Below are 57,335 nucleotides of genomic sequence, written 5' to 3'. Positions count from 1 at the left end.
CGAACCAGTAGACGCCCGCCGCGGCCAGCAGGACGACAAGAACGCCGGCCACCCACGGCCATCGGCTGGGCCGCGGGTGGGCCGGCGTTTCCACGTCTGCGAGCGGTGCTTGCGCGGGCTGCGTCATGAGGGAATCCAAGCCATCCCCGTCACTGTCCGCAGCAGGCCGATCGGCCAGAAGTGACTAAGATTTCTAGCTGGTTTCGCCGGCCACGCTGAACGAGCCCAGCCGGTTGATCGCGTAGATCGTCCCGCCCAGGGCGAAGATCACGCTCATCACGATGGCGACGGGCACCGAGACCTTGCCGTCGAGCATGCCGGTCGGCGCGATCTTGTCGGCGATCGTGATGACGTACTGCTCGATCGAGAGCACCCGGGTGCCGCTGACGAACCGGCCGAGCAACCCCTCCCACACCAGGATGTACGCGAGCCCGAGCAGCACCGGGCGGCGGGAGACCAGGCTCAGCAGCAGGAAGAGGGCCGAGTAGGCGATGGCGCCGGCCACCGCGCCGACCGCGAGGGCCAGGCCGAAGCGCACGGAGTTGGCCAGGGCCCCCACGACGAACAGCGGCACCGCTGCCGTGACCGCGCTGACCCCGGCCGCCACCAGCAGCTTGGCCAGGATGATGTCGCGGCGGGCCAGCGGCTTGGTCAGGATGTGCACGATCGTGCCGTCGTCGACTTCGGAGCCGAGCACGCCGGTGCCGACGATCAGCGAGATGACCGGCAGCACGACGGCCAGGCCGAGCCCCACGACGACCGGCTGACCCCACTGGTCGGGACTGACGTCGTACGCCTTGCAGATCAGCGCCAGGCCGACCAGCAGCAACGGCAGGGGCAGCAGCAGAAGCACCCGGCGGCGGCCGAACAGGCCGCGGGCGGTGATGTAGGCGACCGTGGACATCATGCCTCCAGCAGGTAGGAGAAGACGCTCTCCAGGGATTCGTCGGACGGCAGCACCTTGCGCAGCCGGATGCCCTCGCCGAGGGCGATGCGCGGCAGCGCGCGGGTGAAGCTGCCGTAGTCGGCCGCGCGCACGGTCAGGCCGGTCTCCTCGACCTCGATGCCGCTCACCGACTTCTCGCCGATCAGCGCGACCGCGAGCCGCCGGTCGTCGGAGCTCTGCACGGCGAACACGTGCGGCCGGTTGGTCATCAGCCGCCGGATGCGCCGGTAGTCGCCCGAGGCGGCCAGCCGGCCGGCCACGATCACCTGGACCAGGCCCGAGAGCTGCTCGACCTCCTCGAGGATGTGCGAGCTGAACAGGATGGTGTGTCCCTCGTCGCCGAGCCGGTGCAGCAGTTCCATCATGTGCACGCGCTGGCGCGGGTCCATGCCGTTGAAGGGCTCGTCGAGCAGCAGCACCTGCGGCTCGTGGACCAGCGAGGCCGCGACCCGGGTGCGCTGGCGCATGCCCTTCGAGAAGGTGCCGATCCGCCTGTCCTGCGCGCTGGTCATCTCGACCAGCTCGAGGGCCCGCCGGGTGGCCGCGGCCGGGTCGGGCAGCTTCTGCATCTTGGCGCAGGCCAGCACGAATTCGTACGCGGTGAGGAAGCTGTGCACCGCCTCGCGCTCGGCGACCAGGCCCAGGGTGCGGTAGATCCCGGGGTTGCGCCAGGTCGGCGCGTTGTCGATGGTGACCGAGCCCTTGGACGGGGCGAGGAAGCCGGCCATCATGTGCAGCACCGTGGTCTTGCCGGCGCCGTTCGGGCCGAGCAGGCCGGTCACGCCCGGTTCCAGGGTCATGCTGATGTCGTTGACCGCGACGACGTTGCCGTACCAGCGGGAGACGTTCTCGAGTTGGACGACGCTCACAGCGAGGCCACCTTCCGGTAGCGGGCCAGCAACAACAGCATGGCCGCGAAGACCAGGCAGAACAGCTCGATGCCGTAGATCACGCCGAACTCGCCGATGTCGAGGTCCAGGTCGTTCCGGCCGCGCAGCCAGGACTGCACCCCGACGAGCAGCGACATCGGACTGGCCAGGCCGGCCAGGTGCTGGGCGGTGGTGGACGGCAGGATGCTCAGCACGCCGACCACCGGCGCGGTCATCAGGAAGAAGGCGACGATGCCGCCGGCCGCGAAGGCCCGCTTGCCGGTGACCGAGGCGATCAGCAGGCTGATCGAGGCGAACAGCACGGCCCAGAGCAGGCTGTAACCCCAGCCGGGCACCAGGTCGAGGAACTCGTTCCACACGCCCTTGGCGCCGTCGTCGGTGGTGAACGCCCCGCCCAGGAACATGATCAGCTGCGGCACGCCGAGCAGTAGGAACACCGCGGTGGCGAGCGCGACGAACTTGGCCCCGATGTAGTCGAAGGCGCGCAGCGGGCGGCTGAAGTAGAGCGGCAGAACGCCCGAGCGGATGTCCCGGGAGACCAGTTCCGGCGCGACGATGGCGACGAAGAAGATCACCAGCCAGCTCATCGTGTCGTCGAACGAGAAGTAGTCGAACAGCACGATGTTGGCCTGGGCCTTGACCGCGGCGTTGATCACCGCGACCAGCAGGACGATGCCCGCCACCAGCCACGGGAAGATCTTGGCCTTGGCCGAGCGGCCCAGCCCGAACGAGGCGCGCAGCCCGTGCTGGTAGATCGAGCCGAACACCGCGGTGCGGCCCAGGCGCGGGCCCTCGTAGCGCTGGTACCCGATGTCATGGATGACGCCGGCGTCAGACATCGGCCGTCTCCTTCGCGGTGAAGAGCTCGGCCACCCGGTGGCGTCGCTGGTCGAGGCGGTGCAACGGCAGGTCGAGCTCCGCCACGGCACGCAGGATGGCGTCGTAGTCCGATTGCGCCGTGAGCGGCACCAGCAGCAGGCGGCCCTCGCGGGTCACCGTGAGCTGCAGCTGGGTCAACGCCTCGGCCAGCTCGTCCGTGCCCTCGCTGACCTCGACCGCCAGCACGTCGGAGACGCCCGTCATGGCCGAGATCCGGTCGGCCCGCAGCAGGCGGCCGGCCTCGATCGCGATCAGCGAGTCACAGATGCGCTCCACCTCGCCGAGCAGGTGGGAGCAGACGACCACGGAGATGCCGAACTCGTTGCCGATGCGGTGCACCAGGCTGAGCATGGCGTCGCGGCCGGCCGGGTCGAGGCCGTTGGTGGGCTCGTCGAGCAGCAGCAGGTCGGGGTCGTGCACCAGGGCCTGAGCGAGCTTCACGCGCTGCTTCATGCCCGTCGAGTAGCCGCCGATCTGGCGGTACCTCTCCTCGTAGAGGCCGACGTGGCGCAGCGCCTCGGAGGCTCGTTCACGCGCGGCCGTCTTCGGCAGCCCGCTGAGCCGGCCGAGGTGGGTCACGAACTCGGCGGCCGACACGTCCGGCGGCAGGCAGTCGTTCTCAGGCATGTAGCCGACCCGCGCCCGCACCTGGTCGGTCTCGGTCACCGGGTCGAGCCCGAACACTCGCACGTCCCCGCTGGTGGGCGCGGTCAGGCCCAGCATGATCTTGATAAACGTGCTCTTGCCGGCCCCGTTGGCGCCGACCAGCCCGATCACGCCCGCTTCGACGTCGACGGTGAGCTCGCTCAAGGCGGTCACCCCGCCGCCGTACGTCTTCGTGAGCGACTGTGTCGCGATGATGGTCACGGCACTCAGCCTAGGAAGTCGACGCACCCGATCGGATCCGGCGAAACCCTGAGACACCCTCAGGCTCTCTCAGCTTGCTCTCAGCTTTCGCATCGGTACGGGGCCCGGTGTTGTATCCATAGCCCGTAGTCGATAAATTGCTCCCGGCTTGATAGATCGACGGGGGTAAAAGAAAATGCGGATCCTTCCCTGGGTCGGCGCGGCGACGGTTGCCGTCGCCGCGGGCGTCCTGGTCACCAGCAACCTCGCGCAGGCGGCGGACGAACCGCCGTCACTGGTCGAGGACTACGTGCACCCGGGCAGCGAGCAGATCCTCGCGCAGTACGGGCTCAAGGTCTTCAAGGGCGACGGCCACATCATGTTCACCGAGCGCAAGAACATCGACGTCGACGGCCAGTGCGCCACGGCCGAGATCCAGATCGAGCAGATGGTCGACGTCGACCCGTACAGCTATCTGTACTGCTTCAAGACCATCGGCACCAGCGGCTTCCTCACGCTCGAGGTGCCGAGCACGTTCGGCGTCCGCGCCGGCAACGTCCCGGTCGAGGCCACGGCTTCGACGCCCGAGGGCGAGAAGACGTACGACGTGCCGGCCAACCGGCCCGTCCCGATCTATCCGGGCACGGACGACGAGCTGCCGCAGGCTGTCCTCGTCGAACTCCGTCTGAACGGCTGACCGACCGTACCGAGCAGGTCCCGGGTCCTTTTCACCCGGTGATGATTTCCACGGGGGAAATTCATGAACGACGTCGCACTCCCGCGCGCCCGGCGCGCGGGAGCTTCCTGGCTGCGCCGGATCGCCTCGGTGGCCGCCCTGACCATGGCCGCGCAGCTGCTGACCGCCCAGGCGCCCGCCTGGGCCGACGAGCCGCGGTACGACCGTTCCGTCGTCGTCGACGACATGATGGACGGCGGCCCGTCACTGAGCCGGGCGGCCGAGGCCGTCCTGCTCGGCGGTGACGCCGAGTTCCAGGCCTACCAGGACGGCGCCCGCGAAGCGGCGGTCGAGGCCGACCTGCGGGCCGGCGCCGAGGTGCTGGCCGGCATGGACGGCCCGTCGACGCGGGCGGCGGCGCTGCAGGCGCTGTCGGGCGACGTCGACGACATCCGGGCCTTCGTGCAGGGCGGCTACGACGCTCCCTGGAAGGCGGACGAGCGCGTCCGCGTCTTCCGGGTCGCCGAGTCCGGCGGCCCGACGACCAGGGCCGCGGCCCAGCGCGCGCTGGCCGGCACGCCGGAGGAGCTCAACCAGTTCCTGTCGTCCGGCCGCGAGTCGGCCGAGCACGCCGACGACCGCCTGGCCGCGACGCGGATGCTGACCGGCGGCAGCAACAACAGCGGGCCGATCCTCGACCAGGCGGCCCAGCGCGCGCTCGCCGGCACCGCCGAGGACCTGACCGAATTCCTGGCGACGGGCCAGTTCGTGGCCCGGGCCCGCGACGCGGAGCTCGCGTCCGTCACCAAGCTCACCGAGCAGGCCAAGGAGGCCGGCGAGACGACGGCCCGCGAGTCGCTGGCCGCTCAGGAGGCCTCGACGCGGGCCGTCAACGCCGCCGCCGAGGCCAAGAAGCAGGCCCAGGTGGCCGCGGCCGAGACCAAGGCGGCCGGCCGGGACGCGGCGAAGGCCTCGGCCGCGGCCGGACGAGCTGCGGACGCGGCCGCCGGAGCCGCCGAGGCGGCACGGGAAGCAGTCAGCGCGTCCAACGCGGCCATGCGGGCGGCCCGGATCGCGTCCGACGCGGCCCGCAAGGCGACCACCGCCGCCTCGCTGACGGCGCAGGCGGCGGCCCGGGCACAGCAGGCGGCCGCCCTGGCGCGCACCGACGCGAGCAAGGCCGCGGCCGCCCGGCAGGCTGCGCAGCAGGCCCGGGACGCGGCCGCCAAGGCGCGGCAGCTCGACCAGATCAAGGCCGAACGCGACCGGGCGCTGGCCCAGGCCGAGGCCGCCGGGCAGGCATCGAAGGACGCGAGCGGGCAGGCGGCGGCTGCGGCCACCGCCGCCGCCGAGGCCGGCAACCAGTCCGGCGTCTCGGCCGCCCAGGCCCAGCGGGCCCGGGACGCCGCCGAGCGGGCACGCCGGCAGGCGGCCGCGGCCGGCCGCGCCGCCGACCGGGCGATCTCGCTCGCGCGGGCCGCCGCCAAGGCTTCCGACGAGGCGTTCCGCTTCGCCGAGTCCGCGGCCCAGCACGCCGAACGGGCCGCAGCCGCGGCGATGGAAGCGGCCGACTCGGCCTACGACGCCTCGAAGGCGGCGTCCGAGTCGACCCGGCACGCCGCGGCGGCCATCGAGGCTTCCAACACGGCCGTGCAGGCGGCCAACCAGGCGGTGGAGCTCGAGAAGCTGGCCCGCCAGGAGGACATCGCCCGCCTCGCGGAGGCGACCGAGCAGGGTGTCGAGGCCGCCGAGGACGCGCTCGCGGCCGATCAGGCAGCGAAGGCCGTGGGCGGCGAGATCGCCGAGTGGAACCGGAACCTGACCTGGGACACCCCCGAGGAGGACCGGGTCAGCCCGGCCACCCGGGCGCTGCTGACCACGGCGAGCGCGGTCGGCGCGCCGACCGCGGTGATGATGGAGCACGGTCGCCGGGCCGCCCTCGACCTGACGAAGACCGGCGGCGACTGGTCGAAGATCGCCGCGCAGGACGTGCTGTCCGGCGGCGAGGTCGAGATGCGCTCGTGGCTCACCGAGGGCCGCCGGCTCGCCTCCGGCCAGGACGACCGGGCCCGCGCCTGGCGCCTGATCGACACGCTGCCCGACGGCGCCGAGAAGACCGCGGCCCGCACCGCGCTGGCCGGGGACGACGCCACCGTCGACCGCTTCCTGCGCACCCGCAACTACGCGGGCAAGACCGTCAAGGACCGGGCCGAGATCTACCGGATCCTCGAGACGGCCGGCGGGAACGTCAAGGCCGCGGGGGAGCGGGCGCTCGGCGGCACCAGCGCCGACATGCACCAGTTCCTGCGCAGCGGCCAGTTCACGGCGCGCGCGGCCGACGAGCGGTTCGAGGTCTACCGCGTCATGGAGACCGGCGGCCCGGAGGTTCAGGCGGCCGGACAGGTGGCGCTGGCCGGGCCGGCCTCGTACATCTCGTACTTCCTGAACGTGACGCGCTACAAGGCGGCACAGCGGGACGCCGAGCAGGCGGCTCACGTCAGCACCGTGCGGGCGCTGATCGTCCAGGCCCAGCAGTACGCCGAGACCGCGCTCGCCGACGCGGCCGAGGCCAGCCGGGTCGCGGCGGTTGCCCGCAAGGCGTCGGCCGAGGCCGAGTCGTGGCGGCAGAAGGCGGCCGCATCGGCGACGAAGGCCGGGGAGTACGCCGAGGACGCCCGTCAGTCGGCCAACGCGGCCAAGGCGTCGGCCAACCAGGCGGCCCAGTCGGCCGAGACCGCCAAGTCGGCGGCGAACCGCGCCCAGGCCAGCGCCGAGAGCGCCGCGCGATCGGCGGCGACGGCCACCGCGGCCTCCCGCCGGGCGGCCGGCGACGCGCGGAACGCGGCCAACGCGGCGTACGACGCGAAGCAGTCGGCCCTCGCGGCCGGCCGGGACGCCGCCGCGGCCGACCAGGCCGCCAAGGAAGCGTCCGCGATCTACACGCAGGCGCTCAAGGAGGACGAGGCCCTGCGGCGCAGCACGCAGGCGGGCACCGCGTTCGGGGGCGACGGCGCCGCGCTCGACGAGCACAAGTCGTGGGGCTGTCTCGCGTCCACGGACGCGCTGAGCGCCAACTGCGTCGGGGTCTACAAGGACTTCGCCAAGGCGCTCGTCAATCCGCAGCAGTGTGCCTCGACGACCGAGCGCAACCTCGGCTGCGACATGCTGAAGGACCTCAACACCTTCGTGCAGGACAACCCCGACCTGCTGATGGACATGCTGCAGTTCGTCCTCGGCCTGTGCGGGATGGTTCCGGGCGTCGGTGAGGCGTGCGACGCGGCCGACGCGGCGATCTCCTTCGGGCGCGGCGACGTCCTGGGTGGCCTGCTGTCGGTCGGTGCGGCCGTGCCGGTCGTCGGCTGGCTGGCCTCGGGCGCCAAGATGCTCAAGAACTCCGACAAGCTGCGCAACATCAAGAACATCGTGCGCACGCTGATGGGCGGATGTAAGAACAGCTTCACCGAGGACACGCCGGTCGTCATGGCCGACGGCACCGAGCAGCCCATCGACGAGGTCGAGAAGGGCGACGAGGTGCTGGCCACCGACCCCGAGACGGGGCGGAGCGGAGCCCGGCCGGTCACCGACACCATCGTCGGCTCGGGGACCAAGAGCCTGGTGGCTGTGAAGGTCGCCGGTGGCGGCGCGGTCACGGCGACGTCGAACCACCCGTTCTGGGTGGCCGACCTGCGGGCCTGGGTGCCGGCCGGCTCCCTCGAGGCGGGCCAGTGGCTGCGCACCGCGAGCGGGACGTGGGCCCAGATCGAGGCGGTCGAGCCGCGGACGGCCGAGGCGCGGGTCTTCAACCTGAGCGTCGCGGGCATCCCGACCTACTACGTGAAGGCCGGCGCCACCCCGGTTCTCGTCCACAACTGCCAGGGAAGCGACCTCGCCGCCGCCTACCGGGCGAACCAGAACAACGGCGCCGGCATCGACCGCAACATCGCCGTGGCCCAGCACGACCTGTTCGGCGAGATGGACACGCTCTACAGCGTGAGCGGCAAGCACCGGAACCCGGGCACCGTCGAGGCGCCGGCGGCGCGCCAGTTCTCGACCCCGCCCGGCAAGGAGTGGGACTCCGAGGCTCAGATCCTGGAGCACTACGCGTCGTTCCTGCCGGCCGACGCGCGTGGCACGATCAAGCTCTACACCGAGGCCGCGCCCTGTCCGAGCTGTTCGTCGGTCATCCAGCAGTTCAAGAACAAGTACCCCAACATCAAGCTCGACATCTCGTACACCTGGGAGACCCCGGAAGAGATGCAGAAGGCCCTGAGGGACAAGCGAAAGCCCAAGTGACGTCGTTCGAAGCCCTGGCCCGGGTGATCATCGAGACGGGCGGACGAGTCAGCGGCCTCACCGCTGACGAGATCCGCGAGATCACCCTGGGTCAGGGCCTCGACCGGCTCCCGGCGAGGTACGAGGAATACCTGAGGTTCCTCGGCGGGCCGAAGAGCTTCAGCCTGATCGCCGGCATCGAGAGCTATCCGTACCTCGTCGAGCTCAAGGACGAGGCGCGGGCGCTGCTGGAGACCGAGGGCCACCCCGAACTTCTGCCGGACACCGCCGTCGTCATCGGCATCCACGGTGGTTACGCCGTCCACTGGCTGACCGACGCGGCGCTCGACGATCCACCGGTGCAGTTGTACGAGGAGGGCGACGCCGGCGTCGCGGCCGAATGGCCGAGCTTCACCGCCTGCGTCGAGGAACACGCTCGGGTGGCCGGATTGCCGTGGGGCAGCAGCCCGGGCTGAACCCACATCCTCGACAGCGGTCGAAGCGTTCCTCAACACATGGGGCATACGTCTATGTGGCCGGGTGGGGTCTTCCTCTCGTTCGGCCTCTGGCCGGGACGGGATCTGGACGAGCCCGCCCTGGCCGCAGTCGCCGACGTCCTGGAGCAGTGCGGCGGGACCTACAGCGGCGCGATGTTCTTCGGGCCGACCGGGCTCGCGTTCTCGCGGGTGCCGGATGCGCCGGGCATCTCGTACGCCGGGGCTCGATCGGCCCGGGAGGTGCGCCGCGGTCTGCGCGACGGGTGCGCGTACCGGGTCGCCATGAGCCTGCCCGGCGTGGGGCAGGCCGCGGTCTCGTTCGAGGCGACGCCCGGTGAGGAGCTTCCGGCCGGGCAGCACCCGGTGGACGTCACCGTCGAGGCGGGCGCCTTCGCCCTGCCCCGATCACTCTGGGACGAGCGGGAGCGGGACGCCGCCGAGGTCCGCGAGGAGGTCGTGCTGCGCTATTTCGAGGCTTGCTGCGCGGCGCTCGACCCGGCCTACGCCGTCCTGCACTCGGAGGGTTCGACCCCGACCCCGGCCGCGCTCGCCGGCGGGCGGCAGCTCGGCACCGACGTCTACGTGTCGCGGCGGCTCGGCCTCGGCGCCCGGCTCAACCAGGTGGCCCGGCTGTCCCAGGTGCGGGAGTGGACGACCGGCACCTTCTACTCCGGGTGGTTCCTGACCGAGACCCCCGACCTCGACGCCCTGCTGGCCGCCTGGACCAGGCCGTCCATCGTGATCGGCGAGCGGCTGATCCGGGAACACGTGCGCCCCGGGCCTGGTGGGAAGCCCGGGGCGCACGTGGTCTGAGGCCGATCAGAAGTTGTCGGCGGTCCGGATGCGGCTGCGCAGGTAGGTGCCGGACTCGGTGAGGACGCCCGTGCCGGCGTAGGTCGGGCCGCCGCACGTGCCGGGGCGGAAGGCGGCGCTGCTCTCGTCGGCGTCGGAGTACGTCCAGTTGGCGTAGCCGATCTGCAGGCGGTCGAGCAGGTCGAGCCAGGTGGCGGTGCTGGCCAGGTCGACCTGGCCGCCGCCGGTGTAGGTCACCGTGCCGAACTCGGTGACGAACAGCGGGAGCGAGGCCGCGGCGCGCTGCACCTCGGCGCGGTAGTTGTCCTTGTGCGAGGCGGCGTAGAAGTGGAACGCGTACATGATGTTGGACGCGTTGACCGGGTTCGCGGTGATCTCACTCGAGGTCGCGCCCTCCGAGACACCCAGCGAGGACCAGCCGCGCGAGCCGACGATGACCACGGCGTCCGGGTCGTTGGCCCGGATCACCGGGATGACCTGCTCGGCGTAGCTCTTGATGCCGGCCCAGCTGACGCCGTTGGGCTCGTTGGCGATCTCGTAGATGACGTTGTTCTTCGAGGCGTGCCGGGCCGAGACCTCGGCGAAGAACATCTTGGCCCGGGCCAGGTTGTAGTTCGGGTCGCCCGGGGTCAGCGTGTGGAAGTCGATGATGGAGTAGAGCCCGCGCTGGGTGGCCTCCTCGACCAGGTTGTTGACCTGCGCGGTGAAGCCGGCCGGGTTGGTCTCGTAGCCGCCCTCCTGCACGTACATCGAGACCCGCAGCAGGTCGGCCTTCCAGTCGTCGGCCAGCGCGTCGAGCGAGGCGTCGTTGTAGCAGTCGGCGAACCACTGCAGGCCGTGCGTGCTCATGCCGCGCAGCTGGATCGCCTTGCCGGCCGCGTTGCACAGCTTCACGCCGCAGACCCGCAGCTGCCCGTTCTGCGCGACGGGGGTGGTGCCCGCCGGGGGAGTGGTGGGCGGCGTGGTGGGCGGTGTCGTGACGGGCGGGGTGGTCGGGCCGGACGAGCCGTCACAGCTGGCGCCGTTGACCGAGCACGAGGTCGGCCGCCCGGTGCCGTTGGCGATGAAGCCGAACGAGGTGGAGGCGCCCGCGGCCAGCGTGCCGTTCCAGCCGGCCGGCGTGAACGTCCAGGTCGAGCCGGACGCCGACTGCGTGGCGCTCCAGGAGTTGACGATCGTGGTACCGGCGGGCAGGGTGAGCTGCACCCGCCAGGTGTTGATCGTGGACGACGTGTTGTTCCGGACCTCGACCTGGCCCTGGTAGCCGTTGCTCCACGAGCCCGTCACCGTGAAGGCGGCGGTCTCGGCGTTGGCCGGCTGGGCGATGACCGTGGCCACCGAGGCGGCGGCGATCGCGACTGCGACGCCGGCGGCAAGTCTCCATCTGCGCATGGGGATCGGGGCTCCATCGGGGAGGGGAAAGGGGACGTGGGAGCGCTCCCAGGTCGCACCATAGCCGTCTCTCGATGGCTCCGCAAACGCTGAACGGGCCCGGGATCAACTCCCGGACCCGTTCAAAGTGCACCAAATCAGCCGGTGTTGCGCATCCCCGCGGCGATGCCGTTGACCGAGGTGAGCAGGGCCCGCTCGAGCGCCGTCGAGTCGGACACCACCCGCCGCGAGCCCGGCGCCACCACGCTCTGCCGGTCTGCCTCGCCCGCTTCGCGGTACTGCCGCAGCAGCGCCACCTGCAGGTGGTGCAGCGGCTCGAGGTACGTGTCCCGCACGTCGAGGGTGCGCTTGAGCTCGGGCTGGTTCTCGAGCAGCGAGGCCTCGCCGGTGATGGCCAGGATCTCGCGCACGGTCAGCTCGTACTCCGCCTCGATCGTGGCGAAGATCGGGCGGAGGTGTTCCGGCACCAGGGTCTCGACGTAGCGCCGGGCGATGGTCAGGTCGGTCTTGGTCAGCATCATCTCGACGTTCGACACGAACGTCTGGAAGAACTGCCAGTTGCCGTACATCTCCTGCAGCGTCTCGGTGTGGCCGGCCTCGCGGGCCGCCTTGAGACCGGTGCCGACGCCGAACCAGCCCGGCACGATCTGCCGCGTCTGGGTCCAGCCGAACACCCACGGGATGGCCCGCAGGCCGCCCAGCCCGGCGTCGGCGTTGGGCCGCTTGGCCGGGCGGGAGCCGATGTTCAGCGCGCCCAGCAATTCGGTCGGGGTGGCCGCCCAGAAGTAGGCCGCCAGGTCCGGATTCTCGACCAGCGAGCGGTAGGCCGTGAACGCCGCGTCCGAGGCGGCGTCCATCGTGGCGTCCCAGCGGGCCAGCCGCTCGAGGTCGACCGACGGCGAGGTGTGCAGCAGCGTCGCCTGCAGCACCGCGGCCACCGTGAGCTCGAGGTTCTCGCGGGCCAGGGCGGGCAGCGTGTACTTGTCGGAGATGACCTCACCCTGCTCGGTCACCTTGATGGCGCCGTCCAGCGTGCCGTACGGCTGGGCCAGGATCGCCTCGTGGGTGGGGCCGCCGCCCCGGCCGACGGTGCCGCCGCGGCCGTGGAACAGCCGTAGCCGCACGCCGTGACGGGCCGCCACGTCACGCAGGGAGCGCTGCGCCTTGTGGATGCCCCACTGGCTGGTCGTGATGCCGCCCTCCTTGTTGGAGTCGGAGTAGCCGAGCATGACCTCCTGCACGTCGCCCCGGGCCCGCACGATCTCGCGGTAGGCCGGCAGCGACAGCATCTCGTCGAGCAGGTCACCGCCCGCGTCGAGCTCGGCCGGCGTCTCCAGCAGCGGCACGATGTTGACCCGGGCACGCCCGGTGTGGATGTCGACCAGGCCGGCCTCACGGGCCAGCACGGCCGCCGCCAGCACGTCGTCGACGCCCAGGGTCATCGAGATGATGTACGTCTCGATGACGTCGGCGCCGAAGCGGTCCTGCACGTCACGGATCGTGTTGAACACGTCGAACGTCTTGCGGGCCGAGTCCGTGAGCGGGGTGTCGGCGCTGCTCAGCGGCCGCCGCCCGGTCAGCTCGGTGGCCAGCAGCTTGGTGCGGTCGGCCCGGTCGAGCACGGCGTAGTCGTCCACCTCGCCGACCTGCGTGTACATCTGCTGCAGCACCTCGTGGTGCTTCTCGGCATGCTCCCGCACATCCAGCGTGGCCAGCTGCAGGCCGAAGGCCGACACCGTACGGATCGCCGTAGCCACCACGCCGACCGCCGTGAGCTGGCCCGAGTTGCGGGCCAGCGAGGCCCGGATCAGCTCGAGGTCGCTGATCAGCTCGTCGCTGCCCAGGTAGTCGCGGCCGGGCACGTGGACGGTGCCGTTGCGCAGCCGGGACCGGGTGTTGGCCAGCTTCGCCTTGATCGCCCGCACCTTGAGCCGGTACGGCTCCTCGGCGTTCGTGCGGCGGAACCGCGGCGCCACCTCGGGCAGGTTTTCGAGATCCTTGGCGAGCGACGCCGACAGGTCGAGCGAGACCCCGCGCAGCCGCCGCGACACCGACAGCATGTCGATGAGCTGGTCCATCGCGGCCTCGGTGGCCTGGATGCCGTGCTCGTGCTGGATCATCAGCACGTCCCGGGTGACGGCCGGCGTGACGAACGGGTTGCCGTCGCGGTCGCCGCCGATCCACGACCCGAAGGTCAGCGGACGGGCCGTGGGCGCTGTCTCGACCCCGAGCTGGCGCAGCGTCTCGGCCAGGTCGGCCAGCACCTGCGGGGCGGCCTCGGCGTACAGGTCGCGCAGGTAGTAGACGGCGTTGCGCGCCTCATCGGTCGGTTCCGGCCGGTCCAGCCGCAGTTCGTCGGTCTGCCACAGCAGGTCGATGAGCTCGGCGAACTTGCGCGTCGAGGCGGTGGTGTCGGCCTGGCCGTAGAGCACGGCGGCGGCCGCCTCGGCGTCGAGCGCGTCGGCCAGCTGGCGCAGCTTCGACAGGATCGAGCGGCGGGACGCCTCGGTCGGGTGGGCCGTGAAGACCGGGCGGACGGCGAGGCGGCGGGCGGCCGCGGCGATCTCGTCGGCCGGCACCCCACGCTCCGCGATCAGCTTGGCTGCCTGGTCGAGCCAGCCGCCGTCGTGCGCACGCCGCCGGCGCAGGTCGCGCGAGCGGTGCACCTGCTCGGTGATGTTGGCCAGCTGGAAATAGGTGGAGAACGCGCGGGCCAGCTTGGTGCCGGTCGTGACGTCCATGGCGGCCAGGCGGTCGGCCGCGGCCTGCGGGTCCTGCCGGACCAGGGCGCGGATCTCCTCGACCAGGTCGAGGAGGGGGCGGCCTTCCTGGCGGGCCAGCGTCTGCCCGAGCAACGTGCCGATACGCCGGATATCTGCGCGTAGAGCGGCATCGGGGCCGTCGGGGTCTAGCTGGCCGTGCTGGTCGGGCATATGCTGCTGCGCGCTCATTATCGGGGGCGCTCCTTCGCCTCAAAGGTGCTCCAGGACAGCGCTGTCCCGACTTCGCCGATCGTATCGGCGTACCCCCACGGAGGGGGAATTTGAGGTAAGTCTCACCTACGCCTCTTATCTGGCGAGCCCCAGGGCGTACGCCGGAAACCATCGGCCGGCGGGCGGGTGGCCCGGGGCGCAGGCGCCATCGGACTCCCCGGGACGTTTCACCCACAGGTACGCGTCGACCAGTGAGAAGCCGGTGGAAAGGGTCGGCACCGGCCCCAGCCTGCGCCCGGGCGGGTTGCACCAGTGCCGGTCGCCCGCCCCACGCTGGGCCGGCCCGTTCCCGTTGCGGCTGGTGTCGACGACGAAGTGCTTGCCGCCGACCGTCCGCGACACGGCCAGTCCGTACCGCACGTTGTCGCCCGTGGTCTCGAAGTTGGCCACGTTGAGCGCGAACCCGGCCGCCGCGCCCACCCCGGCCGTGCGCAGCGCCGGCCCGATCTCTGCGGCCGGGATCCAGGTCGGGTTGCCGGCGTCCAGATAGACGCGTACTCCGGGCGCGGTCCGCAGGGTCGCGATGGCGTGCCGCAGCAGGCCCAGGCGTTCGGTGCGGCGGGCCGGGGTCAGGCACCCGCGCACGGCCTGGGCCAAGGCGTCGGGCTCGAGCACCACGATGGCGCGGTGGCCGCGCAGGGCCCCGGCCAGCGCGGTCACCCACCTCCGGTACGCGACGGCGTCGGCCGCCCCGCCCGCCGAGTGACCCGAGCAGTCCCGATGCGGAATGAAGTAAAGCGTCAGGACGGGCATCCGCCGGGCCGCCGTGGCCGCCGCGGCCAGCCGTCGCGCCCGGTCGGCGTAGCCCGGCGAGTCGTCGGTGAACCAGACCGCGGCCGGCTGGTCGGCGATGCGCCGGATGATCGTCGCCTCGGGCCGTCGGCCGGCCCGCTCCAGCGCGCGGGCAGCCGCCACCGCCGCGCCCGACGGGTCGACGTAGAGGTGCGGGCTGACGGCGCGCGGCGGTGGCGGGGTCAGCAACTCCGGGTCGCGCTCGCGGGCCCCGGCGGCAACGGCGACGGTGCCGAGCCCGACGAGCGCGGCCGAGACGATCAGGGACACCCGTATGCGGCGGGCCATCACCGGACCCGGATCCAGCGGGCCACCGACGGTAGCCCTCGGTCGTCGACGAGGAAGAGCATGTACCAGCCGGAGGGCGCGACCCCGGGCTGCCGGGGCACCCGCAGGTCGAGGCGGCCGTCCTTCCGGGTCAGGCCGAGGGCGACCGAGCGCTGGTCGGTGTCGGTGCCGTGGGTGACCGAGCTGGGGCGGACCAGCCGGGCCGAGGCCACCCGGGCCGCGTCGGGCGAGCCCACTCCGAAGATGCTGCCCCGTGCGACCTCGCCCGGCGCGTGGCCGATCGCGGGTCGCTTGCCCCGGAACAGGTAGGGCGGGCTGTAGACCTCGATGCGCTGCTCGAACGTGCCCGGCGCCCGGCCCGTGCGGTCGTAGAGCGGGTCGCTGCCCATCGTGATGACCCGGCCGTCGGGCAGCAGGATCGCCTCGGAGTGGTAGTTGCGCCCGACCGTCGACTCGGCGGCGGTGCGGAACGAGTTCGTCGCGGGCACGTAGAACTGCGCGTTGAACAGGTCGCTCCGCTTCGCGCCGCGGTAGGGGCCACCGCGGTAGCCGGAGGAGCCGCCGCTGGTGAAGACGGTGTCGTCGGGCAGCACGACGGTCGACAGGTAGCGTGCCGGCTTCGGCAGGTCGGGGCCGGGGCGGTAGACCGGCTTCTTGTCGCGCAGGTCGACGATGTCGGTGCGGGCCGTCGAGACCGGCGAGTCGCCGACCCCGCCCCCACCGAAGATCATCACCTGCTGGTTCTGCACCGGCGGCAACATGACCGAGGTGGCCGTCTCGTTGAGTTCCGGCTGCCGCAGACCCGGCACGGGCTGGAAGCGGTTGCCGTCCAGGTTCCAGACCCCGGGCGTACGGCCCTCCTTGTCCGAGCCGTAGCCGCTGTTGGCGCCGGAGTAGAACAGGCGGCCGTCGGCCATCCCGTGCAGGCTCGGATAGGTCGGGAAGTAGCGCTGGAACTGGGGCGCCGCCGACCAGGTGCGCGTGCGGGAGTCGTAGACCTCGTTGCGTCCGGGGATGATCCGGCCGAACTCGTCCAGGCCCGAGACCGCGAGCACGTCGCCGTCGGTCAACGTCACCAGCGTCGGGTACCAGCGGTGTTCCTTGAGGTCACCGGTCTTGTGATAGCGCTCGGTGCGGGGGTCGAACTCGTACGACGTCTTGTCGCCGCCGTACTCCTGCTTCTCCCGCGTGATCTTGTCGGCCACGCCGTAGACGTTATTGGCGTCGGGGCCGGTCAGACCGGTGATCCGGTATTGCGCACCCTCGCGGACGACGGCGGCGTCCCCCGGGCGTACGGCGTCGACCCAGACCTCGACCTCGCCCGCCGTGACCGCGACGTGCGGACCGTGCACCACCTTGCGGGCGGCCGGAACCGTGAAGGCGGTGCGGCTGGCGTACTCGTGCCCGGCCGCCGAGCGGAACCGGGTGCCCTTGCCGAAGGCGCGCGGGCCGTGATCGGGCGACTCGTTCTTGACCTTCATGACGCCGCCGGCCCGCTTCACATCTTTCTCGAGCACCTCGTACGACTTGGTGCCCCCGGCGATCAGCAGATTGCCGTTGGGCAGGAAGCTGTGCCCGGCGCAGAACACGTCGGTCGGCGTCGGGACCTCGCTGAACTTGTCGGCGCGGGGGTCGTAGAGCACCGTCCGGAAGGTGCCCGCCTCGAACCGGTCGCGGTTGTTGCCGCTGCCCGCCACGATCAGCACCTTGCCCGTGCTGAGCAGGGCGGCGTGAATGGCGTTGACCTTGAAGCCGGACGGCACCGGCAACCGGGCCCAGTGCCCGAACTTCTCCTTGTAGGACTGCCGGTTGATCGAGTAGTTGTGCAGCGCCTCGGATCCGGCCGCTAGGACCGGGCGGTTCGCGAAAGCGACCACGGCGAGCACCACCACCGCGACTGTTCCGCTGGCCATCCGGCGCGCGAGACTGGGGCGGGGGCGGGGCTTCATACGGTGGACTCCTCAGGTCTAGTCCGGCGGCGCAGGACGTACCAGAGCGCCGGCGGGGTCAGGCAGATGAGCAGGTTGAGCGCGGGCCAGACGAACATCGCGTTGTCGACGTGCCCGGTGACCTCGGCGATGATCAGCAGCACGACGAAGAACACCGCCCAGCGCAGGCCGGGCGCGAACGTCGCGAGCCGGTCCGGGCTGGTCGAGTCGCCCTTCGGCGTGACCACGAAGCCGGCCTTACGGCGCAGCACCGCGCCCACGAAGGACGAGACGTAGATCGGCGTCGACAGGGTGGACGCCACCATGCCGGTCAGCCCGGACGAGCCGGCCTCCTCGTGCGGGCTGGTGTTGTGCCGCCGGTTGAAGACGTAGAGCCCGATCTGGAAGAGCGCGGCGTCGATGTAGAGCATCAGCCACACCTCCTGCGGCACGTGCACGCCCTGGGCGCCGAGCGCGAGGTAGCAGAACGCGTTCAGCGCGCCGAGCAGCCAGGCCAGCGCGGTCAGCGGGTAGTACGACATCAACAGGCCATAGTGGAGCGCCCGGCCCGGCCCGAGCTTGCGGACCAGCCCGGCGAATTTGCTCAGCACCACCTCGTCGGTGCCGCGCGACCAGCGGTGCTGCTGGGTGAAGTAGTCGGTCCAGGACGACGGGCCCTCGCCCACGGCCAGCACGTCCGGCGTGTACACCGACCGCCAGTTCGCGGCGTGCAGCGCGAGGCTGGTCGCCATGTCCTCGGTGATCGAGTCCTGCAGGCCGCCGATCGATTTCAGGGCCGAGATGCGTACGGCGTTGTTCGTCCCCACCAGCATGGCGATCCCGCGCCGGTTGCCGGCCCGCTGCAGCAGCGAGTGGAACAGGTACTGCTGCGACTCCGCCCAGCGCGTGACGAGGTTGTCGTAGTTGCCGTAGATCTGCGGCCCCACCACGAATCCCACCGCCGGGTCGCGGAAGTAGCCCAGCAGCCGCTCGCAGAAGTTGGGCAGCGGCACGTGGTCCGGGTCGACCGAGACGAACACGTCGTAGTCGTCGCCGTGCACGTCGACCCACGAGTTGTAGTTGCCGTGCTTGGTCTTCGCCTTGAAGGCGCCCGACGGCGTGTTGAACTTCTCGATGCCGCGCCGGCTGAAGTGCCGCACCCCGAGCCGCTCACACATGGCCTTGACCTCGGGGTCGTCGCCCTCGTCGAGCAGCCACACCGCGTACGTGCCGCCGTAGCGCACGTTGCGGGCCGCGCGCAGCGTCCGCTCGACCATCGCCACCGGCTCCTTGCCGGGCACGATCGTGGTCAGGAAGGCCACCCGCAGCCTCGTGTCCGGCACCACCGGCACCGGATCGCGCGCCCACCACGTGGCCAGGCACAGCGTGACCACATTGACCAGACGGAACAGCTCGATGGTGGCGGTCGCGCCGATCATCACGATGGCCCCGCCGTAGAGCACCGGGTTCAGCCGCCGGTCGGGAACCTCGATCGACGCGATCAGCCAGCCGAAGAACGTGCTCTCGAAGGCGAACGCGAACAACGTGATCAGGACGGCGAGCACCGGCCGGCGCCGGGACAGGCGCTTCATGCGTACGGAATAGGCCTCGCCCTCCGCCGGCGGCGGATCAGCCGGACCGGCGAGCACGCTGTAGGCGCTGTAGTTGTAGCGCGCGGGCAGCAGCATCGTGGCTGCCTGGAGCGCGGCGCTGACCCGGACCCGGCCGGTGGGGACCTTCTTCTGGAGCGTGCTCATCAGGCGGACAGGGGCACAGCAGGGCGCACCGCGAGCTGGCGGCTCTCCTTGGGCGCGATCCGGCTGACGTTGGCCGGGATCAGCCGCAGGCGTTCAGGCGTCTCGACCGGCTGCGCCTTGGTCACGAAGTCGTGCCGCGCGGCGGCGAACCCACTGCGGTCGCCGAACATGTCCCGGCTCATCTCGGCCAGCTCGCGGGCCTCGTAGACCTCGAGCGGCACACGCTCGCCGGCCAGCCGCTTTGCCTTGGCCTGACGGCGGCGGCGGGCGGTGCGGGGGTCGCTCTCCCGCTCGGCCAGGGCAGTCAGCCATTCCGCGTACGCCTCGGGGTGGCGCGGCCCGACCTCGTCGACCAGCCCGATCCGGGCCGCCTGCTCGGCGCTCACCGGCAGCTTGTCGTCGACCAGCCGCTGCGCCTGCTCCTCGCCGACCCGGCGGGGCAGCGTGAAGGTGTGCAGCTCGGAGCCGTACAGGCCCATGTCGTAGTAGGGGTTGAGCACGATGCCCGCGCGCGCCGCCACCAGGTCAGCGCCCAGGCCGAGCATCACGCCGCCGGCGCCCGCGCTGCCCGCGTACGCCGCCACGACCACCTGCTTGGTGCAGGTCACGAGCTCGCGGCACACGTCGTTGATGGCCCGGATGTTGGCCCAGGCGCTCCCGGCCGGGTCGGTCGACGCCTCGATCACGTTCAGGTGGATGCCGTTGCTGAACGCGTCCGTGCCGCCGCGCAGCACCAGCACCTCGGTGTCCTGGGCGGTCGCGTGCTGCAACCCGGCCAGCAGCCGCCGGCAGTGCCCCGGCGCCATCGCGCCGTTGTAGAAGTCGAAGGCCAGCCAGCCGATCCGGCCCGTGCGGCGGTAGCGCACCTGGCGGTACGCGGACGGGGACTCGGGCTCGGTGCCGACCGGCAGGGGCGAGTTGGGCACGCCGCGCAGCCGCGAGCCGAGCAGGGTGGTCGCCGGCAGTTTGATGCCGGCCTCGGCGTCCCGCAGATGGCCGATCCAGAGGCTGCCGTCGCCGGTGCCGACGAGCACGGCGCCCTGCCGGCGGCCGAGCATCTGGCCCGGTCGCGCCGCCCGGGCCAGGCCGGGGGTGGCGTCGTACGCGAAGACCGGCCGCCCGGCAAGCACGGTGCGCACTCCCGGGGCGCCGTCGGCCGCCCGGATCTTGCGCAGGATCCGCTCGGTCGGGTCGGACCAGTCGAAGGCACGGTCGTCCTGCTTCATCAGCGGCCGCGGGCGGGCGCCGGGCGCCTCGGTCGGCGTCTGGTCGGCCGGCACCGGCTTGAAGCTCTTGTCGGCCGCCTTCGCCACCGTCTCGAGGATGCACTCCATCGCGGCGTCGGCCACCGGCCCGTTGTAGAGCGACGACTTACGCGGGGGAGCGGCCGGCATGGGGAAGGAACGGGTGGCCCAGATGGGTCCCGCGTCCATCTCCTCGACGGCCTGCAGCGCCGTGACGCCCCAGGTGCGCACGCCGTCGGCGATGGCCCAGTCCAGCGAGGACGGACCGCGGTCGCCGACCGGACCGGGATGGATGATCACCGTGCGCCGGTTCTTCCAGACCTCGGCCGGCACCCGCTGCTTGAGGAACGGGCACAGGATAAGGTCGGGACTCGTGGCCCGCACCGCCTCGATCATGTCGGCCGCGCCGGTGGCCAGCTGCACTCCGACGTCGTGCCCGGCCTCGCGCAGCGTGCACCAGGCGCGCTGGCTCAGGCCGTTGAACGCCGTAACGAGCAGCAGGATACGCACGTTGCCTCCCCAGGGAATGCTTTCCGCCGCTGCCCACTATTGCCCCGGTATCGATGCATATGTCGGACGATTTGTGCGTCGCTCATAAATGTCGGTGGCACGGACTAAACTTGTCGACGTACCCCCGCCCTTCAGGGCGACTGGGGTTTTTCGACGTGTTCGAGGTGTTTGAGTTCATGCAGCTGTCCGGTCTCATCCCCGCCGCTCTTCGCGATCGTGGTCTCGCCCGGGCCCGCGATCTGGCACGCCAGAGTTTCGCCGAGTCCGACGCGCTCGACCTCACCGCGCCCGCCTCGCTGCGCCCGTTCGTCGTGGCCGCGGTGGCCGGCTCGTCCGACTTCGGCGGTGCCGGTAAGCCGGTGCTCGCGGTCACCGCCACCAGCCGCGAGGCCGACGACCTGGCCGACGCGCTGGGCTGCCTGATCAGCCCCTCCCGGGTGGCCGTCTTCCCCTCGTGGGAGACCCTGCCCCACGAGCGCCTGTCCCCGCGCTCCGACACGGTGGGCCGTCGCCTGGCCGTGCTGCGCCGGCTGGCCCACCCCGGCTCCGAGCCGGTCCAGGTGGTCGTGGCCCCCGTCCGGTCCCTGCTGCAGCCGCAGCTGAAGGGTCTCGGCGACCTCGAACCGGTCGAGCTGACGACCGGCGGCTCGGCGGAGCTGGAAGAGGTCGCGCGGCGGCTCACCGACATGGCGTACGCCCGGGTCGACCTGGTCACCAAGCGGGGCGAGTTCGCCGTGCGCGGCGGCATCCTCGACGTCTTCCCGCCCACCGACGAGCACCCGTCCCGGGTCGAGTTCTGGGGCGACGAGGTCGAGGAGATCCGCACCTTCGCCGTCGCCGACCAGCGCACGATCGATCCGGTTCCCACTCTGTGGGCGCCGCCCTGCCGCGAGCTGTTGCTGACGCCCGACGTGCGCCGCCGCGCCGCGGAACTGGCTGCCGAGCACCCCGAGATCGCGGAGATCCTCGACAAGCTGGCCGAGGGCATTCCGGTCGAGGGCATGGAATCGCTGGCGCCCGCGTTGCTCGACGGCACCGACAGCATGGAGTTGCTGATCGACACCATGCCGGCCGGCGCCCATGTGCTGCTCTGCGACCCCGAGCGCATCCGCACCCGGGCCCACGACCTCACCCGCACCTCCGACGAGTTCCTCGAGGCGTCGTGGGCGGCCGCGGCCGTCGGTGGTCAGGCGCCGATCGACGTGGGCGCCGCCGCTTTCAAGACCCTGGCTGACGTACGCTCCCACGCCGCCACCCTGAAGCAGCCATGGTGGACGGTGTCGCCGTTCGGCCTGGCTGACTCCTCGCCCGCGCCGGCGGATGATCAGCCCTGGCTCGAAGCGCCGTCCGTCGAAGTGAGCCCGGATGCCGGCGACGCGGTGGCCGTGGCTGCCCAGCCCGTGCCGCTCTACCACGGCGACACCGCCAAGCTCGCGGCCGACCTGCACGACTGGTCCACCGCCGGGTGGGCCATCGCGCTGGTCTTCGAGGGTCATGGCACCGCCCAGCGGGCCACCGAGGTGCTGCGCGACGCCGGCCTCGGCGTAACCCCGACCGATTCCATCGAGTCCGCCCCCGAGTCCGGCCAGCTGCTGGTCACCTGCGGCGGGCTCAACCACGGCTTCATCGACGCCGGCTCGCGGCTGGCCGTCATCACCGGCAACGACATCACCGGCGGTCGCGGCGCGTCCACCAAGGACATGCGCAAGATGCCGTCCCGGCGGCGCAACACGATCGACCCGCTCGAGCTCAAGCCGGGCGACTTCGTGGTGCACGAGCAGCACGGCATCGGCCGCTATGTCGAGCTGGTGCAGCGCACGGTCAACGGCGCCGACCGCGAGTACATCGTGCTCGAATACGCCGCGTCCAAGCGGGGCCAGCCCGGCGACCGGCTCTACGTGCCCACCGACCAGCTCGACCAGCTGTCCCGCTACGTCGGCGGCGAGTCGCCCGCGCTGCACAAGATGGGCGGCTCCGACTGGCAGAAGAGCAAGGCCCGCGCTCGCAAGGCCGTGCGCGAGATCGCGGCCCAGCTCATCCAGCTCTACGCGGCCCGCCAGGCGTCCAAGGGCCACTCGTTCGGCCCCGACACGCCGTGGCAGCGCGAACTGGAGGACGCGTTCCCCTACCAGGAGACGCCCGACCAGCTGTCGGCGATCTCCGAGGTCAAGCACGACATGGAGCTGTCCGTCCCGATGGACAGGCTGATCTGTGGCGACGTCGGCTACGGCAAGACCGAGATCGCCGTCCGGGCCGCGTTCAAGGCGGTGCAGGACGGCAAGCAGGTCGCCGTGCTGGTGCCGACCACGCTGCTGGCCCAGCAGCACTTCAACACGTTCACCGACCGGATGGGCCAGTTCCCCATCACGATCAAGCAGCTGTCCCGCTTCCAGACCCCGTCCGAGGCCAAGCAGACCCTCGAGCAGGCGGCCGACGGCACGGCCGACATCGTGATCGGCACCCACCGCCTGCTGTCCAACTCGACCAAGTTCAAGAACGTCGGCCTGATCATCGTCGACGAGGAGCAGCGCTTCGGCGTCGAGCACAAGGAACAGCTCAAGGCCCTGCGGGCCTCGGTCGACGTGCTGACCATGTCGGCCACGCCGATCCCGCGGACGCTCGAGATGGCGATCACCGGCATCCGCGAGATGTCCACCATCGCCACCCCGCCCGAGGAACGGCACCCGGTGCTCACCTTCGTCGGCGCCCAGGACGACAAGCAGGTCGCCGCGTCCATCCACCGCGAACTGCTCCGCGACGGGCAGGTCTTCTACCTGCACAACCGGGTCGAGTCGATCGACAAGGCGGCGCGCCGGCTGCGCGAGCTGGTGCCCGAGGCCCGGGTCGCGGTGGCGCACGGCCAGATGAGCGAGGACCAGCTGGAAAAGGTGATGGTCGGCTTCTGGGAGAAGGAGTACGACGTCCTCGTCTGCACCACCATCGTCGAGTCCGGCATCGACATCCCGAACGCCAACACGCTGATCGTCGAGCGGGCCGACCTGCTCGGCCTGGCCCAGCTGCACCAGATCCGGGGCCGGGTCGGCCGCGGCCGCGAGCGGGCGTACGCCTATTTCCTGTACCCGCGCGAGAAGCCGCTCACCGAGCAGGCCCACGAGCGGCTGGCCACCATCGCCCAGCACACCGAGCTCGGCGCCGGCATGTACGTGGCGATGAAGGACCTCGAGATCCGCGGCGCCGGCAACCTGCTCGGCGGCGAGCAGTCCGGCCATATCGAGGGCGTGGGCTTCGACCTGTACGTGCGCATGGTCGGCGAGGCCGTGCAGGCGTTCAAGGGCGAGCGCCCCGAGGAGGAGCCCGAGGTCAAGATCGATCTGCCGGTCGACGCGCACCTGCCGGTCGACTACATCTCGGTCGAGCGCCTGCGCCTCGAGATGTACCGCAAGCTCGCCGAGGCCCGCGACAACGCGAAGCTCGACGAGGTCGTGGCCGAGATGACCGACCGCTACGGCGAGCCCCCGGCCCAGGTCGCCAACCTCATCGCGGTCGCCCGCTTCCGCCAGGTGGCCCGGGCGTACGGCCTCACCGACGTGTCGATGCAGGGCAAGCACATCCGGTTCAGCCCGGTGCCGCTGCCCGACTCGAAGCAGCTGCGGCTCAAGCGCTACCACCCCGACTCGGTCTACAAGCACGCCACCGACCAGGTCAGCGTGCCCCGGCCCAGCACCCGCCGGGTGGGCGGCGAACCGCTGCGCGACCAGGCCCTGCTCGAGTGGTGCGCCCAGCTCCTCAAAGATGTTCTGGGTGAGGTCCCGGCGCCGGCTTCGGCCGGGGTCGCGTGATCTCCCTCATACCCGACGTGAGAGAGTCAATGTCATGCACCGTGCTCGCCGACTCGCATCCATCGCCGTCGTTGCGTCCCTCGGGCTGAGCGGGCTCACCGCCTGCCGGTCCGAGCCGTCCGTGGCCGCCTACGTCGGCGACGACACCCGGATCACCGAGAAGCGGGTGCAGGAGGTCTGGGACGACGCGTTCGCCGCAGTGCAGACGGCCAACGCCGACGCCGAGGCCAGCGCGCCGCCCGCGACCCTGTCGATCACCCGGGCCGACATCGTGCGCACGCTCGTCAGCAACAACGTGCTGACCGAGGTGGTCCAGCGCGAATCCGTGACGGCGCCGGCCGAACTGCCGCTCGGCGACTACGCGACCCAGCTGCGGCTGCCGCAGGACGCGGAATACGTGCGGCTCTACGCCGAGTCCGACGCGCTGATCCGGGCGCTGCGCACCAAGGTGCAGGCGGCCGCGGCCGACGTGACCGACGACGACCTGCGCGAGGTGTTCGACGTGCTTCTCTCGGCCCAAGAGGTGCCCGCCGGCACGACGTTCGAGCAGTTCAAGACGCAGCTGCCGGCCGAGAACCTGGCCCTGGTGAAGACGGCCGCGGCCGTCCGGGCCGAGGTGGCCGAGACCACCGACGCCATGAAGATCACGGTGAACCCGCGCTACCAGCCGCTCACCATCCCGGTCCTCGAGTTCCAGACCCAGAACGGCGCCCTGAAGCCGTTGGTGAGCGTGCCCCTGGGCGCCACCCCCGACGGCAACCCGGTGACCGACGTCTCATAGCCACTGCCTGTGGACAACTCGCCTCCGTCCCCTTGACAGGCGATAGCGTGCTGCCACCTTCTCTCACCCTTGGGTGGGCGGGGGAGGCGGTGGCTCACGGGCTGGCAGAGTTGCGACCATGACCGCTCGGATCGTTCTGCTCGTCACGTCGCCGCGCCTGCCCGCGGGCCTGCTCACCGCCGCCGCCTGGGACGCCCTGCGGGCGTACCCGGTCTTCGCCGCCGGCGATTCGGAACAGGCCGGAGCGCTCCGCAGCAGTGGCGTGCCCGTCACGGTCATCGAGAGCGACCCCGAGCTGCTGCTGGCCGAGCTGGCTCGCAGCGGCGAGGCGGTCGTCTGGCTGGCCGGGCCGGCCGGCGACGAGGGCTTCGCCCGCAGCCTCGGCCTGCGGCTGGCCCGCGAGCCCGGCCTGGCCGAGCTCGAGCTGATGTACGGCTCGTGGGACCCGCCGGGCGCCCGCCTGCTCGACGCGGTCGCGGTGATGGACCAGCTGGTCTCGCCCGGCGGCGACCCCTGGAAGCGGGCCCAGAGCCACCGCAGCCTCGCGCCCTACCTGCTCGAGGAGAGCTATGAGGCGTACGACGCGATCGAGGCCGGCGACACCGACGCGCTGCGCGAGGAGCTGGGCGACGTGCTGCTGCAGATCGTGCTGCACTCGCGGCTGGCCGAGGAACTGCCCGAGGACGAGGCGTGGACCATCGACGACGTGGCCGGCGGGCTGGTCGACAAGATGGTGCGCCGCAACCCGCACGTCTACGCGGGCGCCGAGGTGGCCGGCCTCGAAGAGATCACCGAGAACTGGGACCGCATCAAGAAGGCCGAGAAGTCCCGCGACTCGGCGCTCGACGGCATCGCCCTGAGCCAGCCCGCCCTGGCCCTGGCAGCCAAGATCCTTCAGCGTACGCATCGAGCAGGTCTCGACGTGCCGCTGCCCGCCGGCGCCGATCTCGGGTCTCGCCTGCTCCGCATCGTGGCCGAGGGCGGCGATGCCGAGCAGGAACTGCGTCGCGCGGCACTGAAGTACGCGGAGGACGTGCGAGCGGCGGAGCCGAAAAATGTCGGACGGGACGAGTAACTTTCACGGCATGCCGGAGTTCGTACCCCTCGCCGAGAGCATCGTCGACGCCATCCTCGAGAGCTCGCCCGGGCTGGCCACCTACACCGGTGACCACCGGTTCGACGACCGCCTGCCCGACCTGTCGCCCGGCGCGACCCAGGCCCGCCTGGCCATGCTGCGCGACGCGACCGATGCGCTCTCCGGCGTCGACGCCGACGCGCTGCCGCCCGAAGATCAGGTCGACCACGCCATCCTCAGCGCCCTGGCCGAGCGTGGCCTGTTCGAGCTGAGCGAAGTGCGCGAACACGAGTGGAACCCGCTCGACCACAACCCCGGCCCGCTGCTGCACGCGTTGATGGCCCGCCCGTTCGCCCCCGTCGACGAACGCCTGACCAGTCTCGCCGGCCGTCTCGCGGCCATTCCTGACGCGCTCGCCACCGCCCGGGCCCAGCTGCGAGACGTTCCCCGCATCCACGCCGAGACGGCGATCGGCCAGTTCGCGGGCACGGCCGCGCTGATCCGCGACGAGCTGCCCGCCCTGCTCGACCAGGCGCCCGGCCTGCGCGCCCGGGTCGAGCCCGCGTCGGCCGCCGCCCTCGCCGCGCTCACCGAGTTCGACGGCTGGCTGCACACCCTGGTCGACAGCGGCGAGCCCGGCCGCGACCCGCGCCTGGGCCGCCGCCTGTGGGAGGCCCGCCTCTGGCACACGCTCGACACCGAACTCCCCGCGGCCGAGGTGCTTTCCCGGGCCCGGGCCAACCTCGAAAGCGTCGGCGAGCGCCTGCGCGCGGCCGCCGCCGAGCTGACCGGCGGCCCCGCCACCGACGAGACGGTCCGCCGCGCGCTCGACACCCTGGGCGCGCAACACCCCACCAACGACACCATCGTCGCCCTGGCCCGGGCCACGATGGACGAGGCGACCGGCTTCGTCGGCAAGCACGACCTGGTCACCCTGCTCGACGACCCGTGCCTCATCGAAGAGATGCCCGAGTTCGCCCGCGGCGTCGCCGTCGCCTACTGCGACCCGCCGGGCCCGCTCGAGACGGCCGAGCTGCCCACGTTCTACTGCATCGCGCCCACCCCGTCCGACTGGTCGCCCGAGCGCGTCGAATCGTTCTACCGCGAATACAACGACCACATGCTCCGCGACCTCACCGTCCACGAGGCGATGCCCGGCCACTTCCTCCAGCTCGCCCACAGTCGCCGCTTCCGCGCTGCCACCCGCGTGCGCGCGCTGGGCTGGTCCGGCCCGTTCGTCGAGGGCTGGGCCGTCTACGCCGAAGAGGCGATGGCCGACCTGGGTTTCGGCGGCCTTCCCACACGCCTCCAGCAGCTCAAGATGCAGCTGCGCATGAGCATCAACGCCATCATCGATCAGCTGGTCCACTGCGAAGAGATGGAAGAGCGCGAGGCCATGGCTTTGATGACCGGGCCTGGCTTCCAGGAGGAGGGCGAGGCCGCCGGCAAGTGGCGCCGCGCCTTGCTGACCTCTACCCAGCTCTCCACCTACTTCGTCGGCTACACCGAAGTCGCCGCCATCGCCGCCGCCCGGCCGTTCGGCGCTACCCCGAAGGCCTGGCACGACGCCATGCTCGCCCATGGCTCCCCGCCGCCGCGCCACCTCCGCACCCTCCTCGGCGTCTGACCCAGGCGGATTGCTGTTCGAAACCGCGGCTTTCTTGCGCTGGGACGGCCGGGGCCGAGGGTGCCCACGCCAGGCTGAGAAGCAGTTACGCCTTGCGTGGGTACCCTCGGCCCCGGCCTTGCCGGGGCTTCACCTCGCTGTGCGTGAATGGTCGGCGCTTCTCTGGCTGCCTGGCCGAGCTTGGGAGACCCGTGCGGCGATGCGGTCTGGCTTCCGCGTTGGGGACGAAGCCAGGCGGCTTTCCTACTCGGGCGGGTCTTCGTCAAGGCTGTGTCGCGGGCGGCCAGTGAACCCTCGTATCGCTTCTATCGGCGGGAGGCCGTCGCCTTGGCGGCGCTGCCGGCGAGCGCTCCGGCGCCGGTTCTGGTGGGCTCGGTCGAGCTCGACGGCTGGTGCGCGTTGGTGATGTCGGTCGCCGAAGGGGTTCCGGCTGGGCCGCCGTGGAGTGATGACGGGGTTCGGCTGGTGACTGCCGCCTGTGAGCTGGTCAGCTCTCTGCGAGCACCGGCTTTGGTGCCGGCGATCGGGCAGCTGCTCACTGACCTCGACGGCTGGGAGCGTCTGGCCGCCGGTGAACCCGCGTTGCTCGACGGATGGGAACGCCAGCACATCGCGACCCTGGCCGGCCTGGCCGCCGGGTGGCCGGAGTGGACGGCCGGGACAACGCTGGTCCACCAGGACGTGCGAGCCGACAATGCGATCGTCGACGTGCCGGGCGGCCGGGCTGTGCTCGTCGACTGGAGCTTCGGCTGTGCGGGCGCGTCCTGGCTCGACCGCGCCCGCCTCGCCGCTGACATCGTCTGCGGTGGGCACCGTGACGGGCCCGCTGCCGCCCTGCGATCCGCGAGCAGGGTCCTCGAAGGCCTGCCGGACGATGCCGCCCGTTTCGTGGCCGCGCTGGCCGGCATGTGGCGTTACCGATCCACGCTGCCGGCCCCGCCCGGGCATCCCACTCTGCGTCCGTGGCAAAGCGAACGCGCTCGTCTGGTCCGCCCGCTCCTCACGTCGTTGATCTGACCGCTGGCCGCGTACTGCCGACGGACTCTTCACCCGCCGGCTTCGGCCGGGCGCCAACTGCTGACGCCTGGTCGCGGACAGCGGCCGGCAGGGCTGAGGGCGATCGTCAATCGGAGCGGCGCAGGTTGCGGACGGCCGTCACGGAGCGCCGGCGGGTGGTGGCGTATCTGCTGGGCTCATTCGGCGAGTTCGGCCCGGCGACGCAGCAGGGCGGCCCGGGCCCGCAGCGCTACGGCCAGATTGGCCGCCGCCGTCACGCCCATCGCGCACCCGACGACGATCAGCCAGCCCGGCACGGAGGGGGCGAGCAAGAGGGCTCCGACCGCGAACACCATCCAGGCGGCCAGTCCGAGCCAGCTGGCGACCACCCGGTCGCGGGCGAACAGTGGCGTCCGGCGCGTGACCGCCCAACCGCCGAAGATTGCCCACGCCGCCCCGATGACCACCAGCACCCCGAACGACACCTGGGTGCGCGCCGGCAGGTGCGGCTCGGTCGCCCACAGAACTCCGATCAGGGCACTGCCGGCCAGTCCGGCGAAGGCTACTGCGGCGTACGCGATACGCCTGCGAAACGACAGCTGGGCGTCGAGGCGGCCGAGCAGGTCTTCCGGCGTCATCCCTCGTACCCCTTTCGCAGCAACTCTTCTCGCAACAGCCGGCGGCCCCGGTTGAGCCGCGACTTGACCGTGCCGACCGGTACCGCGCAGATCTGCGCGCACGTGTCGAGCGACAGGTCCTCCAGGTGGAACAGCAGCAACACTTCCCGCTCCCGGGGTGGCAGGGCAGAGAGCGCCCCGGCCACCAGTTCCCGGTCTACGACGGCTGCGGCCTCGTCGGGCCCGTCCTCGACCGGCAACGGCTCGGGGCTCGCGTAGGCGTCCCGCAGCCGGTTCATCACGGCCCGCCGGGCGATAGCGAACAGCCACGGCCCGAACCGGTCGGGCTGCCGCAGCCGGGGCAGGCCCTTCACGACGGCCAGCCACACTTCTTGCACCACGTCGTCGTCGGCTCGGCCGAGCATCCGCCCGACGTACCGCTCCACCCGCCCGTGCCAGTGCCGGACCAACTCGGGGAAGGCGTCGCGCTCACCCAGCTGGCACCGCACGACGATCAGCTCGTCACTCATCCGGCACCGATCGCCGTCGAGAACTCGTTCATGCGCCCCTCCTCACCCTGTCCAGTCGCGCGCCGGCGAAAGAAGGTTCACGGGCGAGGCGGAGAGGGCGGCGGGCTACTTCGTGTCCGCGGACTCGTCGGCCAGGGTGGCGCCCGTGGGGACCAGGAACGCGTCGGGTGGGACGGTTTCCGAGTAGGCGGTCAGGGCCTGGTCGATGCGCTCGCCGTCGATCGTGGCGGCGAAGCTGGCCAGGATGCCCTCGTTGGTCACGCACAGGTCGAACGACGGGGTCGGCGTGCCGTGCACCTGGCGCAGGGTCAGGCAGGTGGCATGGCGGCCGGTGATCGTCGTGTCGTGCTGGTCGGTCTGGACGCCCGGGTCGAGGGCGGCCGTCGCCAGCATCGCCTGCACCGCCTCGGGCGAGACCAGCGGCGCCTCGGCCAGGGCGGCCGCCGCGGCCGGGTCGGCCGTCGTCGACGTACAGGAATTGCCGGCGCAGCGGATCGTGACCGTCGTCGTCGTGATGAGGCGGCCGCCCGGATAGACGTACGAGGCTCGGGCCGGTTTCTGGGCCCGGCTCACGGTTGCCGTCTCGCCGCCCGCTACCTGGTATTTCGCGGTGTAGCTGAGGGCCGCGCCCGCGGCCAGCTGGCCGGCTGTCTCGGTGATCAGGTTTTCCCTGGTCAGCGGGGCGGCACTGGCCTCGTCGAGGTCACCGCAGCCGGACGTGCCGAGCAGCGCCGTACTCAGGACGGCGAGACCCGCGAGCGTCAGGCGTGGAACGGAGGACACGCCTGACACCTAAGCCCATGGGCGCAACCCGGAGCAAACGAGATTCCTGTTCAGCTACCGCGGGCGGCGGCCCGGGCGTTCAGCTGCTGCGAGAAGATGTATCGCCGGATGATCCGGGCCTGGTGCTCGTCCGCCGTGGTGAAGACCGCCACCAGTTCGACGATCAGGGGGCCGCGCCGCGGGATCTGCTGCCGCACCGAGTTCACCTTGACCGCGCGGGCCGGGAACTCGACGATCTCGTCGCCCACCTGCATACGCAGAGTGATGTCGTCGCCGGCGGCCACCTCGACGTCGGTGAAGTGTGCTCGCACCGCGCCCTCGCTGAGGTCGTGGATCGTGCCCTCGGCGGCGGCCTGACCGGGCAGGATCAGCACGATCGGCTCGCCGCCACCCCCGCGTACGTAGTCGCGGCTCTGCTCGATCGCGGGCTCTCCGGACAGCGTCACCCGCACCCGGTTCCCGTCGACGGCGGCCACGTTGCCCGCGACGGCGTACCGGCCGCGCGGCGCCGCCGCCCAGCGCAGCGTCACCTCCGCGTCGGCCGCCGGCAGGTCGTCGAGGGCCAGGGAGAGTGTGATCATCGCGGCCGTGGCCTGCACGACTCGCACATCTGGCAGCGTTTCGCCGTACGAGGTCAGCTCGATGTACGAGCCGTCGGCGGGAAGCATGGGTGTGCTCATAGTGACTCCGAGATCGGCAGCCACGGGGCCGGCTTGAGGAGAAGTTCACCGGCCGCGCGTACGACCGACATCGCGGGTCGATACGCTCAGTGTCGTGGTCGGCCGCAGGGTCGCGGTCGGTGAACTGCAGCCTTAACAGAGGGAGCGACACGACACATGGCCACCATTGAAGCAATCGTCGCCCGCGAGATTCTCGACTCCCGGGGCAACCCGACCGTCGAGGTCGAGGTCGGGCTCGACGACGGCACGGTCGGCCGCGCCGCGGTACCGTCGGGCGCCTCCACCGGCGCTTTCGAGGCGATCGAGCTGCGTGACGGCGACAAGGGCCGCTACCTGGGCAAGGGCGTCGAGAATGCCGTCTCGAACGTCGAAGACAAGATCGCCGACGAGCTCGTCGGCTACGAGGCGAGCGAGCAGCGCCTGATCGACCAGAAGATGCTCGACCTGGACGGCACGGCTGACAAGAGCGAGCTGGGCGCGAACGCGATCCTCGGCGTCTCGCTGGCGGTGGCCAAGGCGGCCGCGCTCTCCGCCGAGCTGCCGCTGTTCCGCTACGTGGGCGGCCCCAACGCGGCCGTCCTGCCGGTGCCGATGATGAACATCCTCAACGGTGGCGCCCACGCCGACTCGAACGTCGACGTGCAGGAGTTCATGATCGCGCCGATCGGCGCCCCGACCTTCCGCGAGGCCCTGCGCACCGGCGCCGAGGTCTACCACGCGCTCAAGTCGGTGCTGAAGAAGAAGGGCCTCTCGACGGGCCTGGGCGACGAGGGCGGCTTCGCGCCGAGCCTGCCGTCCAACGCGTCGGCCCTCGACCTGATCGCCGAGGCCGTGCAGGCCGCCGGCTTCACCCTGGGCAGCGACATCGTGCTGGCCATGGACGTGGCGGCGACCGAGTTCCACAAGGACGGCGCGTACGTCTTCGAGGGCAGCCCGAAGTCGACCGACGAGATGATCGCCTACTACGCCAAGCTCGCCGCCGAGTACCCGATCGTCTCGATCGAGGACCCGCTCGACGAGGAGGACTGGGCCGGCTGGAGCGCGATGACGGCCGAGCTCGGCAACAAGATTCAGATCGTGGGCGACGACCTGTTCGTCACCAACCCGACTCGCATCGGCCGGGGCATCGCCGAGAACGCGGCCAACGCCGTGCTGGTCAAGGTGAACCAGATCGGCTCGCTGACCGAGACGCTCGACGCCGTCGACCTGGCCCACCGGGCCGGCTTCAAGACGATGATGAGCCACCGTTCCGGCGAGACCGAGGACACCACGATCGCCGATCTGGCCGTCGCGGTCGGCAGCGGCCAGATCAAGACCGGCGCCCCGGCCCGGTCCGACCGGGTCGCGAAGTACAACCAGCTCCTGCGCATCGAGGAGCAGCTGGAGAGCGCGGCCCGGTACGCCGGTGCGGGCGCTTTCCCGCGTTACCGCACGGCGTGACGAACGCCCGCTAATCATGGAGTTGTGGCGTCCGCCGAAACGGGCATAGGTTTCGAGCGGGCGCCACAGCACATGACGGAGGGGTCAGGGTGACACAGCGACGAGCACCGAGCGGTCAGGGCCCGGCCCGCCGCCCCGGTTCGTCGCGTGTCCGCACCACCGGAGCCGTCCGCACCCGGGCCGTGCGTAACACGGGTTCGGTGCCCAAGAAGAGCAGCCGGAACAGGCGTACGGTCACCGGCAGCCGGGGCGCCGCCAAGCGCACCGCGGCCCCGCGAGCGAGAGCCATCACCGGCCGCACGATGGTGCTGATCGTCGTCTTCGTCGCGCTGGCGCTCGCCTACACCTACCCGCTGCGGGTCTATCTCGCGCAGGAGTCGCAACTCGCCCAGCTCGAGGCCGAGCAAGCCGAGGAGAGGCAGCTCATCGCGCAGAAGTCGCAGGAGCTGCAGAAGTGGAAAGACCCGGAATACCTGCGGGCCCAGGCGCGGGAGAGACTCTTCTACGTGCGTGAGGGCGAGGTTCCGCTCGTCGTGCGCAACGATCCGGTCGGCGCGGCAGCCGAGGCCGGTCAGAAACAGCCGGCGGCCGCACCCGACCGCTGGTACGACACGCTGTGGAGCAGCGTCCGAGCCGCCGACGCGGAGTCCCCGAACCAGTGAGCACTGAGCCTAACCGCGGCGGAAAACCGAAAGAAACCATGGATGAGCCCACAGAGGCCGACCTCGACATCGTGGAGGTCCAACTGGGTCGCCGTCCGCGTGGCACCCGAGCGGTCGCGCACCGCTGCCCCTGCGGCAACCCCGACGTCGTGGAGACGTCGCCGCGTCTCGACGACGGCACACCCTTCCCGACCCTGTTCTATCTGACCTGCCCGCATGCCACCGCCGCGTGCAGCCGGCTCGAGTCGGCCGGCGTCATGCGCGACATGCAGGAGCGCCTGTCGACCGATCCCGAGCTGGCCGCTCAGTACGCGAAGGCCACCGAGGACTACCTGGCCCAGCGCAAGGCGATCGAGGACGTGCCCGAGATCGCCCACGTGGCGGCGGGCGGCATGCCCGATCGAGTGAAATGTCTGCATGTCCACCTCGGGCACGCGCTGGCTGTGGGCCGGGGCGTGAATCCTTTCGGGGACGAGGTCCGCGACGCGGTCGAACCGTGGTGGGCCGATGGCCCCTGCGTGGGAAGAGCCGAATAAGTGGAGATCCGCCGCGCGCGCACCACGGACATCCGGGCGATCCGGTCGCTGGTCGACGAGTACACGGCCGACCGCCGGCTGCTCAGCAAGGCGACGGTCACCCTGTACGAGTCGGTGCAGGAGTTCTGGGTGGCCACCGACGACCACGACCGGGTGCTCGGCTGTGGCGCCCTGCACGTGATGTGGGAAGACCTGGCCGAGATCCGCACGGTCGCGGTCGACCCGGCCAGTCGCGGTCAGAAGATCGGTCACCGGATCGTCGAGCGCTTGTTGGACGTCGCCCGCGAGCTGGGGGTGGCCCGGGTCTTCTGCCTGACGTTCGAGACCCGGTTCTTCGGCTCGTTCGGGTTCACCGAGATCGACGGCGCCCCCGTGCCGCACACGGTCTACGAGCAACTGCTGCGCTCGTACGACGAGGGTGTGGCCGAATTCCTCGACCTGGAACGGGTCAAGCCCAACACCCTGGGGAACACTCGAATGCTGCTGCACCTATGAGAGTCGCCGGGATCGACTGCGGCACCAACTCGATCCGCCTGCTCATCGCCGACAGCAATGACGGCGGTCTGACCGACGTGGCGCGGCGCATGGAGATCGTGCGCCTGGGGGAGGGCGTGGACCGTACGGGCCGCCTCTCCGAGGGCGCGATGGCGCGTACGAGAAAAGCTCTGCTCGGTTATGCCGCCGAGATCGCGGAACTGGGCGTGACCCGGGTGCGGATGTGTGCCACCTCGGCGTCGCGGGACGCCGAGAACGCGCAGGAGTTCCGCGACATGGTTCGCGGTGTGCTCGGCATCGACCCCGAGGTGATCAGCGGCGACGAGGAGGCGAGGCTCTCCTTCACGGGCGCCGTCGCCGGCCTCACCGCCGAGCGTCCCTACCTGGTGGTCGACATCGGCGGCGGCTCGACCGAGTTCGTCACCGGCGCGGCCGAGGTCGACCACGCCATCTCGATGGACATCGGCTGCGTGCGGATGACCGAGCGGCACCTCCACAGCGACCCGCCCAGCGCGGCCGAGATCCACAATGCGGAGCGCGACATCACGGCCGCGGTCGACATCGCCCTGACCGCCGTTCCCGGCCGCGACGCCAGAACGCTGGTCGGGCTGGCCGGCTCGGTCACCACTGTCGCCGCTCTGGCTCTTGACCTGCCCGCGTACGACTCCACGCGCATCCACCACAGCGCGGTGAGCCGGGCCGACGTGTCCCGGGTGACCGCCGAGCTGCTGGCCATGACCGTCGAGCAGCGGCGTGCGTTGCCGGTGATGCACCCGGGCCGGGCCGACGTGATCGGGGCCGGCGCCCTGATCCTGCGCACCATCATGGAGCGCTCGGGCCACGACGAGGTCGTCGCCTCGGAGCACGACATCCTCGACGGCATCTGTCACAGCCTCGCCTGACGCCTGTTCGGCACAAGGCCGGCGGTACTGCGCTCTTGACGGTATTTCGCATTGCGAAGTACTGTCCATCGCGTGGATACCACTCAGCTACTCAAGGGTGTCCTGGACCTGGCCGTGCTCGCCGCCCTGCGCGACGGTGACGGCTACGGCTACGACATCCTCCGCCGCCTGCGGGCCGCCGGTCTCGACGAGGTCGGCGACGCCTCGGTCTACGGCACCCTGCGTCGCCTGTTCGCCGGCGGCTTCCTGAACACCTATGTGGTACCCAGCGACGAGGGCCCCCACCGCAAGTACTACGGCCTCAACGCCGCCGGCCACGCCGAGTTGCAGCGGTCGGGCAAAGTGTGGCAGGGCTTCGCATCCACCATGGACGATCTGCTTCGCGAGCGGGAGACGGCGTGAACTCCACGGCACAGGACGAGATAACCGAGTACGTCGAGCGGGTCCGCGCGGCGCTGGCCGACCTGCCCGAGGCCACCCGGGCCGAGCTGCTCGAAGATCTGCCCGAGCACCTGGCCGAGATCCGCGCCGAGGACACGGTCACCCTGACCGACCGGCTGGGCACCCCCGAGGCGTACGCGGCCGAGTTGCGCGCCACCGCGGCCGCCTTCGTCGGTGGCTTCCCCGACCCGCCCAAGCGCCGGTTCGACCCCCTTCTCGCGGCCCGGGCCGACGTGATGCGGGTGCTCGGCAGTGCCGACGTCCGGATCGGCCCCGTGCTCGGCTACCCCAAGGCGAGCGACTTCCTTCAGCTGCTGCGACCCGCCTGGTGGGTGCTGCGCGGTTACCTGGCCGCGATGGCCCTGGCCTACTTCGTGGACGGCCAGTCGACCCAGGTCGGCCTGCTGCCCCGCATCGGCAACAGCACACTGGTCGCGCTGGTGCTGCTGGCGGGCTGCATCGTCGTGTCGATCGCGGTCGGACGGCGCCGCTTCGAGCTGGCCGGCTGGAAGCGGCTCGCGCTCTACGGCGGCACGACGGTGCTGGTGTTCTTCGCGATCGGCGGCTTCTTCAGCGCCGACAGCGACGTGCGCGACACCGGTTACAACGACGTCGGCTATTCCAGCGGCGGTAACCCGTACGACTACATCCAGGACGTTTTCGTGTACGACAACCAGGGCCGCCCGGTGCCGGGCGCGCGCCTGTTCGACCAGGACGGCCAGCCGATCACCATCGGCAACGCCTACTGCACCGATCCGGACACCGGCGAGGTCGACCACACACGCAGCATGGGCTACCCGTACTGCCCGGACGCGGCGCCCTTCGCTTCGGCCCGGCCGGAGCCGACGGCTACCGAGACTCCGGACGAGCGCCCGGCCCCGGACGAGCCCTCGGCCGCTCCCATCCCCACACCCACGAGCGCGTCCCCCTCGAAGTAGGCGCAGACAGGGTCGTTACTGTTCCCCCGGCGACCGGCCCCACCCCCTCCGGCCGGCACTCGAGAGGAACAACTGTGACCAACCCGGTTGACCACCCCGGCTTCCCGCTCGCCACCGACGTCCGGCCCGAGGCGCCGCCGAAGAAGGGCGGCGCCGGACGGGTGATCGTGGCGGTGGTCGTCGCGATCATCGTGGCGCTCGGCGTCTATTCGCTGTCGTCGCTGCTGCTCGGCGGGGACGACGCGAGCGACGCCAAGGCGGGCGACTGCATCGCCTCCGACCAGGACGTGAAGGACCAGGGCACCACCGAGACCGGCGCCGAGGTCGTCGACTGCGCCTCGGCCGACGCCAAGTTCACCGTGGTCGCCCGGGTCGACGGCGAGGGGTCGACCCAGAGCAAGGCCTGCGACAAGTTCTTCAAGGCGGAGGAAGTGTTCTACGTGTTCGCCAACAGCGCGGGCGACGGCTACGTGCTCTGCCTGCGGCCCCAGGCCTGACGACCCCGGCCGGGGTGTTTTGCTGTCGGGGTGGGAATTTCGCGTACGCCCGAAGAGGTCTCCGCTGCGGCGGCCGCCGCAGCGTCGCTCAGCGTGCTGGACGCCGGGATCGCGGACTGTTTCGCCTGTCCGCGCCTGGTCGCCTGGCGTGAGGAGGTCGCGCTCACCAAGCGGGCCGCCTTCCGCGACCAGCACTACTGGGGCCGCCCGGTCCCCGGCTTCGGCCCGGGTGACGCCGAGATCGCCATCCTCGGGCTGGCCCCGGCCGCGCACGGCGGTAACCGCACCGGCCGCATCTTCACCGGCGACCGCTCGGGTGACGTGCTGTTCGCCGCGCTGCACCGGGCCGGGCTGGTCAACCAGCCCACCAGCGTGTCGGCCGACGACGGTCTCGCGCTGACCAATCTGCGCATCTTCGCCGCCGTCCGCTGCGCCCCGCCCGACAACAAACCGCTGCCGGCCGAGCGCGACACCTGCGCGCCCTGGCTGCACCGCGAGCTGGAACTGATCCGCCCGACCGTGCGGGTGGTGGTCGCGCTGGGCGCTTTCGCCTGGCAGGCGTGGTGGCCGGCGATGACCCACGTGTACGGCGTCAGGCCGCCCGTGCCCCGGCCGAAGTTCGGCCACGGGCGGCTCGTCAGCCAACCGGGTGTGCCCGATCTGCTCGGGTGCTTCCACGTCAGCCAGCAGAACACCTTCACCGGTAAGCTCACCCCGGCCATGCTCGACGACGTCTTCGCCGAAGCGAAGCGGCTGGCTCGTACTTAGGACCGAACTGATGGCTCTCGCAGTGGTGCGGCGGTGGTGGCCCCTGGTCGCCGTCCTCGTGCTGCTCTGCGCCACCGCTCTGGCCGCGACCAGATCCGAACCCCAGCTCGACCAGATCGCCCGCGACGAGCCGGCGGGCCGGGCGCCGCTGCTGCCCACCGCGACGCCGTCGTTCCAATCGCCGCCGCCCCCGCCCGAGCCGGCCCGGGGCCTGCCCGACTGGATCGACAAGGTGGCCCTGGTCGTCGTCGGCCTGATCGTCCTGGTCGTCGTCGGCCTGCTGCTCTACTCCCTGGTGCGCGACCGCCGCCGGCGCTCCGGCAAGAACAACCGCCGCCGGCGCCGCGACAACCAGCCCCGCACGGCCGAGGAACTGGTCGCCGCGCTCGACGCCGGCCTGGAAGAGCTCTCCGACACCGACCGCGACCCGCGCCGCGCCGTGATCGCCTGCTGGGTCCGCCTGGAACAGGCCGCTGCGGCCGCCGGCACGCCGCGTCACCCCGGCGACAGCCCGACCGACCTGGTCGGCCGCCTGCTGCGCGAGCAACAGGTCGACGCCCGGGTGCTGGCCGCCCTGCTCGAGGTCTACCGCCAGGCCCGCTACGCCACGCACACGGTCGACGACCAGATGCGCAGCCAGGCCCGCTCGGCCCTCGAACGGCTGCGGGCCGACCTCGGCGCGGGGGTCAGCGCGTGAGCGGCGGTGGCCTCGACGATCTCTTCGGCGGCCAGCGGGAGGAGATCCCGGTCGCCGACGAGCCCGCCCCGCCGCCGCGCGAGCGCTCGTGGGTGGGCTGGGTGCTGCGCAACGTGCTGCTGATCGGCCTGGCCACCGCGGTCGTGGTGGCGGTGCTGCGTGCGGCCGACACCCAGATCTCGATCCTGTTCGTGGTGGCCGCGCTGGCCGGGCTGCGGCTGGTGCTGCTGGCCGTGGCCGAGGTCCGCCCGCCGCCCACGCCCCGGCGCTCCGTGCGGGGCGGCAGCTCCGACGGGACAGCCGGCACCGATTCGATGCGCGCCGCCGTGCGCCGGTGGGAGCGCAGTCTCGAGCGGGCGCAGGCCGACGACGAATCGTATGCGCGTACCGTTCTGCCGGTGCTGGCCGAGCTCGCCGACGAACGGCTGCGGCTGCAACACGGCATCACCCGCCATTCCGACCCGCGGCGGGCCCGTGAGCTGCTCGGTGACCCGCTCTGGGCCGCGCTGCACGACTGGGGCCGCCCCCGGCTGCGGGCGCGCGACCTGGAGTCCTACGTGGACGTCCTGGAACGACTATGAAAGGTGCCATGGTGACGGAGTCAGGCGTGCAGGCCCTTCCCCCGTACGAGGTGGGCCGGCTGGCCGGCGCGGTGCTCGATTCGGTGGGCAGCGTCGTGGTCGGCAAGCGCGACTCGCTCGAGCTGGTGCTGGCCGGCATCCTCGCCGGCGGCCACGTGCTGCTGGAAGACCTGCCCGGCCTGGGCAAGACGCTGACCGCCCGCTCGTTCGCGCAGGCGCTCGGTCTCGACTTCCGCCGCCTGCAGTTCACGCCCGACCTGCTGCCGGCCGACGTGACCGGCTCGTTCCTGTACGACCAGCGCAAGGGCGACTTCGCCTTCCGGGCCGGTCCGGTCTTCACCAACATGCTGCTGGCCGACGAGATCAACCGGACGCCGCCCAAGACCCAGTCCGCGCTGCTCGAGGCCATGCAGGAGAAGCAGGTCTCGGTCGAGGGCGTCACCTACCGCCTCGACCCGCCGTTCCACGTTCTCGCCACGGCCAACCCCATCGAGTACGAGGGCACGTACCCGCTGCCCGAGGCCCAGCTCGACCGGTTCATGCTCCGGGTGTCCTTCGGCTACCCGACCGCCGAGGAGGAGTGGGAGGTCCTGCAGCGCCGCATGAATCGTCGCCAGGAAGAAAGTTTCCTGACGCCGGTGGTCGACGCGCGCACGCTGCAGTCGATGCAGGCCGCGCTCGAGGAGGTCACCGTGGAGGACTCGATCGGCCGCTACATCGTGTCGCTCACCGCGGCCACCCGCGAGCACCCCTCGGTGCTGGTCGGCTCGTCGCCGCGCGGCTCGCTCGCCCTGCTGCTGCTGTCCCGGGCGCGGGCCGCGATGGCCGGGCGCGATTTCGTGGTCCCCGAGGACGTGAAGGACGTGGCCGGAAACGCGCTGGCCCACCGCATCACGCTGCGCCCCGAGATGTGGCTGCGCCGCGTCGACCCGTCCTTCGTGGTCGACGAGGTTCTCCAGGCCACTCCGGCGCCGGCCAGCGGCGCCCTGCCCACGTACGCGTCCGGCCACACCACGGCGTGACCGTGCCCGAGCCGCTGCTGCGCCGAGCCGTGCCGCCGGCCGCGTCGGCCGAGACCGGCAACGGCCCGGCCTGGGCGCCGACCCGCGCGCTGGGCCGCGCTGTGCTGCTCACCGGCCTGCTGCTGGTGCTCGGCGTCGCGCTGGGCCGGGTCGATCTGGTGCTGCTGGCCGCGCCGTTCGCGATCGGCGCGGCCATCCACCTGCGCCGGATGCCCAGGGCCACCCCCGAGCTCACCATCGACGCCGACGAGGAGCTGCTCGTCGAGGGCGGCCAGGTCAGCGCCTCGGTGACCGTCACCAACCCCGACCGCATCCCGTACGACCTGGTGGTCGTGCGCACCCGCACGTCGCGCTGGCTGAAGCTGGAGCACGCCGACCGGCCCTTCGCCCTGGCCGTGGCGGCCGACGGGTGGGCCGCGGTCGACCTGGCCGGCGACGCGCTGCGCTGGGGCCGGCAGGACGTCGGCCCGGCCGCGGCCCGGGTCGCCGCCTGCGGCGGCCTGCTCGCCTGCCGTCCGGTGCTCACCCCGGCCCACGGCGTGCGGGTCTATCCGGTCACCGACCCGTTCAACGCGATCGAGGCCATGCCGGCCGCCGCGGGCCTGGTCGGCGCGCACCGATCCCGGCGCATGGGAGAGGGCGGCGAGCTCGCGGGCGTGCGCCCCTTCGCCCCCGGCGACCGGCTGCGCCGCATCGACTGGCGGGTCTCCCTGCGTACGCGTGACCTGCACGTCGCCTCGACGCTGTCCGACCGCGACGCCGAGGTGGTGCTGCTGCTCGACGTGCTGGGCGAGGTGGGCCTCTCGGGCGGGATCGGCGGCAGCGCCTCGGTGCTCGACACCACCGTCCGGGCCGCGGCCGCGATCGCCGAGCACTATTTGCAGCGCGGCGACCGGGTCTCGCTGCTCGAGTTCGGCGCCTCGGCCCGCCGCCTGCGCCCCGCCACCGGGCGCCGCCAATACCTGACGGTGCTCGAGTGGCTGCTCGACGTGCGGGCCGACCCGATCGAGCACGAGCACGACTTCGGCGCCCATCACGTGTCGTCCGACGCGCTGGTCATGGTGCTCACCCCGCTGATCGACCCGCGCTCGGCCGACATGCTGGCCTCGCTGGCCCAGTTCGGCCGCTACGTGGTCGCCGTCGACACGCTGCCGGTGGGTGCGGCGCCCGAGGTGCGCGGCCCGTGGACGCCGGTGGCCACCCGGCTGTGGCACCTCGAGCGGGGCAACGTGCTGGGCCGACTGCGCGAACACGGCGTCCCGGTCGTCGACTGGGCCGGCGCGGGCAGCCTCGACCTGGTGCTGCGCGACGTGTCCCGGCTCGCCTCGGCCCCTCGGGGGCGTTGATGCTCGCGATGATCACCCGCCGGGCCGGGAGCGCGCGCCGTGCCTTGTCCCGGGCCACCGTGCTGCCGTTCCTGGTGCGCTGCGCCATCGGCCTGTGCGGAGTGGTGGCGATGTCGGTGGCCTGGCCGTTCGAGCTGTTCGCCACGCAGTACTCGGTGCCGCTGGTGGCGGTCGCCCTCTATCCGGCGTTCGCTCCGCGGGGGCGCGGCGCCACCTTCGCCGCCCTGACGGTGATCACCGGGTGGGTGCTCGACACCACCTTCCGGGACTCGCCGGTCGTGTTGTGGCGGGTGCTGGCCATCGCCGCGGCGCTCTATCTGGGGCATTCGCTCACGGCTCTCGCGGCGGTTCTGCCGTACGACTCGGTGGTCAACATCGACGTGCCGGGGCTCTGGGTGGCCCGGGCGCTGGCCGTGATCCTGATCTCGGCCGTGCTCACCGTGCTCGTTCTGGCACTCAGCGCCGAGCTGGTGGGCAGTCCGTTCCTGATCGCCACCGTGGCCGGGCTGGCCGGGGCCGCGGCCGCCACGCTCCTGATAGCACGCCTCATTCATAGGCCGTGAAATATCCCGGTAATTTGTGTGTCATAGCACTTGACAAAGGGCTTTGGCGTATATCACACCAGGAGGCGCGGGGACCCCGGAACGCGCGACAATGCGAGGGTGAATCCGCAGCGCATCGTCGTCGTCGGTGCAGGGCACGTCGGTCTATACGCCGCCCTGCGCCTGTCGAAGAAGCTCAACCGGCGCCGGGCCGAGGTCGTAGTCATCGACCCGCAGCCGCACATGACGTACCAGCCGTTCCTCCCCGAGGCGGCGGCCGGCAACATCTCCCCGCGGCACAGCGTCGTGCCGCTCCGCCGCGAGCTCAAGAAGTGTCGCGTGGTGGCCGGTGAGGTCACCAAGGTGGAGCACGCACGCAAGACGGTGACCATCCAGCCCATCGAGGGCCCGGCCACCGAGATGAGCTACGACCACATCATCGTGGCCCCGGGCTCGGTTTCGCGTACGCTGCCGATCCCCGGCCTGAGCGAGCGCGGCATCGGTCTCAAGACCATCGGTGAGGCCATCTATCTGCGTAACCACATCCTCGACCAGCTCGACGTCGCGGCCGTCACGCCCGACCCCGAGGTCCGCAAGGCCGCCTTGACCTTCGTCTTCGTCGGCGGCGGCTTCGCCGGCATCGAGGCGCTGGCCGAGATGGAGGACGTCGTCCGCGACGCCATGCAGTACTACCCGGAACTCGACAAGGGCGAGCTGAAGTTCATCCTGGTCGAGGCGACCAACCGGATCCTGCCCGAGGTCGGCCCCAAGATGGGCGCGTACGCGGCCCGCCAGCTCGACAAGCGCGGCATCTCGCTGCGCCTGGACACCCGGCTCGAATCCTGCGTCGACGGCGAGATCGTGCTCTCCGACGGCGACGAGTTCCGGGCCGAGACCCTGGTCTGGACGGCCGGCGTGAAGCCGTCGCCGATGCTCGACCACACCGACCTGCCCCGCGGCCCCAAGGGACACGTCAACTGCCTGCCCACCCTGCAGGTGGCCGACAGCGACGGCAACGTGCTCGAGGGCGCGTGGAGCGCCGGCGACAGCGCCCAGGTGCCCGACCTCACCAACCCCGGCGGCTGGTGCTCGCCGAGCGCTCAGCACGCCGTGCGGCAGGCCAAGGTGCTCGCCGACAACATCCGGCAGGTCGTCCTCGGCGGCGAGCCCAAGGAGTACAAGCACAAGTACATCGGCAGCGTCGCCGGCCTCGGCCTCGGCAAGGGTGTCGCGCACGTCTACGGCATCAAGGTCAAGGGCTGGCCCGCGTGGTTCATGCACCGCTCGTACCACGTGAGCCACATCCCGTCCTTCCACCGCAAGGCCCGGGTGGTCGCCGACTGGACGCTCGCCATGCTGTTCAAGCGCGAGACGGTGGCCCTCAACCAGCTGCACGCCCCGCGTGAGGAGTTCACCGAGGTGACCCCGCCGGTTCCGGCCCAGCCCGGCCGCGACAAGGTGGGCGCCGGGTCCCGCTGAGGCGGTACCCCGTCCTGCCCTCCGGACTTATAAGGTGTCCTGGGAGCGCTGCCGCACGGTAGCGCCCCCAGGCCCGCCCGGGTGGTGGAACGGCAGACACGGCCGCCTTAAAAGCGGCTGCCTCACGCAGGCGTGCGGGTTCGAGACCCGCCCCGGGCACCCTGAGCAGTCGCTATCCGCCGTTGCTCTCGAGCAGTGCGGCGGCGTACCGATGCAGTTCGCCGGCGCCGTAACGGACGACGCCGTCGCGTCGGACGGATCCGCACGGGCCGGTGTCCAGGTGCACCACCACCGGTGGGTTCTCGCCCTTCAGAACCAAGGCGACACTTCCGCCGGCGGGCCGGGCGGAACAGTCGGCCGCGGGCGGCTCGCTGGGAAGGTCGTTGAGGCGGGCCACGATCTCGGCCGACGTGCGGCTGCTGATCGTACGGATCGCGGTGCGTTCGCCCGAGGGTGACGTGGCGCCGGGACACAGCTGCACGCTGAGGTACCGCTCATCCGGAACCAGAGGTCCGGCGGCGGGTGTCGCGGTCGGTGACTCCGGTATTCCGGGACACCACGAGTATCCGCCATCGATCACCGGCAGCGTGGTCGACCAGGGCGACCATGCCACGACAGCAGAGGGCACAGCGACGGCGGCCGTAACGACGCCGACGGACATCAGCCGTCGCCGGTGATTTGACCGGCGACGCGGACCGGTCATTACGGCCACCTCGCGTGGTTGTCAGTCGGTGGTGATGAGCGTACCGCCGAAGGCTCCGAGGATACGCGGCGTCTCCGTCCAGCAGATCCTCTCGTGGCCGCCGTCGAGCCACCCCAATAGGGAGCCTCGTCGTCGTAGCGGGACAAGCTGACGGGTGCCGGTTTCCAGTCGACCTCGACGTCGACGCGTCAAACGTTCGGCGGCCGTGTCGACTGTGTTCTGCACCGGGCTGCGCGCCGAGGTCGACGGGCCGTCGAGGTGAACCGTCAGTGGGGCAATCTGGCGGCATGCGTGGAGGCGGGGCCACTATATTGACACGTGTCAATATAGTGCGGTAGGTCGTGTGGCAAGAGGGCCTGAAGTGGTCCCCGGTTCAGTTCGACGGGCTTACATTCAGCCTGTTCACAGCTATCCGAGGCTTTCCTGATCAGCCGCACGCCGTACGCTGGTAGAGCACGCCAAACGTGCCTCAACCTCAAAGGGAGGCTGGACACAGTGAAGACTTCCAACCCGGTGCTCTCGCGCCTAGGCCAGGCGGCCGAGCGGGAGCGTACGGCCGGGTACGGGGTGCAAGGCCCCGCCGGTGCCGCCCCGGGTTACGGTCAGCCGTATCCCGGCGCGTCGGATTACCCCGCCGCTCCGCCCGCCGTCCGGCCCATGACGGTCGACGACGTCGTCGTCAAGACGGTCACCCTGCTCGGCATCACCGGCGTCTCGGCCGTCGTCGCCTGGAACGTGATTCCGGCGTCGTCGACCACCGTCGCCTGGATCGGCGCCGCGGTGATCGGTCTGGTCCTGGGCCTGGTCATCTCGTTCATGCGGATCGCGAACCCCGCGCTCATCGTGGCCTACGCGGTGGTCGAGGGCGTCTTCGTGGGCATGGCCTCCAAGGTCTTCGCCTCGATCGCCGGCTACCAGGGCGTCGTGCTGCAGGCGGTGGTCGCCACCTTCGGCGTCTTCTTCCTGACAGCCTTCCTCTACAAGGCCAAGGTCATCCGGGCCACGCCGAAGTTCCAGCGCGGCATGATCATCGTGATGGGCGGCCTCTTCGCGGTCATCCTGATCAACCTGGTGCTGTCGCTCTTCGGCTTCAACACGGGCCTGCGCGACAACGGCCCGCTCGGCTACCTCTTCAGCATCATCTGCATCGTGGTGGCCGCGCTCAGCTTCATCCTCAGCTTCAACGAGGTCGAAGAGGGCGTCCGCATGGGCCTGCCCCAGCGCTACTCCTGGGTGGCCGCCTTCGGCATCCTGGTCAGCCTGGTCTGGCTCTACATCGAGATCCTGCGCCTGCTGAGCTTCCTGCAGGGCGGCGACGACTAGCCGCACTCCGCCTGACAAAGCGCCCGGCCGTCCTATGACGGGCCGGGCGCTTTTCGTCACGGCGTCGCCCCTGCGCGCCGAATCCTTGCGCGCGGAGTCCTTGCCGGAGCCGTTGCGTGCCGACTCCTTGCACCCAGCTGTCGTCGCACGCTGAGCCGTCGTGCTGGTGAATCAGGCACCCTTTCCGGGCGGCATCTCGCGCGCAACATTCACGCAAGGCGCCCTTCCATCGCCCCGGCCGCGCTTCTTTACGCTGGGGCCGTGACCGATTTCGCGACGTCGATCGACCGGCTGCTCAACCAGGTCCGTTTCTGGGAGCAACCGCGCTGGCGGGCTGACGATCGGGGTGACCGCGCCTACGCCCTGGTACAAGTGCTGGCCGACCTCGGAGCTGACGCCGAGGGCCGGCCGCGCAGGCCCGTGCCCCGCGAGCACGACATGATCCTGCCCGACCAGCTGCGGGTGATGGCCGACGACCTGCTCGCAGCCGACCCCTCCGCCACAGTGCTCGACGAGGCGACCGCGGCCGTCGACGATCTACGCCGCACCCTCGACCGCAAGTGATCGCCGCCTCCCAGCACCCGCGAGACGAGCCGTCTCGTCTCGCGGAAATGACTCCGCCGAGCCCGGCCGCTCGTGGCAGACCGGACCCGGCGGAAGCTTGCGGGGGCTAGCTCAGGCGCTCGATGATCAGCGCCATGCCCTGACCGCCGCCGACGCACATCGTCTCGAGGCCGATGCTCTTGTCGTGCCAGTCGAGCGAGTTGAGCAGCGTGCCGGTCATGCGGGCGCCGGTCGAGCCGAACGGGTGGCCGATGGCGATCGCGCCGCCGTTCACGTTCAGCTTCTCGATCGGGATGCCCAGCTCCTGGTACGAGGGGATGACCTGCGCCGCGAAGGCCTCGTTGATCTCGACCAGGTCGATGTCGCCGATGCTCATGCCGGCCCGCTTGAGCGCCTGCTTCGAGGCCTCGACCGGGCCCAGGCCCATGATCTCGGGGCTGAGCGCGGTGACGCCGGTCGACACGATCCGGGCCAGCGGGGTGATGCCCAGCTCGCGCGCCTTCGTGTCGCTCATGATGACCACGGCCGCGGCGCCGTCGTTGAGCGGGCAGCAGTTGCCGGCGGTGACTCGGCCGTCCGGGCGGAACACGGGCTTGAGCTGCGACACCGCCTCCAGCGTGACGCCGGGGCGGGGGCCGTCGTCCTGCGACACGACCGTGCCGTCGGGCAGCGTCACCGGGGTGATCTCGCGCGCCCAGAAGCCGTTGGCGATGGCCTTCTCGGCGAGGTTCTGACTGCGTACGCCGAACTCGTCCATCTCCTGCCGGCTGACGCCCTTGATCTCGGCGAGGTTCTCGGCGGTCTGGCCCATCGCGATGTAGACGTCGGGCAGCGTGTCGTCGTCGCGGGGGTCGTGCCAGGTCTGGCCGCCCTCGGCGAACTTCGCGGTGCGGGCCCGGGCCTCGTCGTACTTCGGGTTCTCCCAGCCGCCGCCGACCAGCGCCTGCGCCTCGGAGGGCAGTCCGTCGGAGCTGCCCCGGGCATACCGGGAGACGGTCTCGACGCCGGCCGAGAGGAAGATGTCGCCCTCACCGGCCTTGATCGCGTGGAAGGCCATCCGGGTGGTCTGCAGCGAGGACGAGCAGTAGCGGGTGACGGTCGCGCCCGGCAGGCCGTCCAGCCCGAGCTGGGTGGCGACGACGCGGGCCATGTTGAAGCCCTGTTCACCGCCGGGCAGCCCGCAGCCGAGGTAGAGATCCTCGATCAGCGTGCGGTCGAGCTGCGGCACCTTGCTGAGGGCGGCGTCGATGATGGTGGTGGCAAGGTCGTCGGGACGCAGGTCCCGCAGGGATCCCTTGGCTGCACGGCCGATGGGGGATCGGGCGGTGGCGACGATGACAGCTTCCGGCATCTGCCTAATTTAACTGGCCGGTAACTTAGCCGGAAGTACAACTTCGTCACACACGCGTCATGGTCGACTACGCACCCACCACTGCCTGCGTTCCCTGGGCTGGCAAAGGGGCATTCGCCACTCGGCCGCCGCGCGGAACGAGACGTCTTGTCTCGCGTGAGAGCCGAGACGAGACGAGACGGTTCGTCTCGTCGTCAAGGCGTTGGGCTGCTGCTCCGCAAGCGTTGGCGGAAGCGGGCAGCCTTGTTGTCTCAGCCGGCCGGGGTCATCGCGGCTTTGACCACCGCCGGGTACAGGGCGTGCGCCCACACCCGGTAGCCGTCAGCCGACGGGTGGAAGCCGTCGTAGCAGAGCGTGCCTGCGTCGGCCCGGAACACGGCGCCCGTCTCGTCGCCGAGCTCGACGACCGCGCCGCCGGCGGCCGTGACCGCCTTGACCTGTGCCTTCGCCATGCGGCGGCCGAGCACGCCGGCGATCTGGCGCAGCGGTGGGGCGATCGCCCGCAGGGCGCCCAGGTCGGGGCAGGTGCCGACGACCACGCGTACGCCCGCCTCGCGCAAGCGGCGCACGGCCGTTCCCAGCTGGGCCGCCGATTCCTCCGGGCTGCGCAGGCTGGTGGCGTCGTGCGCGCCGATCAGCACGACCGCGACGTCGGGGCGCTCGCCGAGCAGCGCCCGCGCCACCTGGGTGGCCAGGTCGGACGAGCGGGAACCGGCCACGCCCACGCTGGAGAGCAGCACGTGCCGCTCACCGACCTCGGCGCTGCCCTCGGCCAGCAGCCGGGCCAGGTGGCCGCCGACCGTCTCGCTCAGCCACTCGACCCCGACGCCGATCGCGGCCGAGTCGCCCAGCAGCACCAGACGCAGGGGAGGGGCCGAGACCCGGCCCATCGACGTGCGCAGGGCCAGGCCCATGGTGGGCTTCGCGTAGCGCCGGGCCTTGGCCGCGAGGATCTCGCCGACCAGCAGGGCCGCGCCGCCCACCGTGCCGGCGAGCAGACCGGTGGCCGCCGCTTTGCCGATCCGTGCGTTCAGACCCGCCATCCCACTCGCCTCCCTGCGTTATGAAGCCGCGCTGCGAAGCACTGCCCTGCCTTACGGAGCCGCGCTGCGAAGCACTGCCCTGCCTTACGGAGCCGCGCTGCGAAGCACCGCACCTACGTCACGAAGCATGCTGATGATCCTCTGGTGTCCACCCTACGGCGCTGGACGCCGAGCGGCCGCCGGGAACGGACTGCCCCTCTGCCCCGGGGGTCGCCGTCGCGCGGTGGCCGAACCACGTGCGCGGCTCGCCGAACCACGGGTGTCGGCGCAGCACCGCCCAGCGCCCGGCCGCACTGACCTCGGTGCCCGGCGCCTGGACCGCTTCCTGTGCGGCTTCTTCCAGACTTCGTACCCCTTCACCGCCGGTCAGAACCGTGCGGTCGTCCTCGCCGAGGGCGGCCATCAGGGTCGGCAGCACGACGGCGGCGGCCCGGGCATACCCCTCGGCCGAGGGGTGGAAACGGTCGGAGCTGAACATGCGTACGGGGTCGGCCTCGAACATCGGCCCGAGCAGGCCACCGATCGACACCGTACGGCCGCCCGCCTCTACCACCGCGATCGTCTGCGCGGCCGCCAGGTCGCGGCTCCACTTGCGGGCCAGCCAGCGCAGCGGCCGCTTGATCGGCTGGATCGCGCCGATGTCGGGACAGGTGCCGACGACCACCTTGCAGCCGGCCTCGCGCAGCCGGCGCACCGCGTCGCCCAGATGGTGCACGGCCGAGTCGCGGCCCGAGGCGTGGGTGACGTCGTTGCCGCCGATCAGGATGATCGCCACGTCGGGCGCGTGCTCCAGGGCCGCGTCCACCTGATAGGGCAGGCCGGACGACATCGACCCGACAACGGCCAGGCGGTGCAGGCGCACCGGCCGGTGCAGGCGGCGGGACACGCCGGTGGCCAGCAGCGCGCCCGGCGTCTCGCGGGGCCGGTGAACGCCGTAGCCGGCGGCGGTCGAGTCGCCCAGGATGACCATGCTGATCGCCTTGCCGCCGAACTTCCCGCCGTACAGGCCGTCACCGCGCGGAGGCGGCGCCTCGGCCATCGGGATGATCCGGCGAGCGTCTGCGGCCTGGCGCAGCAGCACGCCGGCCGACACGGCGGTCACCGTGGCCAGCGTGCCCGTCACGCCGGCGAGGATCTGACCGGCCAGTTTGATCCGGCGCCAGTCCTCCGCGGAGATCTGAATGGTGCTCACGGGCTCCCTCGCTGTCGCTCGCGCTCGGTGAAGATCGGTTAACAGTGGGGAATTCGAGGCTATCGCGCGGCTGCGACAAGCAATCATGGCGGGCACAAGTCATGCTGGTATGACCGGAAGGAGAACAGCATGGCGAAGACCCTGAAACGGACGGCGGCATTCACCACGCTCGCCAAGGCCCTGATGGCTGGGGCGCGCGGGGGCCCGTCCATCTCCACCCGCATCGCGGCCATCCCGCGCATGATGAAGGCGACCACCAAGGGCCAGTACGACGGCGGGATGCGGCTGGCCATGATGGCAGCGGCCACGGCGTACGTGCTGTCCCCGATCGACGTCGTCCCCGAGATGTTCCTGTTTGTGTTCGGTCTGGCCGACGACGCTGTGATGGTCGCCTGGCTGGCCGGCGCGGTGCTGGCCGAAACCGAGCGCTTCCTGGAGTGGGAGAGGCAGCGGGACCACGTCGTCGTAGTCTGAGGTGTGCGCTATTACGACAACGTCGTCGACATCATCGGGGACACCCCCCTGGTCAAGCTGAACAAGGTCACCGAGGGCATCGCCGCCACCGTGCTGGCCAAGGTCGAGTACTTCAATCCCGGCGGTTCGGTCAAGGACCGGATCGCCCTGCGGATGGTGCTCGACGCCGAACGCGACGGGCTGCTGGGGCCGGGCGGCACGATCGTCGAGCCCACCAGTGGAAACACCGGTGTGGGCCTGGCCCTGGTCGCTCAGCAACGCGGTTACAAGTGCATCTTCGTCTGCCCCGACAAGGTCAGCGAAGACAAGCGGAACGTCCTGAAGGCGTACGGGGCCGACGTGGTGGTCTGTCCCACCGCGGTGGCCCCGGAAGATCCGCGTTCCTACTACAACGTCTCCGACCGGCTGGCCCGCGAGGTGCCCGGCGCGTGGAAGCCGGACCAGTACAGCAACGCTGCCAACCCACGCTCCCACTACGAAGAGACCGGCCCCGAGCTGTGGAAACAGACGGACGGCCGGATCACCCACTTCGTGGCCGGCGTCGGCACCGGGGGCACGATCACCGGGGTCGGGCGCTATCTGAAAGAACAGGGCCCGACTGTACGGGTGATCGGGGCCGACCCCGAGGGCTCGGTCTACTCCGGTGGCACGGGCCGGCCCTACCTGGTCGAGGGCGTGGGCGAAGATTTTTGGCCCACCACGTACGACCGTGAGATCGCCGACGAGATCATCGAGGTCTCCGACTCCGACTCGTTCGAGATGACCCGCCGCCTCGCTCGCGAGGAAGGCCTGCTGGTCGGCGGCTCGTGCGGCATGGCGGTGGTGGCAGCCCTCGAGGTGGCTCGCCGCGCCGACCCCGGCGACGTCATCGTGGTGCTGTTGCCGGACGGCGGCCGGGGCTACCTGTCGAAGATCTTCAACGACGAGTGGATGGCCCGCTACGGCTTCCTGCGCACGGTCGAGGGCGCTCCCACGGTGGCCGACGCCCTCGAGGGAAAGGGCGGAACGATGCCGCCCCTGATCCACGTCCACCCGACGGAAACGGTGCGCGACGCAATCGACTACATGCGCGAGTACGGCGTCTCCCAGCTCCCGGTGCTGAAGGCCGAGCCGCCGGTGGTGACGGGCGAGGTGGCCGGATCGATCGCGGAGAAGGCCCTGCTGGACGCCTTGTTCACCGGCCAGGCACACCTGCACGACACGATAGAGCGCCACATGGGCGACCCCCTCCCGATGATCGGCGGCGGTCAACCCGTGAGCGAGGCGGTCTCGATGCTCGAGAACGCCGACGCCGCGATGGTCCTCGTCGACGGCAAGCCGGCCGGGGTTCTCACCCGGCAGGACCTGCTCGCCCACCTGTCCTGACCACTTGTGCCGGCGCGGTTCGCCGCGCCGGCCGGGGCAGAAGGCCGGTGCGATACTTCCCGACATGATCGAGCCCGGAAAGGCGATCGAGCCCGGCGTGGCGATCGACAAAGGCGAGGCCGTCGACAAAGGCGAGGCAATCGACAAAGGCGAGGCGGGCAGCAGCCTCCTGCTGGTCGCCATCGTGGACATGTCGCCGCCCCACGTCGCCGAGGGCAGAAGCTACGAGGACGCGGTGCTGGCGCTGCTCGCGCGGCATGACGGCACGCTGGAATCCCGGCTGCACAGCACGGACGCGGCAACGGAAGTCCACATGATCCGCTTCCGCTCCCGCGCCGGCTACGACGCGTTCATGGTCGACCCGGACCGCCTGGCCCTGCGCGAACGACTCGGCGCGGCCGCGCCCACCACCCGGGTGATCGAGGTCGCCGAGCCGCATTAGCGACGCGCAGCGGTCAGAAGCGGCCACCCCCGCCTCGGCGGCCGCCGCCGCCGCTGCTGGTGCGGCGGCCCCGGGAAGCGCTGCCGCCGAAGCCGCCGCCCTGCCAGCCGCCGTGGGAGCGCCCACCGCCGGAGAGGATGCCGCCCAGCACGGCGCCGGCGAAGGCTCCGGCATCGAAGCCGCTCTGGTGTCCGCCGCCGAAGCCGGAGCCGCCGCCCCAGCGCTGAACGTCCAGGTTGGCGGAGCGGCCGGCGTTCGCGGCCAGCCGCCGGGCCTGGCGGGCCTCGGCCAGAGCGGTCGCGGGATCGGTGGCGGCGACGCTTTCGGCGACCGAGAGGTGGCGGACCGCCTCGGAAAGCGTTGCCCGCGCCTCGGAACGGACGGCACCCCGGCGGGTGGTGATGAAATCGTTCGTCGCGGCCACCTCGGCCCGGGCCACGGGCAGTTCCTGGGCCAGCAGGCTGCGGTCGTGGGCCAGGCGTTCCGCGACGTCGCGCGCCTCGGCCAGGGCGGCGTCGAGCGCGGCGTCGGCCGTCTGCAGCCGGGCCACGGCCCCGACCGGGTCGGGGCGGTCGGCCGAGAGCGCCGCGCGTACCTCGGCCAGTGCCTGTTCGCCGCCGGTGATGGCTGCGGTCAGGCCGGCCGGCGCGACCGCGTTGCCGGTGAGGGCGGCCCGGCCGGCGGCGATCTCGCCGGTGATCTCGTTGATCAGGGAGTCGGCCGCGGCCCGGGCGGCGGGCAGGTCGGCGGCGGCGCGATCGACGGCCCCCACCAGCTGGCCGGCCTGGTCGACGGCCTGTTCGGCGGCCCGCACGGCCAGCGCGGCCTCGGCCGGGCCGCCGCCGGGGACGCCCGACCCGGACGTCGTGGGTGTGCCCGGACCGGCCAGAGCCTGACGGGCCCGGATCAGCGCGGCATCGGCGAAGGCCAGGCGTTCGCGGGCCTGGCCGGCGTTGGCGGTGATCGCGGTGATCGTGCCGCCGGAATAGGCGGCGGCCAGCTGCTTCGCGGTGGCCTCGGTGGTCGGCAGGGCGGCCTCGATCGCGGCCCGGCGCTGGTCGATCTCGGTGGCGGCCTCGGCGGCCCGGCCCTCCAGGTCACGCAGGCGGTCGAAGGCCTCCGACTCGGCGTCCAAGCGGGCGTCCGCGCCCTCGCAGAGTGTGATGATCCGGGTCAGGGTGTCGCGCCGCTGGGTGGCGTCGGGGCCGGGCGTCTCGTCGAGCGTCATGCGCAGGCGGAACGCCTCGGCGACATCCTGCCGGGCGGATTCGAGCGCGGCCTGGAACGGGGCCGTCGCCTCCGCGCCGTACTGGGCGGCGGCCAGGGCCAGCTCGCGTTCGCCGGCCCGCAGGTCGTCGTCGAGCTCGATGAGCAGGGCGTTGGCCCGGGCCGTCAGCTCCTCGGCGGTCGGGCCCGCGGGCGCCGGCGGCGCGCCGGCCGAGCCGGGCCGGGTGTGCGAAGCCGAGCGGCGCTTGCGCAGCCACATCAGGACGAGAACGACGACGACGATGATGCCCAGGACCAGGAAGATCCAGCCGAAGCTGCTGGAACCGGCGGCGGCGTCGGTGTAGCCCCGCGCCCCGGCGATCACCGCGCCCGACCAGTCGCTACGGCTCAGCGCCGGTTCGATCTCGTTCGCGGCGACCTCGGACAGCTCGCGGTCGCTGATCCGCGAGTCCTCGGGGAACGAGTAGGCGTACGCCCGGTCGGTGGTCGCCACCGCGAGCAGCGCGTCACGGTTGCCGAGGTCGCTGAGCCGCGCGGTCTCGTCGGTCCACTGCTGGGCCGGCGTGCCGTCGAACGAGTCGACCATGACCACGAACAGCTGGATGCCCGTGCGGCGTTGCAGCTCGGCCAGCGCCGCGTCGACGCCGGCGCGGTCACTGAGGACGCCGGCCGGATCGGTCACCTGGGTGGCGAGCCGCTCGGGCGCCTGGGCCGCCGCGGGCCCGGCCACCAGCGTGACCACCCCGAGGGCGGCCAGCAGCAATACGACGCTTCGGCTCAGCTTCGATGTCACCAGCCCAACCTAGGCGGTGACGGCCTGGAAGTCCGTAGCGATCCCGGCCCGGTCGACAAGAAAGCGCCCGGGTGCTCGATGGGGAGCACCCGGGCGCAGGCAGGCCGGCGGGGCGGGCCGGCCCGGCGCCGCTCAGCCGGGGGAGGATCGGCGGAGCGGCGGAGGGGAGGTCAGTTCATTTCGGCCGGGACGGTGACGACGTCGACCAGGGCGTTCTTGCGCAGCAGGGTCATCGGCAGATCGGCGCCGATGGCCGGGCCGAGCATGAGGCGCTGCAAGGCCTGCACCGTCGTGGTCGGCCGGCCGCCGGCCGAGATGATGATGTCGCCCAGGTAGATGCCGGCGCTTCCGGCCGGGCTGCCGGGCACCACCTCGACCACGCGCAGGCCGAGCTTCTGACCCAGCCGCCCGGCCAGCGCGGGCGGCAGCGGAACCGGCACGCCGGCGACACCCAGCCAGGCCCGGCGGACCCGGCCGTTCGCCACCAGGTCGCCGACGATCGAACGGGTGGTGGCGTTGACCGGCACGGCCAGGCCGAGGCCGTATCCGGCCACCGCCGTGTTGATCCCCACGACCGTGCCGGTGGAGTCGGCCAGGGCGCCGCCGGAGTTACCCGGGTTGAGGGCAGCGTCGGTCTGGATGACGTTGTCGATGATGCGTACGCGCCGGCCGTCGCGGGCCGGCAGCGAGCGGCCCAGGCCGGAGACGACGCCGGCCGTCACCGAGCCGGCCAGGCCCATGGGGTTGCCCACGGCCACGACGAGCTGGCCGATCTTCAGGTCGTCGGCGTTGCCGAGCGGGGCCGCGGGTGCGCCCGGGTTGTGCACCCGGACCACCGCGAGGTCGGAAAGGGGGTCCGCGCCGACCACGTCGAAGCGGGTTTCGGTGCCGTCGGCGAAGTCGGCTGTGCCGCCGGTCGCGCCGGCGACCACGTGCGCGTTGGTCAGCAGGAATCCGTCGTCGGTGAAGGTGACCGCCGAGCCGGCGCCCTGGCCGCGCGCCGTGCGCACGGAGAGGGCCGCGACCGACGGCAGCAGGCTGGTGGCGACGCCGGTCACCACACGGCTGTAGGCATCGAGCGCCTGTGATTCGACACCCGTGTGTTCGGTATCCATGGACCGTTCAACGCCGTCCCCAGCAGCATCGATGCCCGTGCGTCGTCCGCCCAGGGCGAACAGCGACCGGCCCTGGCAGTCACGCTGGGTCGCGAGAATCGCACAGAAAGTCCGACCGGCGGATGGCCGCGCGCTGTTGTATGGGTTGTGACGGACGATTGACGACCCGACCGCCACCCACAAAGCCGACGAAAGGGTAGGGGAATGGTCATCGCCGACGAGACCACACCGGCCGACATTGTGGACCGCCTGCTGTGGCGGGATGCGCAGCAGATGCTCGGCCGGCACGCGGAAGCGGGCGTCGACGGCAACTGTGTCTGGTGTGGATGGCGGTGGCCGTGCGCGCCCCGGCGTCTCGCTCAGCGGGCCGAAATCGCGTCCCGGCGGCCCTGGCGCGAGGCGTGGACCGTACGGCACGACCTGAACAGCGTCCGGGCCATGCGCGGCCCCGATGAGTATCGGCAGCCGTCGCCCAACCGCGGTTATTTTTCCTGAAAAGGGGCCGAACAACTGCACAGAACCACCGACGTCGCCCGACAGCTTGACCTCCCCCGGCAGGCATGGCTACCCGGCCCGGGCCGGCGTCGTCCCGGCGGTGAGTCCGCTGCGCCCCGCCAGCGTCGCGACCTCCCGCCCGCAGGACCCGCCCTCGAACCGAATCAAGGACCGGCATGCCTCCGTCGGTCCAGCGTCTCCGGCCAGACGCGCCCCCGGTTCGGGCGGGATGGTTGGCGGGAGTGCGGGACCACAGGTTCCCCCGTTCCATCAGGTCTCGCACTCCCGCCCAGCCAAGACGCAAGACGGACAAGGAGCGATCCGGCGCGCCCGACCCGGCAGGACCGGGCGCGCCGAACCATATGGCGATGCGCCTGGGCCGTGACAGCGGCGGCGCACCACCCAACCGACTTCGCCCTGACGTGTGGCGGCCTGGGCGGCATCGTAGTTAGGGCAGGCTAACCAAGGCTCAGGCGAAGGTCAACGAGTATCTGAGCTGGTCGACCGGTTCGCCGTTCACCGGCTCGTTGCGAGTCTGCCCGTCGGCCACCCAACCACCCGCCTCGTAGAAGCGCCGCGCTCGTGAGTTGTCCGCCAGCACCCACAGCACGGCCCGCGAGCCGCCGACCTTCGCCAGCTTCCCGAGCGCGTCGACCATCAGCAGTCGCCCCACACCCGATCCGACCAGCGAGGGATCGACGTGGATCGCGTACAGCTCGGCGGCGTCCGGCGTCTCGGACGGTCCGACGTACGTGAAGCCGACGATCTCGGAATTCCGGTCGGCCACGGTCAGCACGTGGGTGTCGCGCTCCCAGCGGTACCGCTCGGTCCACCACTCGCCGAAGGCGTCAGCGGTCCGCAGCTCCAAAGTCTCGGGGGAGAGGATGCCGGCATAGGCCGCGACCCTCGAACGCTGGTGCACCGAGCCGACCGCCATCAGGTCAACTTCTTCCGCCGTACGCAGGGAAACGTGCATCAGCCGACGGTAGCCTCCCGCCGCGGGGGCACCGGTACGCGTCCCAGGTCCTCCGCGACCACGATCTCGCCCGCGAACGACTGCCGCGCCTCGTCGAGGAAGCGCGACGGATCCGGATAACGCTGCGAGAAATGGGTCAGGACCAGCTTCCGTACGCCCGCCTCGCGCGCCACCGCACCGGCCTGGGCCGCCGTCAGATGTCCCACCATGGCCGCCATCGCCGCGTCCTCGGTCAGGAACGTCGACTCGATGACCAGCAGGTCGACCCCGGCGGCAAGCTCGAACACGTTGTCGCACAGGCCCGTGTCCATGAT

53 protein-coding genes and 1 tRNA gene (2 of these 54 only partly in view) are annotated in these 57,335 nt (G+C 71.4%); 31 read left to right on the top strand and 23 right to left on the bottom strand.

The window, feature by feature from the left end:
- From KXC43_RS15435 to KXC43_RS15415, 5 genes are all read right to left on the bottom strand, one after another.
- On the bottom strand, positions 1-127 hold the 5' portion of the coding sequence (locus KXC43_RS15435) for a DUF4352 domain-containing protein (RefSeq protein WP_221376747.1). The gene continues 443 nt to the left of window position 1, outside the view; 127 of the gene's 570 nt are visible here — the first part of the coding sequence; it begins with the start codon at positions 125-127; the stop codon falls past the left edge of the window.
- 66 nt (positions 128-193) lie between these two features.
- Positions 194-904 carry an ABC transporter permease gene (locus KXC43_RS15430; protein WP_221377094.1) on the bottom strand — a complete coding sequence of 237 codons (711 nt, stop codon included), beginning with the start codon at positions 902-904 and terminating at the stop codon, positions 194-196.
- Positions 904-1,815: an ABC transporter ATP-binding protein gene (locus tag KXC43_RS15425; RefSeq protein WP_308129090.1), complete on the bottom strand. Its 912-nt coding sequence runs from the start codon at positions 1,813-1,815 to the stop codon at positions 904-906. Before KXC43_RS15425 ends, KXC43_RS15430 begins: the two co-directional genes overlap by 1 nt.
- Positions 1,812-2,675, bottom strand: a complete 864-nt coding sequence (locus tag KXC43_RS15420) for an ABC transporter permease (protein ID WP_221376746.1) — start codon at positions 2,673-2,675, stop codon at positions 1,812-1,814. Before KXC43_RS15420 ends, KXC43_RS15425 begins: the two co-directional genes overlap by 4 nt.
- Positions 2,668-3,582, bottom strand: a complete 915-nt coding sequence (locus KXC43_RS15415; protein ID WP_221376745.1) for an ABC transporter ATP-binding protein — start codon at positions 3,580-3,582, stop codon at positions 2,668-2,670. Before KXC43_RS15415 ends, KXC43_RS15420 begins: the two co-directional genes overlap by 8 nt.
- Before the next feature lie 175 nt (positions 3,583-3,757).
- On the opposite strand from KXC43_RS15415, the gene KXC43_RS15410 reads away from it, so the two are divergent.
- From KXC43_RS15410 to KXC43_RS15395, 4 genes are all read left to right on the top strand, one after another.
- Positions 3,758-4,258 carry a hypothetical protein gene (locus tag KXC43_RS15410; protein ID WP_221376744.1) on the top strand — a complete coding sequence of 167 codons (501 nt, stop codon included), beginning with the start codon at positions 3,758-3,760 and terminating at the stop codon, positions 4,256-4,258.
- Positions 4,259-4,321: 63 nt separating this feature from the next.
- On the top strand, positions 4,322-8,530 hold the full coding sequence (locus KXC43_RS15405) for a polymorphic toxin-type HINT domain-containing protein (protein WP_221376743.1): 4,209 nt from the start codon (positions 4,322-4,324) through the stop codon (positions 8,528-8,530).
- Positions 8,527-8,985, top strand: a complete 459-nt coding sequence (locus KXC43_RS15400; protein WP_221376742.1) for a hypothetical protein — start codon at positions 8,527-8,529, stop codon at positions 8,983-8,985. Before KXC43_RS15405 ends, KXC43_RS15400 begins: the two co-directional genes overlap by 4 nt.
- A 39-nt stretch (positions 8,986-9,024) precedes the next feature.
- Complete coding sequence (locus tag KXC43_RS15395; RefSeq protein ID WP_221376741.1) at positions 9,025-9,819, top strand: hypothetical protein; 795 nt, start codon at positions 9,025-9,027, stop codon at positions 9,817-9,819.
- A 6-nt stretch (positions 9,820-9,825) separates the two neighbouring features.
- Here the strand turns inward: KXC43_RS15395 and KXC43_RS15390 are convergent, their stop codons facing one another.
- From KXC43_RS15390 to KXC43_RS15365, 6 genes are all read right to left on the bottom strand, one after another.
- Entirely contained in the window at positions 9,826-11,211 is a 1,386-nt protein-coding gene (locus KXC43_RS15390; protein ID WP_221376740.1) for a cellulase family glycosylhydrolase, read from the bottom strand.
- 137 nt (positions 11,212-11,348) lie between these two features.
- A complete protein-coding gene (ppc, locus tag KXC43_RS15385) occupies positions 11,349-14,144 on the bottom strand; it encodes a phosphoenolpyruvate carboxylase (protein WP_221377092.1) in 2,796 nt (931 codons plus the stop codon).
- Between the two features lie 135 nt (positions 14,145-14,279).
- Positions 14,280-15,284, bottom strand: a complete 1,005-nt coding sequence (locus KXC43_RS15380; RefSeq protein ID WP_221376739.1) for a glycoside hydrolase family 6 protein — start codon at positions 15,282-15,284, stop codon at positions 14,280-14,282.
- Positions 15,284-17,233, bottom strand: a complete 1,950-nt coding sequence (gene glxA / locus KXC43_RS15375; protein WP_221376738.1) for a radical copper oxidase GlxA — start codon at positions 17,231-17,233, stop codon at positions 15,284-15,286. Before glxA ends, KXC43_RS15380 begins: the two co-directional genes overlap by 1 nt.
- Positions 17,230-18,969 carry a glycosyltransferase family 2 protein gene (locus KXC43_RS15370; RefSeq protein ID WP_255644124.1) on the bottom strand — a complete coding sequence of 580 codons (1,740 nt, stop codon included), beginning with the start codon at positions 18,967-18,969 and terminating at the stop codon, positions 17,230-17,232. Before KXC43_RS15370 ends, glxA begins: the two co-directional genes overlap by 4 nt.
- Complete coding sequence (locus KXC43_RS15365; protein WP_221376737.1) at positions 18,969-20,723, bottom strand: hydrogenase maturation protein; 1,755 nt, start codon at positions 20,721-20,723, stop codon at positions 18,969-18,971. The genes KXC43_RS15370 and KXC43_RS15365 overlap by 1 nt, the downstream gene beginning before the upstream one ends.
- A 176-nt stretch (positions 20,724-20,899) precedes the next feature.
- Here KXC43_RS15365 and mfd point away from each other — a divergent pair, with 176 nt between their 5' ends.
- The 5 genes from mfd to KXC43_RS15340 all read left to right on the top strand — a co-directional run bounded on the left by mfd (position 20,900) and on the right by KXC43_RS15340 (position 29,023).
- The gene (mfd, locus tag KXC43_RS15360) at positions 20,900-24,523 is read left to right on the top strand and encodes a transcription-repair coupling factor (protein ID WP_221377090.1); all 3,624 of its coding nucleotides are present in this window, start codon (positions 20,900-20,902) and stop codon (positions 24,521-24,523) included.
- Positions 24,524-24,557: 34 nt separating this feature from the next.
- Positions 24,558-25,304 carry a hypothetical protein gene (locus KXC43_RS15355; protein WP_221376736.1) on the top strand — a complete coding sequence of 249 codons (747 nt, stop codon included), beginning with the start codon at positions 24,558-24,560 and terminating at the stop codon, positions 25,302-25,304.
- A gap of 118 nt (positions 25,305-25,422) precedes the next feature.
- Positions 25,423-26,379, top strand: coding sequence for a nucleoside triphosphate pyrophosphohydrolase (locus KXC43_RS15350; protein ID WP_221376735.1), 957 nt, complete (start codon positions 25,423-25,425; stop codon positions 26,377-26,379).
- A 10-nt stretch (positions 26,380-26,389) separates the two neighbouring features.
- On the top strand, positions 26,390-28,006 hold the full coding sequence (locus tag KXC43_RS15345; protein ID WP_221376734.1) for a DUF885 domain-containing protein: 1,617 nt from the start codon (positions 26,390-26,392) through the stop codon (positions 28,004-28,006).
- Between the two features lie 147 nt (positions 28,007-28,153).
- Positions 28,154-29,023, top strand: coding sequence for a phosphotransferase (locus KXC43_RS15340; protein ID WP_255644123.1), 870 nt, complete (start codon positions 28,154-28,156; stop codon positions 29,021-29,023).
- Between the two features lie 176 nt (positions 29,024-29,199).
- On the opposite strand, the gene KXC43_RS15335 is transcribed toward KXC43_RS15340, so the two are convergent.
- From KXC43_RS15335 to KXC43_RS15320, 4 genes are all read right to left on the bottom strand, one after another.
- Entirely contained in the window at positions 29,200-29,640 is a 441-nt protein-coding gene (locus tag KXC43_RS15335; protein ID WP_221376732.1) for a hypothetical protein, read from the bottom strand.
- Positions 29,637-30,149: an RNA polymerase sigma factor gene (locus KXC43_RS15330; protein ID WP_221376731.1), complete on the bottom strand. Its 513-nt coding sequence runs from the start codon at positions 30,147-30,149 to the stop codon at positions 29,637-29,639. The genes KXC43_RS15335 and KXC43_RS15330 overlap by 4 nt, the downstream gene beginning before the upstream one ends.
- 105 nt (positions 30,150-30,254) lie before the next feature.
- The gene (locus KXC43_RS15325) at positions 30,255-30,932 is read right to left on the bottom strand and encodes a hypothetical protein (protein WP_221376730.1); all 678 of its coding nucleotides are present in this window, start codon (positions 30,930-30,932) and stop codon (positions 30,255-30,257) included.
- Between the two features lie 50 nt (positions 30,933-30,982).
- Positions 30,983-31,612, bottom strand: coding sequence for a PilZ domain-containing protein (locus KXC43_RS15320; protein ID WP_255644122.1), 630 nt, complete (start codon positions 31,610-31,612; stop codon positions 30,983-30,985).
- 156 nt (positions 31,613-31,768) lie between these two features.
- On the opposite strand from KXC43_RS15320, the gene eno reads away from it, so the two are divergent.
- The 16 genes from eno (at position 31,769) to KXC43_RS15240 (ending at position 44,117) form a co-directional block, all read left to right on the top strand.
- On the top strand, positions 31,769-33,052 hold the full coding sequence (eno, locus tag KXC43_RS15315; protein ID WP_221376729.1) for a phosphopyruvate hydratase: 1,284 nt from the start codon (positions 31,769-31,771) through the stop codon (positions 33,050-33,052).
- 89 nt (positions 33,053-33,141) lie between these two features.
- On the top strand, positions 33,142-33,714 hold the full coding sequence (locus KXC43_RS15310) for an FtsB family cell division protein (protein ID WP_221376728.1): 573 nt from the start codon (positions 33,142-33,144) through the stop codon (positions 33,712-33,714).
- 38 nt (positions 33,715-33,752) lie between these two features.
- Positions 33,753-34,250 carry a DUF501 domain-containing protein gene (locus KXC43_RS15305; RefSeq protein ID WP_221376727.1) on the top strand — a complete coding sequence of 166 codons (498 nt, stop codon included), beginning with the start codon at positions 33,753-33,755 and terminating at the stop codon, positions 34,248-34,250.
- On the top strand, positions 34,251-34,745 hold the full coding sequence (locus tag KXC43_RS15300; protein ID WP_221376726.1) for an amino-acid N-acetyltransferase: 495 nt from the start codon (positions 34,251-34,253) through the stop codon (positions 34,743-34,745). It begins immediately after the preceding gene.
- Complete coding sequence (locus KXC43_RS15295) at positions 34,742-35,647, top strand: Ppx/GppA phosphatase family protein (protein WP_221376725.1); 906 nt, start codon at positions 34,742-34,744, stop codon at positions 35,645-35,647. Before KXC43_RS15300 ends, KXC43_RS15295 begins: the two co-directional genes overlap by 4 nt.
- Positions 35,648-35,719: 72 nt before the next feature.
- Positions 35,720-36,049, top strand: a complete 330-nt coding sequence (locus KXC43_RS15290; RefSeq protein ID WP_221376724.1) for a PadR family transcriptional regulator — start codon at positions 35,720-35,722, stop codon at positions 36,047-36,049.
- Positions 36,046-37,026 carry an HAAS signaling domain-containing protein gene (locus KXC43_RS15285; RefSeq protein ID WP_221376723.1) on the top strand — a complete coding sequence of 327 codons (981 nt, stop codon included), beginning with the start codon at positions 36,046-36,048 and terminating at the stop codon, positions 37,024-37,026. Before KXC43_RS15290 ends, KXC43_RS15285 begins: the two co-directional genes overlap by 4 nt.
- Before the next feature lie 74 nt (positions 37,027-37,100).
- Complete coding sequence (locus KXC43_RS15280; protein ID WP_221376722.1) at positions 37,101-37,523, top strand: LppU/SCO3897 family protein; 423 nt, start codon at positions 37,101-37,103, stop codon at positions 37,521-37,523.
- Between the two features lie 36 nt (positions 37,524-37,559).
- Positions 37,560-38,291, top strand: a complete 732-nt coding sequence (locus KXC43_RS15275; protein WP_438870899.1) for a uracil-DNA glycosylase — start codon at positions 37,560-37,562, stop codon at positions 38,289-38,291.
- A 10-nt stretch (positions 38,292-38,301) separates the two neighbouring features.
- Positions 38,302-38,988, top strand: a complete 687-nt coding sequence (locus KXC43_RS15270) for a DUF4129 domain-containing protein (RefSeq protein ID WP_221376720.1) — start codon at positions 38,302-38,304, stop codon at positions 38,986-38,988.
- The gene (locus KXC43_RS15265; protein WP_221376719.1) at positions 38,985-39,569 is read left to right on the top strand and encodes a hypothetical protein; all 585 of its coding nucleotides are present in this window, start codon (positions 38,985-38,987) and stop codon (positions 39,567-39,569) included. The genes KXC43_RS15270 and KXC43_RS15265 overlap by 4 nt, the downstream gene beginning before the upstream one ends.
- 8 nt (positions 39,570-39,577) lie before the next feature.
- Positions 39,578-40,591: an AAA family ATPase gene (locus KXC43_RS15260; RefSeq protein ID WP_221376718.1), complete on the top strand. Its 1,014-nt coding sequence runs from the start codon at positions 39,578-39,580 to the stop codon at positions 40,589-40,591.
- Positions 40,592-40,620: 29 nt separating this feature from the next.
- On the top strand, positions 40,621-41,937 hold the full coding sequence (locus tag KXC43_RS15255) for a DUF58 domain-containing protein (RefSeq protein WP_221377088.1): 1,317 nt from the start codon (positions 40,621-40,623) through the stop codon (positions 41,935-41,937).
- A complete protein-coding gene (locus tag KXC43_RS15250) occupies positions 41,937-42,500 on the top strand; it encodes a hypothetical protein (protein ID WP_221376717.1) in 564 nt (187 codons plus the stop codon). The genes KXC43_RS15255 and KXC43_RS15250 overlap by 1 nt, the downstream gene beginning before the upstream one ends.
- Positions 42,501-42,599: 99 nt before the next feature.
- Entirely contained in the window at positions 42,600-43,958 is a 1,359-nt protein-coding gene (locus tag KXC43_RS15245) for an NAD(P)/FAD-dependent oxidoreductase (protein ID WP_221376716.1), read from the top strand.
- Positions 43,959-44,033: 75 nt separating this feature from the next.
- Positions 44,034-44,117: transfer RNA gene (locus KXC43_RS15240), tRNA-Leu, on the top strand.
- 13 nt (positions 44,118-44,130) lie between these two features.
- On the opposite strand, the gene KXC43_RS15235 is transcribed toward KXC43_RS15240, so the two are convergent.
- A complete protein-coding gene (locus KXC43_RS15235) occupies positions 44,131-44,439 on the bottom strand; it encodes a hypothetical protein (protein WP_221376715.1) in 309 nt (102 codons plus the stop codon).
- A 717-nt stretch (positions 44,440-45,156) separates the two neighbouring features.
- On the opposite strand from KXC43_RS15235, the gene KXC43_RS15230 reads away from it, so the two are divergent.
- Together KXC43_RS15230 and KXC43_RS15225 are read left to right on the top strand one after the other, a co-directional pair.
- Positions 45,157-45,984, top strand: a complete 828-nt coding sequence (locus tag KXC43_RS15230) for a Bax inhibitor-1/YccA family protein (RefSeq protein ID WP_221376714.1) — start codon at positions 45,157-45,159, stop codon at positions 45,982-45,984.
- 261 nt (positions 45,985-46,245) lie between these two features.
- On the top strand, positions 46,246-46,548 hold the full coding sequence (locus tag KXC43_RS15225) for a hypothetical protein (RefSeq protein WP_308129089.1): 303 nt from the start codon (positions 46,246-46,248) through the stop codon (positions 46,546-46,548).
- A 106-nt stretch (positions 46,549-46,654) separates the two neighbouring features.
- Here KXC43_RS15225 and KXC43_RS15220 read toward each other — a convergent pair whose 3' ends face one another.
- From KXC43_RS15220 to KXC43_RS15210, 3 genes are all read right to left on the bottom strand, one after another.
- Positions 46,655-47,899: an acetyl-CoA C-acetyltransferase gene (locus tag KXC43_RS15220; RefSeq protein ID WP_221376713.1), complete on the bottom strand. Its 1,245-nt coding sequence runs from the start codon at positions 47,897-47,899 to the stop codon at positions 46,655-46,657.
- 251 nt (positions 47,900-48,150) lie between these two features.
- Positions 48,151-48,942 (bottom strand): SGNH/GDSL hydrolase family protein, encoded by a 792-nt coding sequence (locus KXC43_RS15215; RefSeq protein ID WP_221376712.1) that lies wholly within the window; start codon positions 48,940-48,942, stop codon positions 48,151-48,153.
- Between the two features lie 118 nt (positions 48,943-49,060).
- Positions 49,061-50,134: an SGNH/GDSL hydrolase family protein gene (locus KXC43_RS15210; protein WP_438870893.1), complete on the bottom strand. Its 1,074-nt coding sequence runs from the start codon at positions 50,132-50,134 to the stop codon at positions 49,061-49,063.
- 129 nt (positions 50,135-50,263) lie between these two features.
- Here KXC43_RS15210 and KXC43_RS15205 point away from each other — a divergent pair, with 129 nt between their 5' ends.
- The 3 genes from KXC43_RS15205 to KXC43_RS15195 all read left to right on the top strand — a co-directional run bounded on the left by KXC43_RS15205 (position 50,264) and on the right by KXC43_RS15195 (position 52,415).
- Entirely contained in the window at positions 50,264-50,608 is a 345-nt protein-coding gene (locus tag KXC43_RS15205) for a YkvA family protein (RefSeq protein ID WP_221376710.1), read from the top strand.
- A gap of 3 nt (positions 50,609-50,611) precedes the next feature.
- Positions 50,612-51,973 carry a cystathionine beta-synthase gene (locus tag KXC43_RS15200; RefSeq protein WP_221376709.1) on the top strand — a complete coding sequence of 454 codons (1,362 nt, stop codon included), beginning with the start codon at positions 50,612-50,614 and terminating at the stop codon, positions 51,971-51,973.
- A gap of 64 nt (positions 51,974-52,037) precedes the next feature.
- Complete coding sequence (locus KXC43_RS15195; protein WP_255644120.1) at positions 52,038-52,415, top strand: hypothetical protein; 378 nt, start codon at positions 52,038-52,040, stop codon at positions 52,413-52,415.
- 13 nt (positions 52,416-52,428) lie between these two features.
- On the opposite strand, the gene KXC43_RS15190 is transcribed toward KXC43_RS15195, so the two are convergent.
- Positions 52,429-54,435, bottom strand: coding sequence for a TPM domain-containing protein (locus tag KXC43_RS15190; protein WP_308129088.1), 2,007 nt, complete (start codon positions 54,433-54,435; stop codon positions 52,429-52,431).
- A gap of 170 nt (positions 54,436-54,605) precedes the next feature.
- Entirely contained in the window at positions 54,606-55,550 is a 945-nt protein-coding gene (locus KXC43_RS15185) for a S1C family serine protease (RefSeq protein WP_221376708.1), read from the bottom strand.
- A gap of 204 nt (positions 55,551-55,754) precedes the next feature.
- On the opposite strand from KXC43_RS15185, the gene KXC43_RS15180 reads away from it, so the two are divergent.
- Positions 55,755-56,045: a hypothetical protein gene (locus KXC43_RS15180; RefSeq protein WP_221376707.1), complete on the top strand. Its 291-nt coding sequence runs from the start codon at positions 55,755-55,757 to the stop codon at positions 56,043-56,045.
- Between the two features lie 469 nt (positions 56,046-56,514).
- On the opposite strand, the gene KXC43_RS15175 is transcribed toward KXC43_RS15180, so the two are convergent.
- Both KXC43_RS15175 and KXC43_RS15170 read right to left on the bottom strand, forming a co-directional pair.
- On the bottom strand, positions 56,515-57,021 hold the full coding sequence (locus KXC43_RS15175) for a GNAT family N-acetyltransferase (RefSeq protein WP_221376706.1): 507 nt from the start codon (positions 57,019-57,021) through the stop codon (positions 56,515-56,517).
- Positions 57,021-57,335, bottom strand: partial view of a ribonuclease Z gene (locus KXC43_RS15170; RefSeq protein WP_221376705.1) — the final stretch only. It continues 597 nt past the right edge of the window; the window shows 315 of its 912 coding nt (coding positions 598-912); its start codon lies beyond the right edge, outside the window; it ends in the stop codon at positions 57,021-57,023. The genes KXC43_RS15175 and KXC43_RS15170 overlap by 1 nt, the downstream gene beginning before the upstream one ends.

Origin of the sequence: Paractinoplanes polyasparticus (genome assembly GCF_019710575.1) — a bacterium.
Taxonomy (GTDB): Bacteria; Actinomycetota; Actinomycetes; order Mycobacteriales; family Micromonosporaceae; genus Actinoplanes; species Actinoplanes polyasparticus.
The sequence above is the reverse complement of the archived record's forward strand: the minus strand, read 5'-3'. Positions and strand labels throughout refer to the sequence as shown.

Coding starts and splice junctions, on each gene's coding strand:
- KXC43_RS15430 (WP_221377094.1), bottom strand. CDS start 904: ATGTCCACGGTCGCCTACATCACCGCCCGCGGCCTGTTCGGCCGCCGC.
- KXC43_RS15420 (WP_221376746.1), bottom strand. CDS start 2,675: ATGTCTGACGCCGGCGTCATCCATGACATCGGGTACCAGCGCTACGAG.
- KXC43_RS15410 (WP_221376744.1), top strand. CDS start 3,758: ATGCGGATCCTTCCCTGGGTCGGCGCGGCGACGGTTGCCGTCGCCGCG.
- KXC43_RS15405 (WP_221376743.1), top strand. CDS start 4,322: ATGAACGACGTCGCACTCCCGCGCGCCCGGCGCGCGGGAGCTTCCTGG.
- KXC43_RS15395 (WP_221376741.1), top strand. CDS start 9,025: ATGGGGCATACGTCTATGTGGCCGGGTGGGGTCTTCCTCTCGTTCGGC.
- KXC43_RS15390 (WP_221376740.1), bottom strand. CDS start 11,211: ATGCGCAGATGGAGACTTGCCGCCGGCGTCGCAGTCGCGATCGCCGCC.
- ppc (WP_221377092.1), bottom strand. CDS start 14,144: ATGCCCGACCAGCACGGCCAGCTAGACCCCGACGGCCCCGATGCCGCT.
- KXC43_RS15380 (WP_221376739.1), bottom strand. CDS start 15,284: ATGGCCCGCCGCATACGGGTGTCCCTGATCGTCTCGGCCGCGCTCGTC.
- glxA (WP_221376738.1), bottom strand. CDS start 17,233: ATGAAGCCCCGCCCCCGCCCCAGTCTCGCGCGCCGGATGGCCAGCGGA.
- KXC43_RS15370 (WP_255644124.1), bottom strand. CDS start 18,969: ATGAGCACGCTCCAGAAGAAGGTCCCCACCGGCCGGGTCCGGGTCAGC.
- mfd (WP_221377090.1), top strand. CDS start 20,900: ATGCAGCTGTCCGGTCTCATCCCCGCCGCTCTTCGCGATCGTGGTCTC.
- KXC43_RS15355 (WP_221376736.1), top strand. CDS start 24,558: ATGCACCGTGCTCGCCGACTCGCATCCATCGCCGTCGTTGCGTCCCTC.
- KXC43_RS15350 (WP_221376735.1), top strand. CDS start 25,423: ATGACCGCTCGGATCGTTCTGCTCGTCACGTCGCCGCGCCTGCCCGCG.
- KXC43_RS15345 (WP_221376734.1), top strand. CDS start 26,390: ATGCCGGAGTTCGTACCCCTCGCCGAGAGCATCGTCGACGCCATCCTC.
- KXC43_RS15340 (WP_255644123.1), top strand. CDS start 28,154: ATGGTCGGCGCTTCTCTGGCTGCCTGGCCGAGCTTGGGAGACCCGTGC.
- KXC43_RS15335 (WP_221376732.1), bottom strand. CDS start 29,640: ATGACGCCGGAAGACCTGCTCGGCCGCCTCGACGCCCAGCTGTCGTTT.
- KXC43_RS15330 (WP_221376731.1), bottom strand. CDS start 30,149: ATGAGTGACGAGCTGATCGTCGTGCGGTGCCAGCTGGGTGAGCGCGAC.
- KXC43_RS15320 (WP_255644122.1), bottom strand. CDS start 31,612: ATGAGCACACCCATGCTTCCCGCCGACGGCTCGTACATCGAGCTGACC.
- eno (WP_221376729.1), top strand. CDS start 31,769: ATGGCCACCATTGAAGCAATCGTCGCCCGCGAGATTCTCGACTCCCGG.
- KXC43_RS15305 (WP_221376727.1), top strand. CDS start 33,753: ATGGATGAGCCCACAGAGGCCGACCTCGACATCGTGGAGGTCCAACTG.
- KXC43_RS15295 (WP_221376725.1), top strand. CDS start 34,742: ATGAGAGTCGCCGGGATCGACTGCGGCACCAACTCGATCCGCCTGCTC.
- KXC43_RS15270 (WP_221376720.1), top strand. CDS start 38,302: ATGGCTCTCGCAGTGGTGCGGCGGTGGTGGCCCCTGGTCGCCGTCCTC.
- KXC43_RS15260 (WP_221376718.1), top strand. CDS start 39,578: ATGGTGACGGAGTCAGGCGTGCAGGCCCTTCCCCCGTACGAGGTGGGC.
- KXC43_RS15250 (WP_221376717.1), top strand. CDS start 41,937: ATGCTCGCGATGATCACCCGCCGGGCCGGGAGCGCGCGCCGTGCCTTG.
- KXC43_RS15220 (WP_221376713.1), bottom strand. CDS start 47,899: ATGCCGGAAGCTGTCATCGTCGCCACCGCCCGATCCCCCATCGGCCGT.
- KXC43_RS15215 (WP_221376712.1), bottom strand. CDS start 48,942: ATGGCGGGTCTGAACGCACGGATCGGCAAAGCGGCGGCCACCGGTCTG.
- KXC43_RS15205 (WP_221376710.1), top strand. CDS start 50,264: ATGGCGAAGACCCTGAAACGGACGGCGGCATTCACCACGCTCGCCAAG.
- KXC43_RS15195 (WP_255644120.1), top strand. CDS start 52,038: ATGATCGAGCCCGGAAAGGCGATCGAGCCCGGCGTGGCGATCGACAAA.
- KXC43_RS15185 (WP_221376708.1), bottom strand. CDS start 55,550: ATGGATACCGAACACACGGGTGTCGAATCACAGGCGCTCGATGCCTAC.
- KXC43_RS15180 (WP_221376707.1), top strand. CDS start 55,755: ATGGTCATCGCCGACGAGACCACACCGGCCGACATTGTGGACCGCCTG.
- KXC43_RS15175 (WP_221376706.1), bottom strand. CDS start 57,021: ATGCACGTTTCCCTGCGTACGGCGGAAGAAGTTGACCTGATGGCGGTC.